Raw genomic sequence first — 56215 nt, 5'->3', positions numbered from 1 at the left:
GTGGCGGTCTCGCCGGCCCAGCTCTCCACGGTCTCGCGGACGGTGACCGCGTCGGGGACCGGGGCCGTGAAGGCGGCCGCGCGGGAGCGGACCCGGCCCGAGATCCGGGACAGCCGGAAGACCCGCTCGGCGCCCCGGTCACGGTCCCAGCCGGCCAGATACCAGTGGCCGCGCCAGCATTCGAGCGTCCAGGGCTCGACCTGGCGCTGCTCGGGACGGGCGGCGTTGCCCTTGCGGTAGTCGAAGGTGACCGGGCGGCGGTCACGGCAGGCGAGCATCAGCGGTTCGAAGGCGGCCTCGTGAACCGGGATACGGGGCTCGAGGGCGCTGTGCACCTCGTAGGCGTCCTCGGCCTCCGGCATGCCGGCGGCCCGCAGCTTCTGCAGGGCGCCGCTGGCGGCGCCGGCGAGGCGGGCCTGCTGCCACACCTTGGCCGCGAGCCCGAGGGCCGCGGCCTCCTCGGCGTCCAGGGTGATGGGGGGCAGCCGGTTGCTGTCGCGGCGCGCGAGATATCCGGTGTCGCCGTCCAGGTTCTCGACGGTCTCGATGATCAGGCCGAGTTCGCGGAGATCGTCCTTGTCCCGCTCGAACATCCGGTTGAAGGACTCGTCGGAGCCCGCCTCCAGGTACGCCTCGATGGACCCGCGGAGCTCACGCTTGCTGAGCGGACGCCGGGTACCCAGCAGACACAGTGCCAGGTTCATCAGCCGTTCGGCCTTGGCAATCGCCATCGACGCCCTTTCTCGACGTGCTCTCCGACCGTCGACCGTACCGCCCCGGGGTGTCCGGGCCAAAGCGAGGGCCATTGCCTTGCGGACGCTGCTCGTACGCAGCGCTCCGCCCCGCTGGATGAGATCCAGCGGGGCGGAGTGAACCGACAGCATCCTTGCGGAACTGCTGTGGACGGACGGATCAGACGCCGACGAGGTCGCAGACGAAGATCAGCGTCTCGCCCGGGGCGATGGCGCCGCCGCCCGCGCCGCGGTCGCCGTAGGCGAGGTGCGCGGGGATGGTCAGCTGGCGACGGCCGCCGACCTTCATGCCCTGGACACCCTTGTCCCAGCCGGCGATGACCTGGCCGGCACCGAGCTTGAACTGCAGCGGCGTGCCGCGGTTCCACGAGGCGTCGAACTCCTCGCCGGTGGAGAAGGCCACACCGACGTAGTGCACGGAGACGGTCTGACCAGCCTGGGCCACAGATCCGTCGCCCTCCCAGATTTCCTTGATCTCCAGGTCGGCCGGCGGCTCGCCACCCGGGAAGTCGATCTCGGGCTTCTCGATGCTCACTGAATTGCTCCTAAAAAGAATCTCGGGGACAACCGCACGAGTCTCGCACGGCTCACGTCACCGCTCAGACGGCGCCGAGGATGTCGACGACGAAGACCAGGTTGTTCTTGGCCAGCTCGTTCGACGGATCGGCACCGTAGGCCTGGCCCGGCGGAATCGTCAGCAGGACGCGGTCGCCGACGTGCTTGCCGACCAGCCCCTTGTCCCAGCCGGAGATGACACCGCCGACGCCGATCGGGAAGGCGCTCGCGCCACCGTGGTCCCAGGAGGAGTCGAACTTCTTGCCGTCCTCCCACTTCACACCCGTGTACTGGACGACCAGGCCCTGTCCGGCCTTGACCTCGGCGCCGTCGCCCTTGATCAGCACCTGCTCCTGAAGGTCCTTCGGCGCCTTCTCACCCTTGGGGACGGTGATCGTCGCGGCCTTCTGCGGCTGGGCCTTCACCTCGGGCGTGCCGGGCTCGCTCGCGGCCTGCGTGCCCTTCGCCTCGGCCTTCTTGTCGACCTTCTTGGCGTTCACGATGTCGACGACCCAGATCAGGGGATCGGTGGGCTTGATCCCGGACTGCGGGTTCAGCTGGTCGCCGACGATCGTCTCGGCCGTGCCCTCGACCTGGACGCGGCTGCCGACCTTGTGGCCGGTCAGCGCGTCAGCCACCTTGGTCGGCAGCATCTGCCCCTGCTGGCCGATCTCCTGCACGACCTGCGCACGGGGGGCCTTCGGGTCTGCGCCCTGACGCTGGGCCCAGGTGGAACCGAGCGCCTCGATGTTGCCGGCGAAGTCCAGGCGGACGATGTCGCCCTTCTTGACCTCGGCACCGTCACCTGCGGAGACGTCGTCCACGGCGACCTTGTCGGACACCTTGGCGCCCTTGGGCACCTCGATCTTGGGCTCGGCGCCGAACTTCCCGGACACCTTGGCGACGGTCCCCGACTTCGGTGCGTCGTCGTCCTTGGCGTCGGACCCGCAGGCGGCGGTGAACAGCAGAGCGGGCACAACCAGTACGGCGGCGGCTCGCCGGGCAGTTTTCGTGGGGTTCATCAGTCCAACTCGCGAGTAGGGGGCTCCGGGCAGTCCCGCCACTCTACGACTTCGTCCCAGCGGCATCACGAGTACCGACACAGCTGTACGCCGGGGCAGGTTCGCCCCGGCGTACAGTGAGCCCCTTTTCGCAGGCGGGCCCGCTTCCCTCAGTGGCCGCACCGGGAGTCGGGAAATCGAAAAGACACCGTTGCGGCCCCCTCGGCGGAAATCGGCTGTCGAGAGGGCTTCCCGGCACTCACATGCCCGCGATCAGCTTCTCCACCCGCTCGTCCACGGAACGGAAGGGGTCCTTGCAGAGAACGGTGCGCTGCGCCTGGTCGTTGAGCTTGAGGTGAACCCAGTCGACGGTGAAGTCCCGCCGCTGTTCCTGCGCCCGGCGGATGAAATCGCCGCGCAGCCGCGCCCTGGTCGTCTGCGGGGGCACCGATTTACCCTCGAAGATCTTGAGGTCGTTACAGATGCGGGCGGCCTGCCCCTTACGCTCCAGGAGGTAGTAGAGCCCGCGCCGCCGGTGGATGTCGTGGTAGGCGAGGTCTATCTGGGCGACTCGCGGATTCGACATGGTCATGTTGTTCTTGGCCCGGTACCGCTCGATGAGCTTGTACTTCATGACCCAGTCGATCTCGGTGCCGATGCGGTCGAGGTCCTCGGCCTCGATGGCGTCCAGCGTGCGGCCCCACAGCTCGAGGACCTGGTCGACGGTGCCGGTGCGGATGCCCCGGCGCTCGACGAAGTCGACGGCCTTCTCGTAGTACTCGCGCTGCACCTCGATGGCCGATGCCTCACGGCCGCTGGCCAGACGCACCTTCCGCTGTCCGGTGATGTCGTGGCTGACCTCGCGGATGGCCCGGATCGGGTTCTCCAGGGTCAGGTCGCGCATCACCGTGCCCGCCTCGATCATGCGCAGCACGAGGTCGGTGGCACCGACCTTGAGGAGCATGGTCGTCTCGGACATGTTGGAGTCACCGACGATGACGTGGAGGCGGCGGTACCGCTCCGCGTCGGCGTGCGGTTCGTCCCGGGTGTTGATGATCGGACGTGAGCGCGTCGTCGCGGAGCTGACGCCCTCCCAGATGTGTTCGGCCCGCTGGCTCACGCAGTAGACGGCTCCGCGCGGCGTCTGCAGCACCTTGCCGGCACCGCAGATGAGCTGACGGGTGACGAGGAACGGAATGAGGATGTCCGCGAGCCGGGAGAATTCTCCGTGCCGGGCCACGAGGTAGTTCTCGTGACAGCCGTAGGAGTTTCCAGCCGAGTCGGTGTTGTTCTTGAAGAGATAGACGTCGCCTGCGATTCCCTCCTCGTGCAGGCGGCGTTCGGCGTCGACGAGCAGGCCTTCGAGAATGCGCTCGCCCGCCTTGTCGTGCGTGACCAGTTCGGTCACGTTGTCGCATTCGGGTGTCGCGTATTCCGGATGCGATCCCACGTCGAGGTAGAGGCGGGCGCCGTTCCGCAGGAAGACATTGCTGCTGCGGCCCCATGACACAACACGGCGGAAGAGGTAGCGCGCCACTTCGTCAGGTGACAGTCGGCGCTGTCCCCTGAACGTGCACGTGACGCCGTACTCGTTCTCCAGCCCGAAAATGCGGCGGTCCATGACTGAACATTACGCCTTATGGCCTGAGCTGAAACCGGGTTCGGCAGCACCGTTTCGATCATTTTCCGAACCGGCCACAACTGCGGGCGTATGTCCGGGAGCTGCGAGGACCCTTCCGGTGGCCAGCAGGACCAGCAACGCGGCCACTCCCCCGGCCCCGGCGACGGCGAAACTCCACGCCGTCCCGCCGATCTCGACGGCCGGGCCCGCCACCGCCGTTCCGGCCGCCGCACCCACCCCGAAGGTCGTCACGAGCCAGGAGAACGCCTCGGTCACCGTGCCCCGCGGCGCGTGCCGGTCCACGACGATGAACGAGCAGGCGATCGCCGGGGCCAGGAACACTCCGGCCAGTGCCGCCAGCGCGGTCATCGCGGGCACACCGGGCGTCAGCACCAGCGGCAGGTAGCCCAGGGCCAGCAGGGCGACGATGACCCGCAGCCTGCGTTCGGGCGCCCCGGCCCACTCCCGCGCGCCGTACACCGCTCCGCCGATGAGTGCGCCGAGCCCGAGGGCGGCCATCAGCCAGCCGTACACGGACTCCTGGCCGTGGTCGTCGGCGTACGCCACACCGGCCACGGTGATCGAGCCGAGCGCGAGCCCGACGAAGAAGAAGGCGCCGAGCAGCGCGAGCAGCCCCGGGGAGCGCAGGGCCCCGAGCCAGTGGGCTTCACGGGGCGCCGAACGCCACGCCCTGGAGGGCTCGGACAGGACGACGGACAGGGCTCCCAGGACGCCGATGGCGTTGATGACCAGGAGGGCGGCGGCAGGCGACCAGAGCGACACCAGGACCGTCACGAGGAGCGGCCCCACCGTGAACATGATCTCCTGGGCCACCGCGTCCATGGCGTACGCCCGGTGCACCCGGTCCTCCCGGCCCAGGACCGTCGGCCACAGGGCACGCAGACCGCCCTCCAGCGGGGGCGTGGACACACCGGCCACGACGACCGCCGCGTACGCGACCGGGAGCGAACCGAGGCCCGCCAGGGCGAGTGCGGCCATGCCCAGCGCGGACACGACCGCTGCGGGGAGCTGGACACGCGGCTGCCCGTACAGGTCCACGGCCCGGCCCAGCAGCGGCTGTCCCACCGCCGTCGCGAGGCCGTAGGCCGCCGCGAGGGCGCCGGCCAGTGTGTAGCTGCCGCCCTCCGCACGGGTGAACAGGACGATCGCGATGTGGGCGGTGCCGTTCGGCAGCCGCCCCACCAGTGTTCCCGCCAGCAGCCGGGCGGCATGCCGCGCCCGGAGGATGTCCAGATATCCCGCGGCCATGTCCACCCCTCTCCCCCGAAGGTGCAGCAGTCCCGGGGTTTTACGTATAACGTCGGTGTTCATACGTACCATGTGGGCGTCCCGGCAGTCCATCCCGCCGCGTCCGACCGGTCCAGCACGGAGGCACGAGTGAGCAGCGCCCGGCAGCCGGCCCCACCCCGGCCCACCAGCCGTGACGTGGCACGGGCCGCGGGCGTGTCACAGGCCACGGTCTCGCTCGTGCTCGGCGACAAATGGCGTGGACGGGTGTCGGCCGGGACCGCCGAGCGGGTCCGTGACAGCGCCCGCGACCTCGGCTACCGGCCGAATCTCGCCGCCCGCAGCCTCCGGCTGGGCCGCACCCGCACCGCCCTGCTCGTCGTCCCCGCGCTCACCAACGAGTTCTTCGCCCGCGTGTACACGGGCGCCGCGGCCGTCGCCGCCGAGCACGACTTCGGAGTGGTCCTCTACCCCTCCCCCGACGGCACCGGCCCCGCGAGGGACCCGTTCGCCTCGGCACGCGCGGCACTCGACGGCGTCATCGCCTCGTCGATGGCGGCGGACGCCCTGGGCGCGCTGAGGGGCGCGGACCTGCCGCTGGTGATGCTGGACAGCGACCCCGAGGGCCATGGGGCCGCGGCGCGCGTGAACCTCGACATCGCGGACGGCATGCGCCAGGTGACGGGACATCTGCTGGGCCTGGGCCACCGCCGGATCGTGCACCTCGCGTCCGCCGTGGACACCTGGACCTTCGCGGTGCGCGCCCGGGCTCTGCGGGAGGCCGTGCGGGACGTCCCCGGCGCCGCCCTGCGCACCGTGAGGGCCCCGCTGGACGTGCGGGCCGGGCGCGAGGCGGCGGAGAGGGTCCTCGCCTCCGGCCCACTGCCCACGGCCGTCGTCTGTGACGACGACATCCTGGCCGCCGGTGCCTGCAAGGCGGTGCGCAGGCGGGGTCTCCGGGTCCCCGACGACATCTCCGTGACCGGCTTCGACGACCTGGCGCTCGCCACGGCGGTGGAACCGGAACTGACCACGGTGCGGCTCCCGGCCGAACAGGTAGGCGAGCGGGGCATGGCGGCCCTGCTGGACGTCCTGGAGGGCCGCCCCGCCGAGCACCCCGATCTCCCCGTCCACCTGGTGGTGCGGGGTTCCACCGCACCCCCGCCCACCGCGTGAGGGTGCCCCCGGCCGTGGCCGGGGGCACCCTCACGGCTCTGCCGGAGCCCGCTACTTCTTCTTCGCGCCGCCCGTGCCCTCGTCAGGAGCGTCGGCATCCTTCGCGGGCGTACCGGTGCCGGCGGCCGGCTTGCCGCCGCCTTCGGGCTCCTCCGCGTCGGAGGGGGCGTCCGTCGGGGTCGCCCCGGCGCCGTCCGCGTCCAGCAGCCTGCTCAGCTGCCGGCCGACGATGCGCTTGAACTTGCGCTGCTGCGGCCTCGTCCGGTCGAGGACCGCGACCTCGAGCCGCTCGGCGGGAATCTCCCGCTCGTTGCCGTTGGCCTCGCGGGACAGCGCCTGCACAGCCAGCTTCAGCGCCTCGGCGAGCGACATCCCGTCACGGTGGCGCTGATCCAGGAAGGTGCTGATCTGCTCGGCGTTCCCTCCGACCGCGACCGAGCCGTGCTCGTCCACGATCGAACCGTCATGGGGCAGCCGGTAGATCTGGTCGCCCTCGGGCCCGGCGCCGACTTCGGCCACCACCAGCTCCACCTCGTACGGCTTCTCGGCCGCGCTGGAGAAGATGGTGCCCAGTGTCTGCGCGTAGACGTTGGCCAGCCCGCGGGCCGTCACATCGTCACGGTCGTAGGTGTATCCACGCAGATCCGCGTAGCGGACACCGCCGATGCGGAGGTTCTCGTACTCGTTGTACTTGCCGGCGGCGGCGAAGCCGATCCGGTCGTAGATCTCGCTGAACTTGTGCAGCGCACGGGACGGGTTCTCGCCGACGAACACAATGCCGTCGGCGAACTGCAGCACAACCAGGCTGCGACCACGGGCGATGCCCTTCCGGGCGTATTCCGCCCGGTCGGCCATGGCCTGCTGAGGTGAGACATAGAACGGCGTCGACACCGGCTATCCGTCCCTTTCTGTCAGTGACGAGTGCATCGGAGAAGCGTCGGACCGGTCAGAGGAGCGCGGCGCGGGGGCCGTCGGGCTGCTCGAGCCGGCGCTCCAGGATCGCGCGTGCGATCTCCGAGGATTCCGTGTCGTCCAGCTTGCGGAAGCCCTCATCGGTGATGACGGTGACGATCGGATAGATCCGGCGGGCCACGTCCGGGCCACCGGTCGCCGAGTCGTCGTCCGCCGCGTCGTACAGCGCCTGCACGACCAGGGTGAGTGTCTGCTCCTCCGTCAGGTCGCCGCGGTACAGCTTCTTCATCGACCCGCGCGCGAAGACGGAGCCCGAGCCGGTGGCCGCGTAACCGTGCTCCTCGGAACGCCCGCCCGTGACGTCGTAGGAGAAGATCCGGCCCTTCTCGCGGTCGACGTCGTACCCGGCGAAGAGCGGGACGACCGCCAGACCCTGCATGGCCATCGCCAGATTGCTGCGGATCATCGTCGAGAGCCGGTTGGCCTTGCCCTCCAGGGAGAGCGTGGCGCCCTCGACCTTCTCGAAGTGTTCCAGCTCGAGCTGGAACAGCTTGACCATCTCCACGGCGAGCCCCGCCGTGCCGGCGATCCCCACCGCCGAGTACTCGTCGGCCGGGAACACCTTCTCGATGTCGCGCTGCGCGATCATGTTTCCCATGGTCGCCCGCCGGTCACCGGCGAGCACGACCCCGCCGGGGAACGAGGCCGCGACGATCGTGGTGCCGTGCGGCGCCTCGATGGCGCCCTGCAGCGGCGGCAGGCTGCGGTTGCCGGGAAGGATCTCGGGTGAGTGATCGGACAGGAAGTCCATGAACGACGACGAACCCGGGGTCAGGAAGGCAGCTGGTAGACGCCCGGTGCTACGAGTGTTGGCTTCCACGCGTTTCCCTCCACGTATGCGGCTGCACGCCTTATGGCATCCGGCCGATCTTTGAGCTGCCCCAAGGCTGCGTTGCAGCTGAAGCACAGTACGCCACGGACCCTACCCGTCCTGTGACAGTGATCCACATGCTCTGCAGGAGCAGTCGGACAGATACAGCAAACACCCTGCTGAGCGGCGATCAAACCGTCCGACTCCGCCGGGCTGAGGCCGTACTTGCGCTGGAAGTAGCTGACCCGATTCCGCTCGGCTCGGCATGGACGGCAGTAGCTCGACCAGCCGTCGGAGGACGATGTGTTGCGTTCCCACTGGTCATGCGGTTTCGCCTCGCCGCACCGGGGGCAACGCTTGTGTCCGCGCGGCACCGGCACCTTGACTCGGACGGACCCGCCCTTGGCCTCCTGGCGCTGCCGGTAGTACTCAGCAGAGCATTCCCGGCAATACGCCTGGAGGCCGTCCGTCCCGCATAGCTCTGTTACTGGCGTAGGACTCCGCCGGCGGAGCCCTACGGCAGCGAGAGCATTTCCTTCCGGCAGGAATATCGGACACTAAGCCCTATTCCCCGCCTTTCTGAACAAATGACCTGACGAAATCCTCGGCATTGGACTCGAGTACGTCGTCGATCTCGTCGAGGACGTCGTCGACGTCGTCGCTGAGCTTCTCCTGCCGCTCCGCGAGGTCCTCGGAGGCCTGCGCGTCCTGCGCCTGCTCCTCGGTCTCCTCGGTGGAACGTGTCGCCTTCTGCTGTCCGCCGCCGGTGTCCTTGGTCGCCATGTAGCTCACCCCGCTCGGTTCGAAGCACTTGATCAGACCCTACCCACGGGGTCCGACATTGGCCCGGTACTTTCCTCAACGTCCGGAGGTCATCTGATTGATTCCCAGCCGGGGCCCTTTTCAGGCCCCCGTGAGCGTCCGGACCAGCTCTTCCGCCGTGCGGCAGCGGTCCAGGAGCTCCTCGACGTGAGCGCGCGTACCCCGCAGCGGTTCCATGGTGGGCACCCGCTGCAGGGAGTCACGGTCGGGCAGGTCGAAGATGACCGAGTCCCAGGAGGCCGCGGCCACGTCGTCCGCGTACTGCTCCAGGCAGCGGCCCCGGAAGTAGGCCCTGGTGTCCTCCGGGGGCTTCGTGCGGGCCCGCTCGACATCGTTCTCTTCCAGCAGCCGCTTGATCTTCCCGCGGGCCGCCAGGCGGTTGTACAGACCCTTGTCGGCCCGGACGTCCGCGTACTGGAGGTCCACCAGGTGCAGGCGCGGGGCGTCCCAGTCCAGGCCGTCGCGGCGCCGGTAGCCCTCCATGAGCTCCCGCTTGGCGATCCAGTCCAGCTCGCCCGACAGGCTCATCGGGTCGCTCTCCAGGCGGTTCAGGGTGTCCTCCCAGCGGGCCAGGACATCCTTGGTCTGCTCGTCGGCGTCCGCCCCGTACCGCTCCTCGACGTATTTGCGGCCCAGCTCGAAGTACTCCATCTGGAGCTGCACAGCGGTGAGTGTCCGGCCGCTGCGGAGCGTGACGAGCTGCTTGAGGGTCGGGTCGTGGGAGACCTGGTGCAGGGTACGGACCGGCTGGTCCACCGCCAGGTCGACGTTGATGAAGCCGTCCTCGATCATGGCGAGGACCAGCGAGGTGGTGCCGAGCTTCAGATAGGTCGAGATCTCGGAAAGGTTGGCGTCACCGATGATCACGTGCAGCCGGCGGTACTTCTCGGCGTCGGAGTGCGGTTCGTCGCGGGTGTTGATGATGGGGCGCTTGAGCGTGGTCTCGAGGCCGACCTCGACCTCGAAGTAGTCGGCGCGCTGACTGATCTGGAAGCCGTGCTCGTGGCCGTCCTGGCCGATTCCGACCCGGCCCGCGCCGGTGACGACCTGCCGGGAGACGAAGAACGGCGTCAGATGGCGCACGATGTCCGAGAAGGGGGTTTCCCTCTTCATCAGGTAGTTCTCGTGCGTGCCGTAGGACGCGCCCTTGTTGTCGGTGTTGTTCTTGTAGAGGTGGATCGGCTGGGCCCCGGGGATCGCGGCGGCCCGCTCGGCCGCTTCCGCCATCACCCGCTCGCCGGCCTTGTCCCAGAGCACGGCGTCCAGCGGATTGGTGATCTCGGGTGAGCTGTATTCGGGGTGCGCGTGGTCGACGTACAGCCGCGCACCGTTGGTGAGGATGACATTGGCCAGGCCGATGTCCTCGTCGGTGAGCTGACTGGAGTCGGCGGTCTCACGGGCGAGGTCGAAGCCTCGCGCGTCGCGCAGCGGATTCTCCTCCTCGAAGTCCCAGCGGGCGCGGCGCGCCCGGTGCATCGCCGCCGCGTAGGCGTTGACGATCTGGGACGAGGTGAGCATGGCATTGGCGTTGGGCTGGCCGGGGACGGAGATCCCGTACTCCGTCTCGATGCCCATCACTCGCCGTACGGTCATGCGGCCCTCCTTGCCCGGCGGCGCCCCCCTCCGGGAGCGGCGCTCAAGTACCGCTGCTGGTCCGCGGTGCCCGTCCCCGCACTGCGCGACTCGGCGGTAATGCAGAGCCTAGAGCGCCGCTGCGCCGGTGGGGAGATCAATTGCGTCATTCTTCGGGTGTGGCCGGACCTGCCGGGAAAACGGCCGGCTGCGGATACCCTGCCGGGCATCCGCAGCCGGTCTGCGTTTTACAGGTACTGTCCGGTATTTGCCACCGTGTCGATGGACCGACCGGTGTCTGCGCCCTGCTTTCCGGTGACGAGTGTGCGGATGAACACGATCCGCTCGCCCTTTTTTCCGGAAATCCTGGCCCAGTCGTCCGGGTTGGTGGTGTTGGGCAGGTCCTCGTTCTCCTTGAACTCGTCCACGCACGCCTGGAGGAGGTGGGAGACGCGCAGGCCCTTCTGGCCCTGCTCGAGGAATGCCTTGATGGCCATTTTCTTTGCCCGGTCCACGATGTTCTGAATCATCGCTCCGGAGTTGAAGTCCTTGAAGTACAGGACTTCCTTGTCGCCGTTCGCGTAGGTGACCTCGAGGAAGCGGTTCTCCTCGGATTCCGTGTACATCCGCTCCACGACGGACTGGATCATCGCGTGGGCGGCGGCCTCCTTCGAGCCGGTGTGCTCGGCCAGGTCGTCCGAGTGCAGCGGCAGCGACGGCGTGAGGTACTTCGCGAAGATGTCCTTCGCGGCCTCCGCGTCCGGACGCTCGATCTTGATCTTCACGTCGAGACGCCCGGGTCGCAGGATCGCGGGGTCGATCATGTCCTCACGGTTGGAGGCACCGATGACGATGACGTTCTCCAGGCCCTCCACGCCGTCGATCTCGGCGAGCAGCTGCGGAACGATGGTGTTCTCCACGTCCGAGCTGACACCGGAACCACGGGTGCGGAAGAGGGATTCCATCTCGTCGAAGAAGACGATGACGGGTGTACCCTCGCTCGCCTTCTCCCGGGCACGCTGGAAGACGAGGCGGATGTGCCGCTCGGTCTCGCCGACGTACTTGTTGAGGAGCTCGGGACCCTTGATATTGAGGAAGTAGCTCTTCCCCGCAGGCTGCCCGGTGACCTCGGCGACCTTCTTGGCGAGCGAGTTGGCGACGGCCTTGGCGATGAGCGTCTTGCCGCATCCCGGAGGGCCGTAGAGCAGGATGCCCTTCGGCGGCCGGAGTTCGTGTTCCCTGAAGAGGTCCGGGTGGAGGTACGGGAGCTCGACCGCGTCGCGGATCAGTTCGATCTGGTCGCCCAGACCACCGATCTTGTTGTAGTCGATGTCCGGGACCTCTTCGAGGACGAGCTCCTCGACCTCGCTCTTGGGGACCACTTCGTAGACGTAGCCGGACCTGGGTTCCAGCAGCAGGGCGTCGCCGGGACGGATGGTGATGTCCAGCAGGGGCTCGGCGAGCCTCACCACCCGTTCCTCGTCGGTGTGCCCGACGACCAGGGCGCGCTCGCCGTCCTCGAGGATCTCCTTGAGGGTGACGATGTCCCCGGCCCGCTCGAATTCCATGGCCTCGACCACGTTGAGCGCTTCGTTGAGCATGACTTCCTGGCCTCGCCGGAGGCCTTCGAGCTCGACGCTGGGGCTCACGTTCACCCGGAGCTTGCGGCCCCCGGTGAAGATGTCACAGGTGTCGTCCTCGTTGGCCTGCAGGAAGACACCGAAGCCGGCCGGTGGCTGGGCCAGCCGGTCGACCTCCTCCTTGAGGGCCACGATCTGGTCGCGGGCCTCCCGGAGTGTGTTGGCGAGCCGCTCGTTCTGCGCGGACACACCTGCCAGGTTGGTCTGCAACTCGACGATCCGCTCTTCGAGAATCCTCGAATGGCGCGGAGAGTCGGCGAGCTTACGTCGCAGGACGGCGATTTCCTGCTCGAGATAGGCGACCTGGCCGGCCGGGTCTTCTGACCCGCGCGCGGGCCGGGTGCCGCGGTTGATGTCGTCGTCGTGGGCTGCCACGGTCCTCACCTCCTCCAAGGGGAGCTGGACGCTTCCTGACCCTACCTGGGTGGGTGATGATTGAAACCCCTAGATCACAAAGACCCCGGAGTCTGTCCGATCTTCACCCTTGCGCTCTCCCTCACGCCAAAGGAATACCCACCCTTCGGCACCGGAAAGCAGCCGGTTGTATCGTCGAAGTGTTCAACACCCGTCAGGGCTGGCTTCAATTGGTGCAGATACGCAGGGAACGGCAGGACACATGACCGTGCAGCAGGACGCTCCGGGCGACCGTGACACGCAGGATCTAGAGGTCTGGATCGACCAGGACCTCTGTACGGGCGACGGCATCTGCGTGCAGTACGCACCCGAGGTGTTCGAGCTGGACATCGACGGTCTCGCCTACGTGAAGAGCGACGAGGACGAGCTCCTCCAGGACAAGGGCGCCACCACCCCGGTGCCGCTGCCGCTGCTCCAGGACGTCGTGGACTCGGCCAAGGAGTGCCCGGGCGACTGCATTCATGTACGTCGCGTCTCGGACAACGTGGAAGTCTTCGGGCCGGACGCGGAGTAACGCCTCAGGCGTCCCGCGCGGTGCTGCCGGCGGGGCCGGCGGACTTGATGAACGCGTTGCCCTTCCACTCCCAGGTGGCGCTCTCCTGCTCGTCGGGGCAGCAGCGCGGCACGTCCGCGGAGGAGTAGCCGAGCAGGGTGGCCGAGATCCGGCCGTCGCGTACGCCGAATTCGGTGACGTTGAGCTTCTGAGCGGGGTCCACCAGGGTCGCCACGACCCGGGGCGCGGCCCCGCTCGGCTGTGTCAGGACGTAGATGCCGCTGGGCGGGGTGCCGGACCCGGCGGCGCAGCGGACGACGGCCACGGTCTCCGGCCCGCCGTCCCCGTCGAGGTCCCCGGCCGCACTGTCGGCCACCGTCTGTCCGGCAGCACCGCAGTCGAGGGGGAAGGTGACTCCCGCCGGGTCGGGCGCCGCCGCGGCCGGCGCGCTGCCCTGCTGCGTGGTGACGCGGTGTTCGGACGCCGAGGCGGTGGCGGTGGTCGCTTCGGGCTGGAGCAGTCCCGCCGCGGCGACGACCGCGGCCATCGCGGTCGCCGTGGCGAGCCAGTGCACCGGCTTGGCGTCGGTGTGCGCGAGGTCCGGGAGCGCGGAGGTCTGCACGCGGTATGTCTCCTGTGGTTCCTGGTGGCCTGGATAGGCGGTGCCGAACGGACGTCGGCGGGCGGGGGTGGCCAGCATCGTGCCACACCTCACACCCGAGGGGAACGGCGGGGTCGTGGCCGCCGACGGAAAGACGCCGCCGCCGGGCCCGGGTCGGTCCGGGAACTCGGCGGCGGCGCCTGCGCGTTGTGCGGGGTCAGTCGCGGCCGGCGGAGCCGCTCCGGCTGCCGGGGCCGCTGTAGTCCTCGCCGTAGGCGCCCTTGGAGGGGCGACGGCGGCGCAGCGGCGGCTCGACGCCGTCCGCGAGGCGGCGGGCGGTGACGAGGAAGCCGGTGTGGCCGATCATCCGGTGGTCGGGCCGTACGGCCAGGCCTTCGACGTGCCAGTTGCGGATCATCGACTCCCAGGGCTGCGGTTCGGCGAAGCAGCCGATCTCGCGGATGGACTCGACGGTCCGCGAGAGCTGGGTCGTGGTCGCCACGTACGCGCAGAGGATGCCGCCGGGCACCAGGGCCTTGGAGACGGCCTCGAGGCACTCCCAGGGGGCGAGCATGTCGAGGACGACGCGGTCGACGTCGGTGTCCGAGAGGTTGTCCTGGAGGTCGCCGACGGTCAGTTCCCAGGCGGGGTGCGGGGACCCGAAGTAGCGCTCGACGTTCTGCTGGGCGATCTCGGCGAAGTCCTCGCGGCGCTCGTAGGAGTGCAGCATGCCCTGCTCACCGATGGCACGCAGCAGGAAGGTGCTGAGCGCTCCGGAGCCGACGCCCGCCTCGACGACGCGAGCGCCGGGGAAGATGTCGGCGAAGGCCAGGATCTGGCCCGCGTCCTTGGGGTAGACCACGGCGGCACCGCGGGGCATGGACAGGACGTAGTCGGGGAGCAGGGGGCGCAGCGCGAGATAGGCGACGTTTCCCGTGGTACGGACAACACTGCCCTCGGGAGCACCGATCAGCTCGTCGTGCGGGAAAGAACCCTTGTGGGTGTGGAAGTTCTTTCCGGCCTCGAGCGTGAAGGTGTAGTGGCGTCCCTTGGGGTCGGTGAGCTGGACCTGGTCCCCGACTTTGAATGGGCCGCGACGGCGGGCGGCACCGGTCGGTTCGGACATGTGACCAGCCTACCGGTATTTCGGGTGCCTCTTCCCGGGGCGTCAGCCCGAGGGACGGGCCATGGCCTTGACGAAGGCCCGCTCGACGTCGGCGGTGGAGAGGACGCCGTAGATCTCGCCGGTGTCCTCGACGACCAGGTACTCCGTGGCCGGGGTGGCCTTCAGACGGTCCAGGAGGGCCTCGCCCGCGAGTTCGGCGGGGATCTTCATGCCGTCGGTGAGGTCCTGGGCGAGGCCGCTGACGGCCACCCAGGGGCGGCGGTGTTCGGGGACGCCCGCGATGGCCGCTTCCCGGACGACGCCCTTGGGGCTGCCCTGTCCGTCGACTACGACCAGGGCCCGGGCGCCGGCCTCGTTGGCGCGGCGGAGCGCCTCGGAGAGCGGGGTCGCGGACTCGACGGGCACGGCGCGTCGGGTGAGGGTGCGGGCCCGGAGGTCGGGGAGGTGTTCGCGGAGGCGGGCCACGCGCAGGCTGTTGCCGGCGCCGGTCCAGATGATGCCGGCGAGGATCGCGGCCAGGAGCGCGTCGGTGACGGTCTCCATGCCGCTGATCTCGCTGGTGGCGTTGCCGAGGGCCCCTGTGTGGGTGAGGAGGGGCAGGCCGATGAGGACGAGGACGGCCAGGCCCCGGCCGACCCACGCCGCGGCGACGGTGCCGCTCATGGGCTTGCCCGTGATCTTCCAGACGACGGCCCGGAGCATGCGTCCGCCGTCCAGGGGAAGGCCGGGCAGCAGGTTGAAGGCGGCGACGATGAGGTTGGAGATCATGAGCCCGGCGAGCAGCACACTGGGCACGGTGCCGGCTTCGACGAACTGGAGCGGGACGTAGAACACCCCGCCGAGGACGAGGGAGAGCAGGGGCCCCACGAAGGCGAGGACGAACTCGCGCCCCGGGGTCTCCGTCTCCTTCTCGATCTCGGAGACGCCGCCGAAGAACTGGAGCTGGATGCGGCGCACCGGCAGCTTGTAGCTCAGGGCGACGACGGTGTGGGCGAGCTCGTGGACGAGCACGGAGGCATAGAACGCGATCGCGAAGAAGAGCGCGACCAGGTAGCGGGCTCCGCCGAGTTCCGGCAGGACGCGGTCGAGCTGGCCGCCGAAGACCCAGGTGATCAGGGCCGCGACGACGAACCAGCTGGGGGCCACGTACACCGGCACGCCGAAGGGACGGCCCATCAGGAGGCCGCCGCCCGGTTCTGCCGGACGGCGTGGCTTTCCCTTGTCCGGTCCGGTGCCGGGGCCGGTGCCCCCTGCGCCGGGCTGGGGGCGCCCGCCGTCGCCGCTCTCGTCCACGGGGTCCCTTCGGTCGGTGGCTTCTACCACGATCATGCTGTGTGCGAGCTCTGCCTCGATGGTATGCCGCTGGGTGTCGGTGGCGGGCCGTAGGGTCTGCGACATGACGTCCGTACCGCGCCCGCCTCAGCCACCCTCGTCCCTGTCGCCGTCGCGCGCGAGCGATTTCATGCAGTGCCCCCTGCTGTACCGCTTCCGGGTCATCGACAAGCTGCCGGAGAAGCCCAGTGAGGCGGCTACCCGGGGCACGCTGGTGCATGCGGTGCTGGAGCGCCTGTTCGACGCCCCGGCGGTGGACCGGACGGCGCCGAGGGCCAAGGCGCTGATCCCCGGCCAGTGGGACCGGCTGCTGGAGTCGAAGCCCGAGCTGACCGAGCTGTTCGAGGAGGATCCGGGAGGAGAGCGCCTCGCGGGGTGGCTGGGCGAGGCGGAGCGGCTCGTCGAGCGGTGGTTCTCACTGGAGGACCCGACGCGGCTGGAACCCGCCGAGCGGGAACTGTTCGTCGAGACGGAGCTGGAATCGGGGCTGCGTCTGCGCGGGGTGATCGACCGCGTCGACGTGACCCCGGCGGGCGACGTGCGCATCGTGGACTACAAGACCGGCAAGGCTCCGCGGCCGGAGTACGCCGAGGGCGCGCTGTTCCAGATGAAGTTCTACGCCCTGGTGGTGTGGCGCCTGAAGAACGTGGTGCCCCGGCGTCTTCAGCTGGTCTATCTGGGCAGCGGTGACGTGCTGACCTACGACCCCGTCGTCGCCGACCTCGAGCGGGTGGAGCGGAAGCTGCTGGCGCTGTGGGACGCGATCCGGCTGGCCACCGGGACCGGTGAGTGGCGGCCGAGGCCGACGAAGCTGTGCGGCTGGTGCGACCACCGGGCGGTCTGTCCTGAATTCGGCGGGACTCCCCCGGTCTATCCGCTGCCCGTCCTCCCGGTCGAATCGGCCGAGGCTGTGCAGGGCAGAATGGAACCGGTCCGGCCCGAGGCCGGCCCGCCGGTGGCCCTCGAAGGCCCTTAAGGAGATCACGTGGCTATCCGCGTCCTGCTCGTCGATGATCAACCGCTGCTGCGCACCGGTTTCCGGATGATCCTGGAGGCGGAAGGTGATCTCGCGGTGGTCGGTGAGGCCGGCGACGGCCTGCAGGCGATCGATCAGGTGCGCGCACTGCAGCCCGACGTCGTGCTCATGGACATCCGGATGCCGCGGATGGACGGGGTGGAGGCGACCCGCCAGATCACCGGCCCGGGGCGGGACGGCCCGGCGAAGGTCCTGGTGCTGACGACGTTCGATCTCGACGAGTACGTGGTGGAGGCGCTGCGCGCGGGCGCCAGCGGCTTCCTGCTGAAGGACGCACCGGCCAACGAGCTGGTGCAGGCCATCCGCGTGGTGGCTTCGGGCGAGGCGATGCTGGCCCCGAGCATCACCCGCCGGCTGCTCGACAAGTACGCCGACCATCTGCCCTCGGGCGAGGAACCCGTCCCGGACGCCCTGCACACCCTCACCGAGCGCGAGGTGGAGGTGCTGAAGCTGGTGGCGCGCGGCCTGTCCAACGCGGAGATCGCCGCCGACCTGTTCGTGAGCGAGACGACGGTCAAGACGCATGTGGGCCACGTGCTGACGAAGCTGAGCCTGCGCGACCGCGTGCAGGCCGCCGTCTACGCGTACGAGAGCGGGCTGGTGCGCCCCGGCGCCCAGTGAGACGGGGGCGGACGTGAGACCGGCGTGGTCCGGGGCCGGCGGCCCCGGACCACGCCGGTTTCAGGAGGTTGCGGCGTCAGGACTTGCCGCGCCCGAGCTCCCAGAGCTGGAGGTCGGCCGAGGAGTTGACGGCGTACTCCACACCGGTGAGCCCCTCGAGTGAGGCGACGTACTGCTTGCCCTGCCAGACCGGGAGCACGGGGACGTCGTTGGCAACGATGTCCTGGAGCTTCTCGAAGGCCGGCGTCGCGGCGCTGCGGTCCGCCTCACGGCGCGACTGCGGGATGAGCGTGTCCTGCGCCATGGCCGACTCGTACGGCGAGTTGAGGAAGTTGTTCTTGTCGAGGAACGGCGCGATGTAGGTGTCCGGGTCCGCGAAGTCGGGGAACCAGCCCATACCGAAGACCGCGTACTCGCCCTTCTTCTGCGCGGGACGGAACTCGGCCCACGGAGTGCCCTTGATGTCGACCTCGAACAGCTTCGAGTCGTTGAGCTGCTTCGCCAGGGTCTCGAACTCGGCCTTGGTGGCGGGGCCGTAGTGGTCGGTCGTGTAGTGGAGCGTGAACTTCACCGGGGTGCTGACGCCGGCCTTCTCCAGTGTCTGGGCGGCGTCGGCGACGCTGGGCTCCCCGTACTTGTTGAAGAACGAGTTGGTGTGGCTGGTGATGCCGGAGGGGATCAGCGAGTAGAGCGGCTCGGCCGTGCTGCCGTACACCTTGCTCGCGATGGCCCCGCGGTCGATGATCTGCGCCATCGCCTGACGCACGCCCTTGTTCTCCACCGCCGGGTCCTCGGTGTTGAACGCGAGGTAGCTGATGGCGAGGCCGGGGATCTCGCTGAGCTTGACGCCTTCCTTCGGCTTCGCCAGCATCTCCTGCGCCTGCTCGGGCGACATGGTGCGGGTCATCATGTCGATCTTCTCGTCGTCGAGCGCCTTCCCCATCGCCTTCGCGTCGGGGAAGAGGTCCAGTTCGACCTTCTCGTTGCTGATCTTCAGGTCGCCCTTGTACTTCGGGTTCCTGGTGAAGAGCACCTTGACGATCTGGTTGTCCTTGACTTCCGGCTTCATGGTGTACGGACCGGAACCGTCGACCTGGAAGCCGTCACGGGCGCTCTTCGCCGGGTACTTGTCCTTCGGGACGATGCCGGCGGGGGGCGTGGCCAGCTTGTAGGGGAAGGTCGCGTCCGAAGTGCGCAGGTGGAAGACGACCTGGTTCTCGCCCTTGGTCTCGATCGTGTCGATGTTGTCGAGCAGGGCGGTCGGGCCGCTCTCGTCCTTGATGTCGATGACCCGCTGGATGGAGTACTTGACGTCCTCGGGAGTGACGGGAGTGCCGTCGGCGAAGGTGAGTCCGTCGCGCAGCGTGCAGCGGTAGCTCTCGTTCTCCGTGTCCGTGAAGGTGCAGCTCTGGGCTGCCTCGGGCACCGGCTCGCCGCCGCCGCGCGGTATGTGGGTCAGGGTCTGCACGGTCTGGCGCAGCACGTTCCACACGCCGGCCTCGTAGCCGATGGCCGGGTCGAGCGGGGCCGGGTTGTCCTTCGAGGCGATGAACTGGTCCGTTGTCCCGACCACGATGGCTTCGCCCCCGTCGTCCGACCCGCCACAGGCGGCGAGCACGGGCGCGAGCAGGCCCACGACGGCCGGCAGCACCAGCGTCTTGCGGTTCATCTGGACGTTCTCCCTCATTCCGGCATGTGAGAAAACCGAGATTAGTAGGCGCCGCAGGGGCACTTGACCGGTGCGGGTCAGGCCCGTATCCACTCGGTGATCACCGATGACCGGTTGTCCATGTCAGGCTCGAGAATGTTTCATACACGACTCCTCCAAAACCGGACGTATGGGGTCGCAAAACGGGCAGCCGGTTCGGATCGGAGAGCCCGCATACGTCACTTCAAGTGACGAACGTCACGCCTCGGCGGGAGAGGCCGCATTGACATGGACCTGATTCATGCGTGGGCGAAAGCGGGGAACTCACAGATTTCGCGGCGGCATCGTTGTCGCCTAGTGACGAACCGCTCGGTGCACGAGCCGTCACTCGTCCGCGATCAGGGCCCGCAGGAAGGCCAGATCCACCTGCTCCAGGGAAGGCACGACCGCTCTCCCCGGTGCGGGGGCGATCGGCGCCACGGACGGCACGGCGACGACGCGGCAGCCCGCCGCCTCGGCTGCGGCCACTCCCGTCGCTGTGTCCTCGACGACCGCGCAGCGCCAGGGGTCGGCCCCGAAGCCCGCCGCCGCCGCGAGGTAGGGCTCCGGATGGGGCTTGGTGCGGGCCACCTCGTCACCCGCCACCGTGAGCGCGAAGTGGTGACGGCCCACCGAGTCCAGCACCCGGTCGATGATGCGGCGGTGCGAGGCCGAGACGAGCGCGGTGGGCACCTCGTGCGCGGCGAGTTCGGCGAGCAGCCGGGCGGCGCCCGGCATCAGCGGCACACCGCGTCCGATGCGCTTCTCGAAGCGGTCGTTGAGCAGCACGGTGAGTTCCTCGATGGCGATGTCGGCGCCGGTGACCTCGATGAGGTAACCGGCGCTGCGTGTCATCGGCCCGCCGACGACCACGTCGCGCCACGCCTCGTCGAGACGGTGCCCGAGGTCGGCGAAGACCTCGACCTCGACGTCCCACCAGAATCCCTCGGTGTCGACCAGTGTGCCGTCCATGTCGAGAAGGACGGCTTGCAGCGCCGACCCTTCGGCCGTACGGGTCAGGGACGCGGGGACCGTACTGGTCATCCGGCACACCTCCATGAGGGACGAGAAGGCCGGCCGCCTTCCCGGTGGGAACGGCGACCGGCCTGCACTGGACCGACCAGTCTACGACTTGAACCCGTGCGGCGCGCGGAACGGTGCCTTACCGCGCGTTGAACGGTGTCCTACCGTGCGTTGAAGTACTTCGCCTCCGGGTGGTGGATGACGATCGCGTCCGTGGACTGCTCGGGGTGCAGCTGGAACTCCTCGGAGAGCTTCACCCCGATCCGCTCGGGCTCCAGGAGCGCGGCGATCTTCGCCCGGTCCTCCAGCTCGGGGCAGGCCCCGTAGCCCAGCGAGAAGCGCGCCCCGCGGTACTTCAGCGCGAACATGTCCTCGACGTCGGAGGGGTCCTCCCCGGCGAAGCCGAGCTCGCTGCGGACCCGCGCGTGCCAGTACTCGGCGAGCGCCTCGGCCAGCTGCACGGACAGCCCGTGCAGCTCCAGGTAGTCGCGGTAGGAGTTCGACTCGAAGAGCTCGGCGGTGGCTCCGCCGATCTTCGAGCCGACGGTGACGACCTGGAGTCCGATGACGTCCGTCTCCCCCGACTCCTCGGGGCGGAAGAAGTCCGCGAGGCAGAGGCGGCGACCGCGGCGCTGGCGCGGGAAGGTGAAGCGGGTGCGCTCCGAGCCGTCCTCGTGCAGCAGGATCAGGTCGTCGCCCTTGGAGACGCAGGGGAAGTAGCCGTAGACGACGGCGGCCTCCAGCAGGTTCTCGGTGTGGAGCTTGTCGAGCCAGCCGCGCAGGTGCGGGCGGCCCTCGGTCTCCACGAGCTCCTCGTACGTCGGTCCGTCGCCCGCACGGGCCTGCTTGAGGCCCCACTGGCCCTTGAAGAGGGCGCCCTCGTCCAGCCAGGAGGCGTACTCCTTGAGCTGGATGCCCTTGACCACACGGGTGCCCCAGAACGGCGGCTCGGGGACCGGGTTGGTGACGGACACGTCGGAGCGCACGCCCTCCTCCGTCTCCTCGGCCTCCGGCACGGCGACGTCCCGCTTGGGCACCCTGCGCTGCTTCAGCTCGGGGAGGACGGCGCCCGGGACGCCCCGCTTGACCGCGATGAGGGCGTCCATCAGCCGCAGCCCCTCGAACGCGTCGCGGGCGTAGCGGACCTCACCCTCGTAGATCTCGTGCAGGTCCTGCTCGACATAGGCGCGGGTGAGGGCGGCACCGCCGAGGATCACCGGGTAGTCGGCCGACAGCTTGCGCTGGTTCAGCTCCTCCAGGTTCTCCTTCATGATCACGGTGGACTTGACCAGGAGGCCGGACATGCCGATGACATCGGCCCGGTGCTCCTGTGCGGCCTCCAGGATCGCGGAGACGGGCTGCTTGATGCCCAGGTTGACGACGTTGTAGCCGTTGTTGGACAGGATGATGTCGACGAGGTTCTTGCCGATGTCGTGGACGTCGCCCCGGACGGTGGCCAGCACGATGGTGCCCTTGCCGTCGGCGTCCGACTTCTCCATGTGCGGTTCGAGGTGCGCGACCGCGGTCTTCATGACCTCGGCGGACTGCAGCACGAACGGCAGCTGCATCTGGCCGGAGCCGAAGAGCTCGCCGACTACCTTCATGCCCGCGAGCAGGGTGTCGTTGACGATCTCGAGGGCGGGGCGCGACCGCAGGGCCTCGTCGAGGTCGGCTTCCAGGCCGTTTTTCTCCCCGTCGATGATGCGGCGCTGCAGGCGCTCGTCCAGCGGCAGGGCGAGGAGTTCCTCCGCCTTGCCCGCCTTCATCGACTTCATGTTGACGCCCTCGAACAGCTCCATGAGCCGCTGCAGCGGGTCGTAGCCCTCGGCACGCCGGTCGTACACGAGGTCGAGGGCGACCTTGACCTGCTCCTCCTCCAGCCGTGCGATCGGCAGGATCTTGGAGGCGTGCACGATCGCCGAGTCGAGACCGGCCTTGACGCACTCGTCGAGGAACACGGAGTTCAGGACGACGCGGGCGGCCGGGTTGAGGCCGAAGGAGATGTTGGACAGGCCGAGCGTGGTCTGGACGTCGGGATGCCGCTTCTTGAGCTCCCGGATCGCCTCGATCGTGGCGATGCCGTCCTTGCGGGACTCCTCCTGTCCCGTACAGATGGTGAAGGTCAGGCAGTCGATGAGGATGTCCGCCTCATGGATGCCCCAGTTGCCCGTCAGGTCCTCGATGAGGCGCTCGGCGATGGCCACCTTGTGCTCGACGGTGCGGGCCTGGCCCTCCTCGTCGATCGTCAGCGCGATGAGCGCGGCGCCGTGCTCGGACGCCAGGGCGCTGACCTTGGCGAAGCGGGACTCGGGACCGTCGCCGTCCTCGTAGTTGACGGAGTTGAGGACGGCTCGTCCGCCGATCTTCTCCAGGCCGGCCCGCAGCACGGGGAGTTCGGTGGAGTCCAGGACGACGGGCAGGGTCGAGGCGGTCGCGAAGCGGCCGGCCAGCTCCTCCATGTCGGCGACTCCGTCGCGGCCCACGTAGTCGACGCAGAGGTCGAGCATGTGCGCGCCCTCGCGGATCTGGTCGCGTGCCATCTCCACGCAGTCGTCCCAGCGGGCTTCCAGCATGGCCTCGCGGAACTTCTTCGATCCGTTGGCGTTGGTGCGCTCGCCGATCGCCAGGTAGGAGGTGTCCTGGCGGAACGGGACGGTCTGGTAGAGCGAGGCGGCGCCCGGCTCGGGGCGGGGCTCGCGGACGGTGGGGGCCATCCCGCGGACCCGCTCCACGACCTGGCGCAGGTGCTCGGGGGTCGTGCCGCAGCAGCCGCCGGTCAGGGAGAGGCCGTACTCGCGTACGAAGGTCTCCTGGGCGTCCGCCAGCTCGGCCGGGGACAGCGGGTAGTGCGCGCCGTTCTTGCCGAGCACGGGCAGGCCGGCGTTCGGCATGCAGGAGATCGGGACGCGGGAGTGCCGGGCGAGGTAGCGCAGGTGCTCGCTCATCTCGGCGGGGCCGGTGGCGCAGTTCAGGCCGATCATGTCGATGCCGAGCGGCTCGAGCGCGGTCAGCGCGGCGCCGATCTCGGAGCCGAGCAGCATCGTGCCGGTCGTCTCGACGGTGACGGAGCAGATGACGGGCAGATCGGCGCCCGTGGCCTCGAGGGCGCGCCGGGCGCCGATGACGGACGCCTTGGTCTGCAGCAGGTCCTGGGTGGTCTCCACCAGGAGGGCGTCGGCGCCTCCGGCGATCATGCCCTCGGCGTTCTGCTGGTAGGCGTCGCGGAGCTTGCCGTACGGGGCGTGGCCCAGGGTCGGCAGTTTGGTGCCGGGGCCCATGGAGCCCAGCACCCAGCGCTGCTGCCCGGTGGACGCGGTGAACTCGTCCGCCACCTCGCGGGCGATGCGCGCCCCGGACTCGGAGAGCTCGTAGACCCGCTCCGGGATGTCGTACTCACCCAGGGCCGCGAGATTCGCGCCGAAGGTGTTCGTCTCGACGCAGTCCACGCCGACCGCGAAGTACTCCTCGTGCACCGAACGGACGATGTCGGGCCGGGTCACGTTCAGGATCTCGTTGCAGCCTTCGAGGTTCTCGAAGTCCTCGAGGGTGGGGTCCTGGGCCTGGAGCATGGTGCCCATGGCACCGTCGGCCACCACGACCCGGGTGGCGAGCGCCTCTCGGAGCGCTGCGGCTCGGGTCCGGCTGTCAGCTGAGGGGGTCGGCGACGAGGCCATGGATGTTCTCCCTGGGATGCGACGGCTGTCGGCTTTGCGCCCTTCTGCGGAGGAGGGCACGCGGCCAGCGTAGCCGGGAGGTGCCCGGGGCGGTCATCGCGTCCCACGGGGCGGACTGCATGCTGTGCGGGGAACGGGCCTTCTGACGGGTGACGCACGGGGTGACGCATAATTTTCGCGCCGCCGGACACAGGTCGGCATGGACCGATAGTGTTCAGCATTGTCGAACCGAGGTGGAGGAGTACGGCGCGATGGCGAAGAACATCCAGTCGCTCGAGCGGGCAGCGGCGATGCTGCGTCTGCTGGCGGGCGGCGAGCGCCGGCTCGGCCTGTCCGACATCTCGTCGTCACTGGGGCTGGCCAAGGGGACCGCGCACGGCATCCTGCGCACGCTCCAGCACGAGGGCTTCGTCGAGCAGGACGCCGCGTCCGGCCGCTACCAGCTCGGCGCCGAGCTGCTGCGTCTGGGCAACAGCTACCTCGACGTGCACGAGCTGCGCGCCCGCGCCCTGGTGTGGACCGACGACCTGGCCCGCTCCAGCGGCGAGAGCGTCCACCTGGGCGTGCTGCACCAGCACGGGGTCCTGATCGTCCACCACGTCTTCCGGCCCGACGACAGCCGCCAGGTGCTCGAGGTCGGCGCCATGCAGCCGCTGCACTCCACGGCCCTGGGCAAGGTGATCGCCGCCTACGACCCGGTCGCGCACAGCGAGGCCACCGAGGTGGAGCGGCGGCCCTTCACGCCGCGCACCGTCACGGGCGACGCGGAGTTCGAGTCGCTGCTCGACCTGATCCGGGCGCAGGGCTGGGCCTCCGACGTCGAGGAGACCTGGGAGGGTGTGGCGGCGGCGGCCGCCCCCATCCACGACCGGCGCAGGATGCCGGTGGGCGCCGTGGCCGTGACCGGCGCCGTGGAGCGCGTCTGCTCGGGTGGCGAACTGCGGCCCGAGCTCGTCGCGGCCGTGCGGGACTGCGCCCGCGCCGTCTCCCGGGACTTGGGCGCCGGACGCTTCTGAAACACCCCGCGGCGTCGGTAACGATCGAGTCGCGCACGTCACGCACCTCTTGACGCACTCACCATCGGGGAGAAACATTGCCGTTCACCGGTCGGCATTGTCGAACACTTGACGGCAATACGCGTTAGAGTGTGACAGTGCCGAGGGCCGGTCAAGCCCTGAAGGTGACGTATCCGTTCTCGATGGGTACCCACTTTGGGCGCGAACCACCGGAGGGACCCGGTGTTTCGCCTTCCCCTGGACGAAGGACAAAGGAGTCACGGGTGTCCAGCTCCGACATCTTCATCGGCGAGACCATCGGTACCGCCGTTCTCGTACTGCTCGGCGGCGGTGTCTGTGCCGCCGTCACTCTCAAGCGCTCCAAGGCGCACAACGCCGGCTGGCTGGCCATCACCTTCGGGTGGGGCTTCGCCGTACTGACCGGCGCCTACATAGCCTCCGGCGTGTCCGGCGCCCATCTCAATCCGGCGGTCACGATCGGCCTGGCGATCCAGGGCGGCACCGCGTGGAGCGACGTGCCGCTGTACCTCGTGTCCGAACTGTTCGGCGCGATGATCGGCGCCGTGCTCGTCTGGGCCGTCTACTACGGGCAGTTCCACGCGCACCTCACCGACCCCGAGATCGTGAAGGACCAGCCGGCCGAGGAGGGCATGGTCGACCAGTCGGCGGCGCCGAAGGCGGGCCCCGTGCTCGGCATCTTCACCACCGGTCCGGAGATCCGGAACGGGGTGCAGAACGTCCTCACGGAGATCATCGCCACGTTCGTGCTCGTCCTGGCGATCCTCACGCAGGGCCTCAACGACGAGGGCAACGGCCTCGGCGCCCTCGGTGCCCTGATCACCGCGCTGGTCGTCGTCGGAATCGGTCTGTCGCTCGGCGGCCCGACCGGCTACGCGATCAACCCGGTGCGTGACCTCGGCCCGCGGATCGTGCACGCGCTGCTGCCGCTGCCGAACAAGGGCGGGTCGGACTGGGGCTACGCCTGGGTTCCGGTGGTAGGACCGCTCATCGGGGGCGCACTGGCCGCCGGGCTCTACAACCTCGCCTTCGCCTGAGCCGCACTCTCCACACCACACAGACTTCCGGGAGCCAACCGTGACCGACGCACACACCACCGGCCCGTTCATCGCGGCCATCGACCAGGGCACCACGTCCAGCCGCTGCATCGTCTTCGACAAGGACGGCCGGATCGTCTCGGTCGACCAGAAGGAGCACGAGCAGATCTTCCCGAAGCCGGGCTGGGTCGAGCACGACGCGAAGGAGATCTGGGAGAACGTCCAGGAGGTCGTCGCCGGGGCGATCGTCAAGGCGGGCATCACCGCCGCCGACGTCAAGGCGATCGGCATCACCAACCAGCGGGAAACCACCCTCCTCTGGGACAAGAACACCGGTGAGCCGGTGTACAACGCCCTCGTCTGGCAGGACACCCGCACGGACGCGCTCTGCCGGGAACTCGGCCGCAACGTGGGCCAGGACCGCTTCCGCCGCGAGACGGGCCTGCCCCTCGCGTCGTACTTCGCCGGCCCGAAGGTCCGCTGGCTGCTCGACAACGTCGAGGGACTGCGCGAGCGCGCCGAGCGCGGCGACATCCTCTTCGGCACCATGGACTCCTGGGTCATCTGGAACCTGACCGGCGGCACCGACGGCGGCGTCCACGTGACCGACGTCACCAATGCCTCGCGCACCCTCCTGATGAACCTGCACAAGATGCAGTGGGACGACAAGATCGTCCGGTCGATGGAGATCCCGTCCGCCGTCCTGCCGGAGATCCGGTCCTCCGCCGAGGTGTACGGCACCGCCAAGGGCGGCGTCCTCGACGGCGTCCCGGTGGCCTCCGCGCTCGGCGACCAGCAGGCCGCGCTGTTCGGCCAGACGTGTTTCGCCGAGGGCGAGGCCAAGTCCACGTACGGCACCGGCACCTTCATGCTGATGAACACCGGCCACACCCCGGTGAACTCGTACAACGGGCTGCTGACGACCGTGGGCTACCAGATCGGCGAACAGAAGCCGGTGTACGCCCTCGAGGGGTCCATCGCCGTCACCGGTTCGCTGGTCCAGTGGATGCGCGACCAGATGGGCCTGATCAAGTCCGCGGCCGAGATCGAGACGCTCGCCTCCTCCGTCGAGGACAACGGCGGCGCGTACTTCGTGCCCGCGTTCTCCGGCCTGTTCGCCCCGTACTGGCGCCCCGACGCCCGCGGCGTCATCGCGGGTCTCACGCGCTACGTCACCAAGGCGCACATCGCCCGGGCCGTACTCGAGGCCACCGCCTGGCAGACCCGCGAGATCAGCGACGCCATGACCAAGGACTCCGGCGTCGAACTGACCGCGCTCAAGGTCGACGGCGGCATGACCTCCAACAACCTGCTGATGCAGACCCTCTCCGACTTCCTGGACGCACCCGTGGTGCGCCCCATGGTCGCCGAGACCACCTGCCTCGGCGCCGCCTACGCCGCCGGCCTCGCCGTCGGCTTCTGGCCGGACACCGACGCGCTGCGCGCCAACTGGCGCCGTGCCGCCGAGTGGACACCCCGCATGGACGCGGACGCACGTGACCGCGAGTACAAGAGCTGGCTCAAGGCCGTCGAACGGACCATGGGCTGGATCGAGGACGAAGAGAGCTGAGGAGCAATAGACATGACCACCCTGCAGAGCGTCCCCGCCCTCGGGACGCATCCGGCCTCCGGCTCCCTCCCGAGCCGCGCCGAGACCCGGGAGCAGCTTTCCAAGGCGACGTACGACCTCCTGGTGATCGGCGGCGGCATCCTGGGCATCTCCACCGCCTGGCATGCGGCGCAGTCCGGACTGCGGGTGGCCCTGGTGGACGCCGGTGACTTCGCCGGCGCCACCTCCTCCGCCTCCTCCAAGCTGCTCCACGGCGGTCTGCGGTACCTGCAGACCGGCGCGGTGAAGCTGGTCGCGGAGAACCACTTCGAGCGGCGCGCGGTGTCCCGCCAGGTCGCCCCGCACCTGGCCAACCCGCTCACGTTCTACCTGCCCGTCTACAAGGGCGGGCCGCACGGCGCCGCCAAGCTGGGCGCGGGCGTCTTCGCCTACTCCGCGCTGTCCGCGTTCGGCGACGGAGTCGGTCACGTGATCAGCCCGGCCCGGGCGCAGCGCGATGTGCCCGAGCTGCGTACGGACAACCTCAAGGCCGTCGCGGTCTACGGCGACGACCAGATGAACGACGCCCGGATGGCGCTGATGACGGTCCGTGCGGCGGTCGACGCGGGCGCCGTCGTCCTCAACCACGCCGCGGTGACCGGCCTGCGGTTCACCCGGGGCCGGGTCACCGGCGCCGAGCTGGAGGACCGTCAGGACGGTACGGAGTTCGGCGTCGACGCCCGTCTCGTGCTGAACGCCACCGGCCCGTGGGTCGACCACCTGCGGAAGCTGGAGGACCCGAACTCGGCGCCCTCCATACGCCTGTCCAAGGGCGCGCACCTCGTGCTCAAGCGCACCCGCCCGTGGAAGGCCGCGCTGGCGACTCCGATCGACAAGTACCGGATCACGTTCGCCCTGCCGTGGGAGGACATGCTGCTGCTGGGTACGACCGACGAGGAGTACGAGGGCGACCCGGCCGATGTCGCGGTCACCGAGAAGGACACGGCGCAGATCCTCGACGAGGCGGCGTTCTCCGTCCGGGACCAGCAGCTGTCCCGCGATCTGATCACGTACTCCTTCGCGGGTCTGCGGGTGCTGCCGGGAGGCCCCGGCAGCACGTCGAAGGCCAAGCGCGAGACGGTCGTGACCGAGGGCCGCGGCGGGATGCTGTCGGTCGCGGGCGGCAAGTGGACGACGTTCCGCCACATCGGCCGTACGGTGATGAACAAGCTGGCCGAGCTGCCCGGGCACCCGCTCGCCGACGACATGGAGCCGATGGCGCGGCTGCCGAAGAAGGTGCCGCTGCCCGGTATCGCCAACCCGAACGCGGTCGCGCACAGGCTGCTGGTCGACGGCGGTACGCCGGGGCCGCGGATGTCCGCCGACACGGCACGGCACCTCGCGACCCACTACGGCTCGCTGTCCTTCGACATCGCGCGTATGGCGAACGAGAACCCGGCGCTGGCCGAGCGCATCCACCCCGATGCCCCGGAGATCTGGGCTCAGGTGGCGTACGCACGCGACCGCGAGTGGGCCGAGACGGCGGACGACGTGCTGCGCCGCCGGACGACGCTGACGATCCGGGGCCTGGCGACGGACGACATCCGGTCCAAGGTCGAGGACCTGCTGGCCGACGGACGCTGACGGCACGTACGAGACGAAGGGGCGGCTCCTCGGGGAGCCGCCCCTTCGCGTGGTCCCGTGCCGTGCCGCACCGCTCGGCAGGATCCGGTGCGGTACCGGCCACGGGCATAATGAGATCCATACATCGGATGTCTTGTGCGCGAGGAGGCCCACATGGCCGTCACCGACGAAGCGATCGAGAAGATCAAGGCAATGATCGTCTCAGGTGCCCTGGCCCCGGGCGACCGGCTCCCCAAGGAGAGCGAACTCGCCGCGGAGCTGGGCCTGTCGCGCAACTCGCTGCGTGAGGCGGTGCGCGCGCTTTCGCTGATCCGGATCCTCGACGTCCGTCAGGGCGACGGCACCTATGTCACCAGTCTCGATCCGCAACTGCTCCTGGAGGCGCTCAGCTTCGTCGTGGACTTCCACCGCGACGACACGGTGCTGGAGTTCTTCGCGGTACGCCGGATCCTGGAGCCGGCCGCCACGGGGATGGCGGCGCTGCGCATCACGGAGGAAGAACTCGACGCGCTCAGCGCCCAGTTGGACGCACTGGGCCCCGACCCCTCGGTGGAGGCACTGGTCGAGGGCGATCTGGAGTTCCACCGGGGCATCGTCCGGTCCTGCGGAAACTCCGTTCTGTGCTCCCTGCTGGACGGTCTGTCCGGCCCGACCACGCGGGCCAGGGTGTGGCGCGGGCTGACCCAGGAGGACGCGGTCAGCCGCACCCTGCACGAGCACCGGGCGATCCTTGCCGCCCTGCGGGACCGGGACGCCGAGGCGGCCCGGTCCTGGGCGACGGTGCACGTGGCGAGCGTGGAACAGTGGCTCCGCTCAACCCTGTGAGGGCGCGGCCGGCCTCAGGCGCAGCCCCTGCATCCCTCCGTCCACGGCGAGCGCGGTGCCGGTGACGGACGCGGCCGCCGGGCTCGCGAGGTAGACGACCGCGGCGGCGACCTCATGGGCGGAGACCAGCCGCCCCAGCGGCTGACGGGCGTCGAGCGCGGCACGCTCCGCGTCCGGGTCCTCGGCCCGCCCGAGCAGCCGTCCGATCCAGGGGGTGTCCGCGGTGCCGGGATTGACGCAGTTGACCCTGATCCCCTCGCGGACGTGGTCGGCGGCCATCGCGAGGGTGAGGGAGAGCACGGCGCCCTTGCTCGCGCTGTACACCGCGCGCTGCGGCAGACCGGCGGTCGCGGCGATGGAGCAGGTCTGCGTGATCGACACGGCGCCGGGCCGCCCGGCGGCGGACCGGCGCAGATGGGGCAGCGCGTGGCGGGCGGAGCGGACCATGCCGAGCACATTGACGTCCAGCACGCGGGTCCACTCCTCGTCGGTGTTGTCCTCGACGGTGCCGATCGAGCCGATGCCCGCGTTGGACACCAGGGTGTGCAGGCCACCCAGCTCCGCGGCGGCCCGGTCGACCGCGTCCCGTACGGCGTCGTCGTCCGTCACGTCGGCGGCGAGGGCGAGGGCCCCCTCGGGGGCACCGCCCGGATCCAGGTCGAGCACCGCGACGCGCGCGCCGCGGGCCAGCAACAGGGTCGCCACAGCGGCTCCGATGCCGGACGCCCCGCCCGTCACCAGGGCGGACAGTCCGTCGAAATCCTGCGTACCGGTCATCAGTCGGTCTCCTCGGGTGTGCGGCGGGCCTGCCAGACGGGGCCCTGCGGGTAGCGGTGCGCGGCGATCGAGGCGGGGAGCATCCGGGCCGAGAAGCCGGGCCGGCGGGGGGTGACGTAGCGGCCGCCCTCGACGACGGCCGGGTCGGCGAAGTGCTCGTGGAGGTGGTCGACGTACTCGATGACACGGTCCTCCCAGCTGCCGGAGACCGCGACGTAGTCGAACATGGAGAGGTGCTGGACCAGTTCACACAGACCGACGCCTCCCGCGTGGGGGCATACCGGGACGCCGTACTTGGCCGCGAGCAGCAGGACCGCGAGGTTCTCGTTGACACCGGCGACCCGTGCGGCGTCGATCTGGACGAAGTCGACCGCGCCGGCCTGCAGGAGCTGCTTGAACACGACCCGGTTGGCGACGTGTTCGCCGGTGGCGACCTTGACGGGCTGCCCCGCGCGCACGGCGGCGTGGCCGAGCACGTCGTCGGGGCTGGTCGGTTCCTCGATCCAGTACGGGTCGTACGGGGCGAGCGCCCTCATCCACTCCACCGCGCCGGCCACGTCCCAGCGCTGGTTGGCGTCGACGGCGATCCGGATACCGGGGCCGACGGCCTGGCGGGCGAGCGCGAGCCTGCGGACGTCGTCGGCCAGATCGGCGCCGACCTTCAGCTTGATCTGGGTGAAACCGTCCGCGACGGCCTCCTTCGCGAGGCGCACGAGCTTGTCGTCGTCGTATCCAAGCCAGCCGGGCGAGGTGGTGTACGCGGGATAGCCCTCGGCGAGCAGCCGCTCGGTGCGCTCGGCGCGGCCCGGCTCCGCGGCGCGCAGGATGCCGAGCGCCTCCTCGGGGGTGAGGGCGTCGGTGAGGTAGCGGAAGTCGACGAGGGACACGAGCTCCTCGGGGGTCATCTCCGCCAGGAACCGCCAGACGGGCTTCCCCGCCAGTCCCGCCGCGAGGTCCCAGGCGGCGTTGACCACGGCTCCGGCCGCCATGTGCATCACCCCCTTCTCCGGGCCGAGCCAGCGCAGCTGGGAGTCGTGGGTGAGCGTGCGGTACAGGGCGGCGAGGTCCGCGGCGGTACGCGGGGCGGGACGCCCCACCACGTGCGGCCGGAGCGTCTCGATGGCCGCGGCCATGACATCGTTGCCGCGACCGATGGTGAAGCAGAAGCCGTGCCCCTCCAGGCCCGTGCCGCCCTGCCCGTCCGTGCGCAGCACGACGTACGCGGCGGAGTAGTCGGGGTCGGGGTTCATGGCGTCCGAGCCGTCCAGCTGTTCCGAGGTGGGAAACCGGATGTCCTCGACCTCGAAATCCACGATGGTCGGACTCATGTATGCCCCCAGGCAATAACATCGGATCTCTGCATGGTCATCCGATGTATAACCCTCCGCGGGCACCGCAGTCCAGGGTGTGGAGGAACTTTGATCAGTTTCAACCGGTACAGCTCGGATGAATCAAGCGGCTGCACGCTTCATCTCCCTGCGCAAACCGGCTACGGCGGGGCAGGGTGTAAGCCGTAAGGTTGGTCCGTACACAAGGGAACTTGGGAAGGAGGCCTGGGTGATCGAGCTCGAGGGGGTACCCGAGCTGGTCGACCCGGTCATGGTGGCCGCGTTCGAGGGCTGGAACGACGCCGGTGACGCCGCCTCCACAGCGGTGGCACATCTGGACCGGGAGTGGAAGGGCGAGGTCTTCGCGGCGCTCGACGCCGAGGACTACTACGATTTCCAGGTCAACCGGCCGACGGTGTGGCTGGACGGTGGTACACGCAAGATCACCTGGCCCACCACGCGGCTCTCCGTGGTCCGGGTCGGCGGCGAGAAGCCCCGCGACCTGGTGCTGATCCGCGGCATCGAACCCTCCATGCGCTGGCGTTCGTACTGCAACGAGATCCTGGGCTTCGCCCATGAGCTGGGCGTCGAGATGGTCGTGATCCTGGGCGCGCTGCTCGGCGACACCCCGCACACCCGGCCGGTGCCCGTCAGCGGGGTCACCTCGGATCCGGACCTGGCGAGGACCATGGACCTGGAGGAGACCCGGTACGAGGGGCCGACCGGCATCGTGGGAATCCTCCAGGAGGCCTGCACGCATGCGGGGGTACCCGCGGTGAGCCTGTGGGCGGCGGTGCCGCACTACGTCTCGCAGCCGCCGAACCCCAAGGCGACGCTGGCGCTCCTGAACCGTCTCGAGGATCTGCTCGGGCTGCGGATCCCGCTGGGCGAGCTGCCCGAGGACGCACGCGCCTGGCAGCTCGGAGTGGATCAGCTGGCCGCCGAGGACAGCGAGGTCGCGGAGTACGTGCAGACGCTGGAGGAGGCGCGGGACACCGCCGAGCTCCCGGAGGCGTCCGGCGAGGCCATCGCGCGCGAGTTCGAGCGGTACCTGCGCCGCAGGGACGTCGGCGGTCCCCAGGCACCGGGCGGTCACGCCACGGAGAGTGGTGACGTGCCCTACCTTCGGGACACCTCCGGCGGTCGTACGCGGCCGCCGAAGCCGCAGCGTCCGGAGAAGGGCCGTCCGAAGGACGCCGACGGGGGTACCGCCCCCGAGGACCCGCCGGCCTCCGGGCCGGACGAGGACGCCTCGGACGACTGACTCCACGCCCACAGGTACGGAAAGGCCCCGGTCCGCGTCGATCTCTCGCGACGTCCGGGGCCTTTCCGCCGTGTCCAGGTGGGACGGGTTACAGCGCGACGCCCAGCAGGGCGTCGACGGTGCGCGAGACGAGACCGGGCGCACCCTCGTCCGTGCCGCCGCCGGAGGTCTGCCGCGCGGCCCAGCGGTCGACGGCCGCGAGTGCGGCCGGGGTGTCCAGGTCGTCGGCCAGGGCCTCCCGCACCTCCTCGACCAGGGCGTCGGCGGAGAGCCCGTCGGGCCGGGAGACGGCGGCACGCCACCGGGCGACGCGCTCCACGGCGTCGGCGAGCACCTGGTCGGTCCACTCCCAGTCGGACCTGTAGTGGTGCGCGAGCAGGGAGAGCCTGATCGCGGCAGGGTCCACGCCCTCCCTGCGCAGTGCCGAGACGAAGACGAGGTTGCCCTTGGACTTGGACATCTTCTCGCCGTCCAGCGCGACCATGCCGGCGTGGACGTAGGCACGGGCGAACGGGTGCTCGCCGGTCAGCACCTGGGCGTGCGAGGCGCCCATCTCGTGGTGCGGGAAGGCGAGGTCGGAGCCGCCTCCCTGGACGTCGAAGCCCATGCCGAGATGGTCCAGCGCGATGGCCACGCACTCGATGTGCCAGCCGGGCCTGCCGCGTCCGAGGGTGCCGCCGTCCCAGCTCGGCTCGCCCTCTCGGGCGGCCATCCAGAGCATCGGGTCGAGCGGGTTCTTCTTGCCGGGGCGCTCGGGGTCACCGCCGCGCTCGGCGGAGAGCAGCCGCATGGCCTCGGCGTCGAGGCCCGAGACCTCGCCGAAGTGCGGGTCGCAGTCGACAGAGAAGTACGTGTCGCCGTCGAGTTCGTAGGCGGCGCCCGCGTCCCGGAGGCGTTCCACGAGCGGGACGATTCCGGGTATCGCCTCGACCGCCCCGATGTAGTGCTTCGGGGGAAGCATGCGCAGGGCGGTCATGTCCTCCCGGAAGAGGGTCGTCTCGCGCTCCGCGAGCTCGGTCCAGTCCTCGCCGTCGCGCACGGCCCGCTCCAGCAGCGGGTCGTCCACGTCGGTCACGTTCTGGACGTAGTGGACCTGCCGCTTGGTGTCGAGCCACACGCGCTGGACGAGGTCGAACGCGTTGTAGGTCGCCGCATGACCCATATGGGTCGCGTCGTACGGCGTGATGCCGCAGACGTATATGCGGGCGACGGGACCGGGGTCAAGGGTGATCCGTCCGCCGGTCGCGGTGTCGTGGATCCGAAGGTCGCGGCCCTTGCCAGGCAGGGCGGGGACCTCAGAAGCGGGCCAGGCATGCATGTCATGAGCGTAACCGGACGATGCTTCCGGATACGAACCGGATGGCAGATCGTGGCCGAAGAGGCGGCCTTGCGCGCGGGGCAGTTCTGCGCCGGCGGCCGTCTCACGGCCCCTGGTGGACCGGCGCGCGGCGTCGGACGCGGCGCATCGCACGACGCGGGGGCGCGCTCGTACACCGGGTGCATTCGGGCGCTCCGACAACGCGGCGAGGTGCCGCAGCTGTGGTCCCACGCCCTGGGACAGCCCTCGGCCGGCCCTTCCCTGCCCGGACGCCACCCGGGATTCAGGCTGCGGGTGTCCTCGATCGCCGGACGGGCTCGACCGTGTCCGGGACCAGTCAGGCCCGTGGCAGGGGCACTACACCGGCGGCCATGGAATCGGGGGCCAGTCGCCGCTCGGCTGCGGATGCCGGCCGGCCGCGCGCAGGCTCTCCACGCGGCCGCGGAGGGCGTCGATCTCCGCCTCGGTGATCAGTTCCCCCAACCGGGTGGCGAGCGCCGATCCCGGTTCGAGGCCGACGGACAGCCGGTCGAGCACCTCGGCGGCCTCCGGGGTCAGCGGGTCGCCCGCCCAGCCCCAGAGCAGCGTCCGCAGCTTGTCGTCGGCGTTGAAGGTGACCCCGTGGTCGATGCCGTACAGCCGCCCGCCGGGGGCGGGCAGCAGGTGTCCGCCCTTGCGGTCACCGTTGTTGATCACCGCGTCCAGGACCGCCAGGCGGCGCAGCCGGGGATCGTCGGCGTGCACCAGCAGGGCCTGCTTCCCCTCCCCCACCTCGGCGAAGCCGACCGCCTTCCAGCCGTCCCCCGGCTCCTCGTCCTCGACGAGCGCGAGCAGGGGCGGCGGCCCCTCGGACGACCGTTCGGCGTCCCCGTCGTGGTCTCCGTTTTCCGCCTCTGCCTCGATCCACAGCTGGCACATCCCCTCGCCGTAGGGGCCCTCGCGCAGCACGGTGGGCGGTACGAGTCCCCAGCCGGTGGCCTCGGAGATCTCGTACGCCGCGACCTCGCGCTGGGCGAGGGTGCCGTCGGGGAAGTCCCACAGCGGCTGCTCGCCGGCGACCGGCTTGTAGACACAGGTGCGTTCTTCGCCCTCGTGGGCGACCGTGCAGTACAGCACCGCGTTCGACGCGCCCCGGACCTGCCCGAGGACCGTCAGCTCCCCCTCGGCGAGCAGGGTGCGCAGCCCGGCCTCCGTCAGGCCCCGCGACGGTATCCGTTCTGGCGCGGGCATACGTGTCCTTCCGGATCGAGGGGGAGGCTGCACAGCGGGCAGGGCGGGCGGCCGGCGTTGACGACGTCCAGCGCGCGTTTGGCGAACGCCCGCGCCTGAGCACCGCTCAGCCGGACGCGCAGCATCGGCGGGCCGTTCTCCTCGTCCTGCAGAAGCCTTTCCTCGGCCTCCGCGAGGTCGTCCTCGGAGTCGGCGTCCAGTTCGACGAGTGCCTGCGCCTCGACGATCATGCGCTGCTCCTCGCCGTCCCAGGCGAGCGCCATCGTGCCGACCCTGAACTCCTCCTCGACGGGGGCGTCGAGCGGCGCGGTGTCGGTGACGTCCATGGGTGCCACAGCGGGCACCGGTGAGTTGCCGCCGGTCCGCCGGACGACCTCGTCGAGGAGCTCGTCGATCCGTTCGGCCAGCGCGGAGACCTGGGTCTTCTCCAGGGCCACGCTCGTGACCCGTCCCCGCGAGGATGCCTGCAGGAAAAACGTACGGCGGCCAGGCAGCCCGACCGTGCCGGCCACGAAGCGGTCCGGTGGGTCGTAGAGGAACACCTGACGGGACACGTCCTGTCTCCCTTGAGAATGTGATGGCGGATGGGGGCGGCCCCGGGGACCCGCGGAACTGATCCGCAGGGCCTCTACGGCGCGTCCACCCTACTGCGCGGAGCGATCACGGTGCCCCAGCGCCGCCCCCGACGGCCGCATCCGCTGCCGTGTCCCCCGCCGCGTCGGCCCCGATGGCCTGTTCGCGCGGCACGAGGGACGCGAAGTCGCCGGTGTCGCCGAGCCGGAGGAGGAAGGGGCGCAGCCGTGTGTAGCGGATCGCGGTGACGGAGCACGGGTCGGCCTGGATGCGCTGGAAGAGGTCGAGATGCAGGCCGAGCGCGTCGGCGACGAGCGCCTTGATGATGTCGCCGTGCGAGCACATCACGTACGTGGCGTCGTCGCCGTGCTCCGCCTCGATGCGGGCGTTCCAGTCCCGCACGGCTTCGACGGCCCGCGCCTGCATGGCGCGCATGGACTCACCGCCGGGGAAGGCCGCGGCCGAGGGGTGCTGCTGGACCACCTTCATGAGGGGTTCGTCGGCGAGTTCGGCAAGCTTGCGACCCGACCAGTCCCCGTAGTCGCACTCGCTGATCCGTTCCTCGGTGTGGAGCGCGAGGCCGGGGCGGGCGGCGAGCAGGGGCTGGAGCGTCTCGCGGCAGCGCTGCAGAGGGCTGCTCACAGCCGCGGCGAGGGGGAGGGCCGACAGCCGGCCGGGCAGCGCGGCGGCCTGTGCGGCACCGCGTTCGTCGAGGGAGACGCCGGGGGTCCGGCCCGCGAGCACTCCGGAGGTGTTGGCGGTCGAGCGTCCGTGTCGTACAAGGATGAGCGTGGGCATACCCGCCAGCGTAGAGGGGTGCGTGAAGGTGCCGCGGCAGGGAAGAATGCGCGGGTGATCGTCGACTGCGGAATTTACCGGGACGGGCGCCGGACCGAAGGTCCCGCCGACTTCTCCGATGCCCTCGACGAGGCACGTGCCACCGGGGACGCCTTCGTCTGGATCGGGCTGCACGAGCCGACGGAGAAGGAGTTCGACCTGGTCAGCAGCGAGTTCGCGCTGCATCCGCTCGCGGTCGAGGACGCCCTGCGCGCCCATCAGCGGCCCAAGCTGGAGATCTACGACGACTCCCTGTTCGTCGTGATCAAGCCGGTGGTCTACGAGCCGCAGAGCGACACCGTGAGCGCCGGTGAGCTGATGCTGTTCATAGGGGACTCCTTCGTGGTGACGGTGCGGCACGGCGAGGGCGCGCCCCTCGCGGCGGTGCGGAGCCGCCTGGAGGCCGAGCCGGAGGTCCTCCGGCACGGGCCGACGTCGGTGCTGTACGCGGTCAGCGACGCGGTGGTGGACCACTACATCGAGGTCGCGGCCGAGCTCCAGGTGGACCTGGAGGAGCTGGAGGCCCAGGTCTTCGCCCCGGCCGGCTCCGGGGACTCCAAGAACACGGCGGCGGGCATCTACACCTTCAAGCGGCAGGTGCTCGAGTTCCGCCGGGCGACCAATCCGCTGAGCGCGCCGATGGCGCGGCTGTCGAGCGCGGGTGTGCCGTTCGTCGACGGCGATTCGCAGCCCTTCTTCCGGGACGTGAACGACCACCTGACGCGGGCCGTCGAGCATGTGGAGGGGCTCGACCGGCTGCTCTCGGACATCCTGTCGGCCCATCTCGCGCAGGTGGGTGTGCGGCAGAACGACGACATGCGCAAGATCTCGGCGTGGGCCGCCATGGCGGCCGTACCGACCATGGTGGCCGGTGTCTACGGCATGAACTTCCGCCACATGCCGGAGCTCGACTGGGCCTGGACCTACCCGGCGGTGATCGTGCTGATGGGCGTCGCGGTCGTCGGGCTGTACCGCCTGTTCAAGCGCCGCGGCTGGATGTAGGCGGGGGCGCCGGCCTCAGGCGTGTTCGTCCTCGGGTACGGCCGGGCCGCCCAGCGCGTTCCGCAGGGCGGGCTGTTCGAGGCTGACCATGCGCCGCCAGCCCACCAGCCGCTCACCGGCATACAGGGCGTGGATCCCCGCGGCCAGTACGGCGGCCTTGGCGCGAGGCCAGCGCAGCACCTCGCCCATGTGGCTCATCACGGCGAGGCTGACGTCCCGGTAGACCCGGATCTCCGCGTGGGCGCACTCCCGCAGAACGGACTGGATCGTCCTGCCGTGCCCCGCCCGGGCGAAGCGGAGGAGTTCCTCGTGGCAGTACGCGAGGTGGTTGTCCTCGTCCCGCGAGATCATCTTCACCGCGCGGCCGAGGACGGGGTGCCCTGCGAAGTGCTTCAGCAGGAGCCGCATCTGCTCGGAGGCCCGCTGCTCGGTGACCCTGCTGTGGGCGAGGTAGACGATGACGTCCCGCTCGGTGAGCGGCTCGTCACGGCTGAGCCGGTCGTGCGCGAGGCCGATGCCCCGGCGCTCCAGCAGGAGGGTGTAGTCGGTCTCGTACGGCACCGCCACGGGCTGCAGCCCACGTTGCTTCAGGAGGGCGTCGAAGATCCGGCCGTGCTTGTCCTCGTCGGCACCGTGCCGGGCGACCTTGGGGGCCAGTTCGCGCAGCCCCGGGGGGACGAGTGCGGCGATGCGCCCGTTCTCCCAGCCGCCCTGCGACTCCCCGCCGGCAGCGATCGAGCAGAACAGCCGGAACGACTCGTCGTTGTCGAGGATCTCCTGGAACAGACTCTTTGCCGAGAGCATCACTGCCACCTTTCGCACCGGTGTCCGCAGGGGAACAGTCAAATTCGGTACGCGTCGGTAGGCAACACGAACGGGTCGGGGGCAGGGCCGAACGGAGTGCGGGGCGTGGCCCGGGGGCCGCGCCCCGCGTTGTTCCGTACGACGGCCGTGGCGGGGACGCCCCCGAGCCCCCACCACGGCCGCAGGGGCGTGCGGTGCCTACGCGGCGAGGCCCGAGCGCTCCAGGGCGTCGGTGCCGGCGCGCAGGGCCGCGAGCCGTTCGTCGAGCGTGAAGCCCGCCGGGGCGAGGGTCAGTGTCGTGACGCCCGCGGCGGCGTACGCCTGCATCCGGTCGGCGATCCGGTCCACGGAGCCGAGCAGCGTGGTCTGGTCGATGAGCTGGTGCGGTACGGCGGCTGCGGCGCCCGCCTTGTCGCCGGCCAGGTACTTGTCCTGGATCTCGGCGGCTTCCTTCTCGTAGCCCATGCGCTGGGCGAGCTGGTTGTAGAAGTTCTGCTTGCGGCTGCCCATGCCGCCGACGTAGAGCGCGGTGTAGGGGCGGAACATGTCGGCGAGGCCGTTGATGTCGTCGCCGATGGCCAGCGGGAGGGTCGGACAGACGTCGAAGCCCTCCATCGTCCTGCCGGCCTTCTCCCGTCCGGCCCGCAGGTGCCGCACCGCGGTCTCCTCGATGTGCTCGGCGGACGGGAAGATCAGCAGGGCGCCGTCGGCGATCTCGCCGGTCTGCTCCAGGTTCTTCGGGCCGATCGCGGCGATGTAGAGCGGGATGTGCTCGCGCTGCGGGTGGACGGTCAGCTTGATGGGCTTGCCGGGGCCGTCGGGCAGCGGCAGCGTCCAGTGCTCGCCCTCGTAGGACAGCCGCTCCCGGGACATCGCCCGGCGCACGATCTCGACGTACTCGCGCGTGCGGGCCAGCGGCTTGTCGAACTTGACGCCGTACCAGCCCTCGGAGACCTGGGGTCCCGACACTCCGAGGCCGAGGCGGAAACGGCCTCCGGAGAGCGAGTCGAGGGTGGCCGCGGTCATGGCCGTCATGGCCGGCTGACGGGCCGGGATCTGCATGATCGCGGAGCCCACGTCGATGGACTCGGTCCGGGCCGCGACCCAGGCGAGCACCGTCGGCACGTCGGAGCCGTATGCCTCGGCCGCCCAGCAGACGTCGTAGCCGAGCCGGTCGGCCTCCTGGGCGACGGCGAGGTTGTCCCCGTCCATGCCCGCACCCCAGTAACCGAGATTGATGCCGAGCCGCATACCCACGCTCCCTCTACTGATCAGTAACGTTCCTGTGCCCGGACTCTAGCGCGGGGCGCCGGGATCCGGCAGGCCCGCCGGGGACGGCCGTTGTCCACAGGCTCTCACCCCGTCGGGCCCCTGCCAGTAATCTCAGCGCCCATGGAGCAGAGGCATCTCGGCCGTACCGGCCTTCGTGTGTCCCGGATCGGGCTGGGCACTCTCACCTGGGGCCGGGACACCGACGAACACGACGCGGCCGACCAGCTCAAGGCCTTCTGGGACGTGGGCGGCACCCTCGTCGACACCGCCGACGTGTACGGCGGCGGTGAGGCCGAACACCTGCTGGGGCGCTTCCTGGACACTCTGGTGCCCCGGCAGGACCTGGTCATCGCGACCAAGGCGGGGAGCGTGCCCGACCCGTACCGCCGGTTCGACGGATCGCGCGGACATCTGCTCGCCGCGCTCGACGCGTCCCTGCGCCGGCTCGGGACGGACTACGTGGACGTGTGGCAGATCCACGCCTTCGATCCCGTGACGCCGCTGGAGGAGACCCTGCAGGCGCTGGACCTGGCGGTGTCGTCGGGGCGGGTCCGGTACGCCGGGGTGTCCGACTTCAGCGGCTGGCAGCTGGCCAAGGCGGCCACCTGGCAGCTCGCCGCGCCCGGGCTGCGCACCCGGCTGGCCTGCACACAGATGGAGTACTCGCTGCTGCAGCGGGGCGTGGAGCGGGAGGTGCTGCCGGCTGCGCTGGACCTCGGGGTGGGGCTGCTGCCGTCGTCCCCGCTCGGCCGGGGGGTACTGACCGGCAAGTACCGCACCGGTACGCCGTCCGGCTCGCGTGGCGCATCCGAGCAGCTGGCTCCCTTCGTGGAGCCGTATCTCGACGAGGCGGCGCGCAGGATCGTGGACGCGGTGGCGACCGCCGCCGACGGCCTCGCGGCGACGCCCCTGGAGGTCGCTCTCGCCTGGGTGCGGGACAGACCGGGGGTGGTGGCCCCGGTCGTCGGGGCACGCAACGCGCGGCAGCTGCGCGAGGCGTTGTCGGTGGAGGCGCTTAGTCTTCCTGACGAGATCTGCCAGGCGCTCGACGATGTGTCGGCGCCCGTGCACCGTTATCCCGACCAGGACTGGAGCACGCTGTGACTGCGCATCCCCGGGGAGAAGCCCCGGACCCCGCGGCCGAGGACCCCGCGACCGGTGAGGAGGCCGGTGTCCAGGCGGCCGGCACCCCCGGCGCACCCGACGAGGGCGGCGCGCGGAGTGCGGAGGGGGCGGACGACGACGCGGAAGCCGCGGAGAGCGCGGAAGCCGCAGAGAGCGCGGAAGCCGCGGAGGAGCCGGAGCAGGCTCCCGGTGAGCCGGTGGCACCCGCACTGTCGGAGGCCGAGGCGGAGCTGGCCGCGCAGCGCGAGCTCCGCGAGCGCATCGAGCAGCGCAAGGCCGGCAAGGAAGGGCCCATCGCGGCCGGTGCCAAGCTCAGCGGCCCGGCCGCGGATCTCCTCGCGGCGGTACGCGCGGTGGAGAGCGGCGAGAAGCCGGGCAACGCCTTCTTCGACTCCCCCGTGTCCGCGCCGGCGCCCCGCCGGGCGGCTCCCACCGCCCCGGCCGCGCGGTCCGTCTCCTCCCCCGCGCCGGAGCAGCCGCGCGTCGCTTCCCCCGAGGCAGCCGCCTCGGTCGCGGAGGTGCTCGCCGGGGGCGGCGCTCCCGGAGCGCTGGCCGGCCCGGCGGCGGCAGCACTCGGCGAAGGGGCCGCCGCCGCCCTCAGGGAGGACCCGTGGCGGCTGCTGGCTGTGCCGGGCGTACGGCCGGAGCAGGCGGACGGCTTCGCCCGGGCGCTGCTGGGCGCGGAGTGCGGCCCCGACGACGAGCGGCGCACGGCGGCCCTCGTGAGCTGGATGCTGGAGCGGGCCGCGCTGCGGGGCCACACCGCGCTGGACGCCGACGAGGTGCGGGCGGGACTGGCCGGATTCTCGGTGACCGACCCCGGTGAGGCCGTCCAGCAGGCCGTCGCGGAGGGCGTCGTGCTGGTCTTCCAGGACGGCGACGACACCGCGGTATCCCAGGAGACGGAAGGGGCGGAGGAGGAGACGTCCGAGGACGGGGCACAGGGCGACGAGGAGCCCGTGCGGGTCCTGCTCGGCCTCGACCGGTACGCCCTGGCCGAGGAGAGCCTCGCCGACGGCCTGGCGCGTCTGGTCAACTCGTGCGAGAAGGGTGCCGACTGGACGGACGCCGCTGCCGCCGCCCCGTCACCTTCGGCGGGCGAGCTGATCCGGGCCGCGGCGAGCGCGGGCCTGGTGGTCCACAGCGGCGGTGAGAGCGCCCGTGCCGAACCCGCCGCCCTCATCGCCGCCGCCCACGGCCTCGGCCTGCGCGCCCTGGGCACCACCCACAGCACCGACGGCCTGCGACGGCTGACGGACGCGGTCGGTGATCCGGGGTCCGCGGTCACCCTCTCGGCACTGCTCTCCGGCGGGAGCGGGCCGGGCCGGGACGCGGACGGCGCGTTCGCCGTCGACGTACTGGTCGTGCTGGACGCCCCGCAGCTCGACGTGGAGACGGCCGCGATGCTGGTGGAGTCACTCGCCGACGGGACGCGGCTGATCCTGAGCGGTGACCCGGGGGTGCTCGGTTCGGCCGGTGCGGGCCGGGTGTTCGCCGATGTGATCGCGTCGCGCGCCTGCCCGCACGTGGTCTCGCGCACGCCCGACCCGGGGCCCATCGGTGAGCTGGTCTCGGGCATCGGCATCGGCGAGCTCCCCCAGGTCGAGGCACCCGGCAGGGAAGTGGTGATCGTGCCCGTCCGTGAGGCGGGCGAGGCCGTCCACCGCACGGTCCAGCTGGTGGCCGACTCGGTGCCGCGCGCCATCGGTGTCCCTTCCGCCGACACGCAGGTCATCACGGTCGGGCACGGCGGTACGGCGGGCACGACGGCTCTGAACGCGGCACTCAAACAGCGCCTGAATCCGGGGCCGGGCCGATTCGGCGGCTTCGACCCCGGCGACCGCGTGGTCCACGTCCCGGCACCGGGCAGGGTGGTGCCCGGCTCGGTCGTCTCGGCCGACGCCGACGGCCTGCACCTGGACTGCTCGGGCACGTCCGTCGTCGTACCTCAGGAACGGGTGGAGGCATCGGTGCGCCACGGCTGGGCGCTCAGCGCCCATCAGGCGGCGGGGATGCGCTGGCCGGCCGCGGTCGTCGTGCTGCCCGGCGACGCGGCGCAAGGGCTCAGCAGGCCCTGGGTGTACACGGCGTTCAGCCGTGGCGAGCGGCACCTGTCCGTGGTGCACGGCGTGGACCAGGCCCTGCCGCGTGCGGTGGCCGAGGTCCCGGCACAGGAGCGGACGACCCGGCTGAGGCCCCTGCTGGAGGCGCTGCCCACTCCGGACGCCTCGTAGCGCGTCCGCGGAGGGCTCCCGAGCAGGCCGACGGCCCCGGTGCGCTGCGCGCCGGGGCCGTCGGACGGGAGGGTCAGGAGCGTTCCGCGACGAGGCCGTCGGGGTCCCCCTCCAGCTCGTCCTCCTCGTCGAAGACCGCGCTGACGTCGAAGCGGCAGACCACCATCGCGGGATCGGCCTCGTCGAACGGCGCCGCGAGCCACTCCCCCGGCTCGGGTAGCTCCTCCACGGCGGAGACCCAGAGGGTGGAGTCCCCCTCCTCGAGGCCGAACTCCTGGTGCCGGGAGGCGATTTCGTCCGCCTCGTACTCGCCGAACACCGCTCCCAGCGCGGCGTGCACCCCGGCGGCCGGCAGTCCGTCCCCGTCCGGATCGACGTCGGCGAGCCGCTGTGCCTGGGCGAGCAGCCGCGCGGGCTCCGCCACCGCGTAGTCGCGCCTGATCAGCACGCTGACGGCATGCGGCTCCTCCGGGCCCGCATAGGGCGGGAGGGAGTCCTGCGCGGCCGGGATCTCGAAGGGGGTGACTTCGTCGTAGCGGTCGTAGAGCAGTTCGTCGTAGACCTCGGCGGCGGCGGCCAGTGCGTTGAACGCGTCGGAGACAGCGGGGTCGTCGTCCCCGGTACGGCGTTCGACCGCCTGGAGGTGGCGGTCGAGCGCGGTTCTGACTGCATCGGCGGCGGCGCGTACCTCGGCAGCGGTGGGCTGCGCAGCATCAGACATAGGACAGACGCTATCCGTACCGGGGGTCTGCCCGCACAATAGATGCGATGCCGGAATACGAATTTATCGACGTGTACGTGCCGCGCGGGGTGTCCCGCAAGGAGGCGGCCCGCCTGCTGACCGACCATGCCGAGTACGGGCACTGGGAGTTGGACCGGCTGACGCTGCGCTGTGACGGCAGCCGCCGGGTACGGCTGCGCCGCCGCATCATCCGCCAGCTCCGGCCCACCTGGTAGCACGGAGCGGGTCCCGCGTGTGCGGAACCCGCTCGTCGTACCCGATGTGGCGAAGGCGCTACGCGGCGCTACGCGAACGTCGGTACAGGACCGTGCCCGCACCCGCGAGCAGCAGGCCCGCGCTCGCCGGGATGAGCAGGTCGAGCCCGCCCCCACCGGTGTGGGCGAGCTGCTCGCCCGCCACGAGCTGGGTCTCGGGAGCCGGGGGAGCGTCGGGCGTGGCCGGCTTCTCCGGGGTGTGCGGAGTCTGCGGCACGACGGGAGGCGGGACCGCCTCCGAGTCGTTCTCGCAGTTGTTGCCGAAGACCGGGTTGAGCAGTCCGCCGACGGTGATGCTGTTGCCGCAGACGTTCAAGGGGATCTCGACCGGCGCCTGCACCTGGTTCCCGGAGAGGATTCCCGGGGATCCGGTCGTCTCGGCGTGGGCCGAGGTGCCGGGAGCACGGTGCCTGCCCGTCCCCGCCCCGCTCTCACGGGCGTCCTGATGCCCTGACGCCCGGCTCCCGCCGTCGCGCGCGTCCACGTGCCCGGACGCCCGGCCGTCGGAGCCGCGACCGGAGGAGGAGCCACCGTCCGAGGTGTACGCGTGTCCGGACCTCGAAGATCCGTTTCCGCAGTCGTTTCCGCTCGCGGGATTGAGCAGACCGCCGACGTCCACGGAGTTTCCGCACACGTTGACGGGTACGTCGATCGGGACCTGGATCGAGTTCCCCGAGAGCACTCCCGGTGAACCCGACGCGGCGCCTGCGGCACCGGCGTCGGCGTGCGCGTATCCGCCACCGAGCGCGAGCACTCCACCCGCCGCCGCCATGGTGATCAGGCCTTTGCGTGTGACCTGTCGCATAGGTTGCTTTCCTGCCTTCTGCCTACCGAAATACCCCGGCGCAACCCGCGCCGGGACCCAATGCCCAGCGGCCCCGGAGTGCATGGCACACACTCCGGGGCCGACCGGACTCAAACCCTCACGGGTTGACGCGCATCGTCACGCGTTGACGCAGGTGTTGCCGAAGGCGGGGTTCAGCAGCCCGATCACGGAAACGGTGTTGCCGCACACGTTCACCGGAACGTGGACCGGCACCTGGACGACGTTGCCCGAGAGCACGCCGGGGCTGCCGATGGCGGCACCCTGGGCGCCGGCGTCGGCGGAAGCCATACCCGCACCAGCGAGCACGAGACCACCGGTAGCAGCCGCGATTGCGACGACCTTCTTGATCATGATTCCTCCTCGTTGACAAGCGCGGTCCCAGCCGCGGACCGCATGATGAGCAACGAGGAGGGAGTAAGGGGGCTACGAGTAGACGATCTCTTTCACCCTTTCCAGTGAGTACGCACAGGCTGTCGAATACGGCTGTTCACAGGGTCAGGAGTGGTCGATGAACCGGTCGAGCACCCGGGCTCCGAACTTCAGGCCGTCGACCGGGACCCGCTCGTCCACGCCGTGGAACATCCCGGCGAAGTCCAGCTCCGGCGGCAGCTTGAGGGGGGCGAAGCCGAAGCAGCGAATGCCGAGGTCGTCGAAGGACTTCGCGTCGGTGCCGCCCGAGAGCATGTAGGGCACGGCACGCGCGATGGGGTCCTCGGCCTTCAGCGCGATCTGCATCGCGTCCACGAGGGAACCGTCGAAGCCGGTCTCCAGGGCCTTGTCCCCGTGCACGTCCTCGCGCTTCACCCGGGGCCCGAGGATCCGGTCGAGGTCCGTCAGGAACTCCTCCTCGTAGCCGGGCAGGAAGCGGCCGTCCACGTGCGCGGTGGCCTGCCCGGGAATCACGTTCACCTTGTAGCCGGCGCCGAGCATGGTGGGAGCGGCGGAGTTGCGCAGGGTCGCGCCGATCATCTTGGCGATCCCGCCGAGCTTGGCGAGCGTGGCCTCCATGTCCTCCGGGTCGAGCGGGGTGCCGAGCGCGTCGGACAGCTCGTCGAGGAACGACCGTACGGTCTTGGTCACCCTGACCGGCCACGTGTGGCGGCCGAGCCGGCCGACGGCCTCGCAGAGCTCGGTGATGGCGTTGTCGTCGTTGGTCATCGAGCCGTGCCCGGCGGTGCCGTCCACGGTGAGCCGCATCCAGTGCATGCCCTTCTGCGCGGTCTCCACCAGATAGAGGCGCAGGTTCTCGTTCACGGTGAAGGAGAACCCGCCGACCTCTCCGATCGCCTCGGTGACGCCGTCGAAGAGGTCCCGGTGGTGGTCGACGAGATGGCGCGCCCCGTACGTCCCGCCCGCCTCCTCGTCGGCGAGGAACGCGAGGACGATGTCGCGCGGGGGCTTGCGGCCGCTGCGCATCCGGTCGCGTACGACCGCGAGGGTCATCGCGTCCATGTCCTTCATGTCGACGGCGCCCCGGCCCCACACGCACCCGTCGGCGATCTCGCCGGAGAACGGATCGTGCGTCCAGTCCGCCGCGTTGGCCGGCACGACGTCGGTGTGCCCGTGGATCAGCAGCGCCGGCTTGGAGGGGTCCTCTCCCTCGATCCGGGCCACGGTGGAGGCGCGCCCCTTGTGCGACTCGATGATCTTCGGCTCGAGCCCGACCTCGGCGAGCTTCTCGGCGATGTACTCGGCGGCGGCACGCTCCCCGGGGCCCGAGTGGTCGCCGTAGTTACTGGTGTCGATCCGGATCAGGTCACGACAGAGGTCCACGACCTCGCTCTCGGCCCTCTCGCCGATCCCGGCCCGGTCCGTGTTGGTCTCGCTCACGCTGCTTCCTTCCACTGTCGCGGTGGTGCTCCCTCTCATCCTCGCGCGCCGGCGCCGCGCACCCAAGGCCGCCCGGCGCTCGTCATGCGTCTGCCGGTGCCGGGGGCGTGATCGAGCACCCCCGAATGTTTGCTATGGTTTTCCACGTCGGAACGGGCAGGGCCCAGGAAGACACACCCGGTCCGGGTGGCGGAATGGCAGACGCGCTAGCTTGAGGTGCTAGTGCCCTTTATCGGGCGTGGGGGTTCAAGTCCCCCCTCGGACACCAGCGAAGAACCCCAGTTCATCTGGGGTTTTTTCTGTTTCCCCGGTGGCCGGTGTCCACCGGTCACGCCCTCCCGGAGGGCACCCGGCACGGAACGGTGCCTCCCGTCATGCGGGAGGAGTACGAGCGGCTGCCGGGAGCCCGCCCGATGGGATGATGGGGGATCCTGCCCGTCCGTTCCGGGCCCCCTCCGGCGACAAGGACCGATGGCGATGAGAGGCCGGGCGAAGCCCCCCGCCGCCCCGCTCCCCCAGCGGGACGGGATCGATCCGGTGCGGGTGAGGCTGCCGGAGGATCCCGACGGCGCCTGGGCGTGCGTACGGGACCACCTGCAGGACCGGTTCGCGGGGGCGGTGGGGGCGCGGCGGGTGGACACGATGCTCTCCGAAGGGCTGTTCGTCGGGGCCGACGGCGGGGCCGTGGGAGGCGAAGAGCCGTACACGGCAGGCCGGTTCCTCTGGTTCCACCGGGATTTCGCACCGGAGGAGCCCGTGCCCTTCCCGGTCGGTGTGGTCCACCGCGACGAGCACCTCCTCATCGCCGACAAGCCGCACTTCCTCAGCACCACCCCGCGCGGCCGGCACATCACCGAGACCCTGACCGCCCGGCTGCGCCGGGAGCTGGAGCTGCCGCAACTGCAGCCCGCGCACCGGCTGGACCGGCTGACGGCGGGGCTGGTGCTCTGTGTCGTACGGGCCGAGGACCGGGGCGCCTACCAGACGCTGTTCCGGGACCGGCTGGTACGCAAGGAGTACGAGGCGGTGGCGCCGTACGACCCGGAGCTCACGCTTCCCCGCACGGTGCGGAGCAGAATCGTCAAGGAGCGCGGGGTCATCGCCGCGCGCGAGGAGCCGGGGGCCCCGAACAGCGAGAGCCGGGTCGAACTGCTGGAGCACCGGGGCGCCTTCGGCCGCTACCGGCTGCGGCCCGCCACCGGCCGCACACATCAGCTGCGGGTGCACATGAACGCCCTGGGGCTGCCGCTGGTGAACGATCCGGTCTATCCGGTGGTGCGGCCGGAACCGGAGCGGGAGGACTACGCGAACCCCTTGCAGCTGCTCGCGGGCGTACTGGAGTTCACCGACCCGGTCACGGGTGAGCCGCACCGCTTCAGGAGCGGACTGCGGCTCTCCGCGTGGCCGGACCGGTGAAACCGGCCGCGGTCAGTGGCCGCGGGCGATCCAGTCCTGTAGCTGTGGCGCCTCCGCGCCGATGGTGGTGGAGTCGCCGTGGCCGGTGCGGACGCTGGTCTCCGGCGGGAGGGCGAGCAGCCGGTCCCTGATCGAGTCGATGATCGTCGGGAAGTGGGAGAAGGACCGTCCGGTGGCGCCGGGCCCGCCCTGGAAGAGGGTGTCTCCGGTGAAGACGGTGCCCAGCTCTGGAGCGTGGAGGCAGACCGCGCCCGGGGCATGACCCGGCGTGTGCATGACCGTCAGGCGCGTTCCCGCGATCTCCAGTTCCTGGCCGTCGGCCAGTTCGGCGTCGGGGGCGCGGTCCGGGTGGGTCTGCTCCCAGAGCGGCAGGTCGTCCGGGTGCAGCAGGATCGGCGCACCGGTCGCGGCGGCGAGGGCCGGGGCGGCGTCGATGTGGTCGTTGTGCGCGTGGGTGCAGATGATCGCGCGCAGCGTACGGCCGCCGAGCGCGGCCTCGATGGCCGCGGCGTCGTGGGCCGCGTCGATGACGACGGCCTCGGTGTCGTCGCCGACGATCCAGACGTTGTTGTCGACGTCCCACTCGCCGCCGTCGAGGGCGAAGGTGCCGGAGGTGACCAGGTGGTCGATGCGGGCGGCCATCAGAGGATCACCACCGAGCGCAGGATGTCACCGTCGTGCATCCGGGCGAAGGCCTGCTCGATCTCGTCGAGCTGGATGGTCTCGGTGACGAAGGCACCCAGGTCGAGGCGCCCCTGCTGGTGCAGGTCGATGAGCATCGGGAAGTCGCGCGAGGGCAGGCAGTCGCCGTACCAGGAGGACTTGAGCGAGCCGCCGCGCCCGAACACGTCCAGGAGCGGGAGTTCGAGCTGCATCTCGGGTGTGGGCACACCGACGAGGACGACGGTGCCGGCGAGGTCCCGGGCGTAGAAGGCCTGCTTGTACGTCTCCGGGTGACCGACGGCCTCGATGACGACGTCGGCGCCGTTGCCGTCGGTCAGGGCGCGGATCGCCTCGACCGGGTCGTCGGAGCGGGAGTTGACGGTGTGGGTGGCGCCCATCTTCTTCGCCGTCTCCAGCTTGCGGTCGTCGATGTCGACCGCGATGATCTTCGCCGCGCCCGCGAGCCGGGCCCCGGCGATCGCCGCGTCGCCGACGCCGCCGCAGCCGATGACGGCGACGGAGTCGCCGCGGCCGACCTGGCCGGTGTTGATCGCGGCGCCGATGCCCGCCATGACTCCGCAGCCGAGCAGTCCGGCGACCGCCGGGGAGACCTCGGGGTCGACCTTGGTGCACTGGCCGGCGGCGACGAGGGTCTTCTCCGCGAACGCGCCGATGCCGAGCGCCGGGGAGAGCTCCGTGCCGTCCAGGAGGGTCATCTTCTGCTTGGCGTTGTGGGTGTCGAAGCAGTACCACGGCCGGCCGCGCAGACAGGCACGGCACTGGCCGCACACCGCACGCCAGTTGAGGACGACGAAGTCACCCGGGACGACGTCGGTGACGCCCTCGCCGACGGACTCCACGACACCCGCGGCCTCGTGGCCGAGCAGGAAGGGGAAGTCGTCGTTGATGCCGCCCTGCTTGTAGTGCAGGTCGGTGTGGCAGACGCCGCACGCCTGGATCTTGACCACGGCCTCACCGGGGCCGGGGTCGGGCACCAGGATCGTCTCGACCCGCACGGGCTCGTTCTTCCCCGGTGCGATGACCCCTCGTACCTGCTGCGCCATGCCGTGGTCTCCCATTCCGACTGCCCCGTCATCCCAAAGATCGAACGCGTCCACCGTACCCGGGCGGGGAGCGCTTCACGGGGCCAGTACGTCCAGTTCGTGCAGGGCGCCGACCGCGATCTCCTTGGTCAGCCCCTCCGCTCCCTGGGCGTCGCCTTCGCGTACGGCTTCGGCGAGCCGTACGTGGAGTGTGACGGCGGCGGGGTCCGGGTCCTCGAACATCACCTGGTGGTGGGTACGCCCGGCGAGGACCTCGGCGACGACGTCACCGAGCCGCGCGAACATCTCGTTGCCGGAGGCGTTGAGCACGATGCGGTGGAAGGCGATGTCGTGCCGGAGGTAGCCCTCCAGCTGCTGGCCGCGCGAGGTCGCGACCATCCCGAGGGCGCACTCCGTGAGCGCGGCGCACTGCTCGGCGGTGGCGTGCCGGGCCGCGAGACCCGCGGCGACGGGTTCCACGGCGGACCGCAGCACGGTCAGGGAGCGCAGCTGCCGGGGCCGGTCGGAGCCCGCGAGCCGCCAGCGGATGACCTGGGGGTCGTAGACGTTCCACTCCTCGGTGGGCCGCACGGTGACCCCGACCCGGCGCCGGGACTCGACCAGGTGCATGGATTCCAGGACGCGGACCACTTCGCGTACGACGGTGCGTGACACGTCGAAGCGCTGGGCGAGCTCGTCGGTCCGCAGGACCAGGCCGGGCGGTGAGTCACCCGCCGCGATCTCCAGGCCCAGGGTGTCCAGCACATGTGTATGGAGCCCCTGAGCAGGTGTGGTCATGCCCGCAAGCCTACGGGGCGGCCCGAGGGAAGGAAAAGTACGACGTTTATGTCACAGCCTCTTGAATAAGTCGTATGTAATGGGTTTCAGTAGCGCGACGGACCGATGTCGACGGACCGATGTCGATGAAGACAGCGAGGCACTAATGAGCACCCCCCACGTCGTCGTGGTGATGGGCGTAGCAGGGACCGGCAAGACCACGATCGGCCCCCTGCTCGCAGACGCCCTCGGCGTCCCCTACGCCGAGGGCGACGACTTCCACCCGCCGGCCAACATCGCCAAGATGTCGGCGGGTACGCCGCTGGACGACGACGACCGCTGGCCGTGGCTCGACGCCATCGGGCAGTGGGCACACGGCCGGGCGGAGCTCGGCGGCGTCGTCAGCAGTTCGGCGCTCAAGCGCGCCTACCGCGACCGGCTGCGCGCCGAGGCCCCCGGTGCCGTCTTCCTGCATCTGACCGGCGACCGGGCCCTCATCGAGCGGCGTATGGCTGACCGCAAGGGCCACTTCATGCCGACCGCACTGCTGGACTCCCAGTTCGCGACCCTGCAGCCGCTGCAGGAGGACGAGGCCGGCGTCTCCGTCGACGTGTCCGGCACCCCTGAGGAAATCACCGACCGAGCCGTCGCCGCGCTGCGCCGGCTCGCGAACTAAGGATCACCACCGTGACCAGTCTCAGCGTCGAGATGTTGGCAGCGGACGCCGTCGAACCCATCACTTCGGCCGGCAACGCACAGCTGGGCATCGCCGTCCTGGCGGGCATCGCAGTCATCGTCCTGCTCATCACCAAGCTCAAGATGCACGCGTTCCTCGCGTTGACCATCGGCTCGCTCGCGCTCGGTTCGTTCGCCGGGGCCAACCCGGCGAAGACGATCACCAGCTTCACCGCGGGTCTCGGTTCGACCGTCGCGGGTGTCGGTGTCCTCATCGCCCTGGGCGCCATCCTGGGCAAGCTGCTCGCCGACTCCGGCGGCGCCGACCAGATCGTCGACACGATCCTCGCGAAGGCGAGCGGGCGGGCCATGCCGTGGGCGATGGTCCTGATCGCCTCGATCATCGGGCTTCCGTTGTTCTTCGAGGTCGGAATCGTGCTGATGATTCCGGTGGTGCTGCTCGTCGCCAAGCGCGGCAACTACTCCCTGATGCGGATCGGCATCCCCGCACTCGCCGGTCTCTCCGTGATGCACGGGCTGATCCCCCCGCACCCCGGCCCGCTGGTGGCGATCGACGCCCTCGGCGCGAACCTGGGCGTCACCCTGGCACTCGGTGTGCTGGTGGCCATTCCGACCGTGATCATTGCGGGCCCGGTCTTCTCCCGCTACGCCGCCCGCTGGGTGGACATCGAGGCGCCGGAGAAGATGATCCCGCAGCGCCCGTCCGAGGACCTGGACCGCCGTCCCAGCTTCGGGGCGACCCTGGCGACGATCCTGCTGCCCGTCGTGCTGATGCTCGTCAAGGCGCTCGTCGACATCGTGGTGGACGACCCTGAGAACCAGGTCCAGCGGGTCACCGACGTCATCGGCTCGCCGCTGATCGCGCTGCTCGCCGCCGTCATCGTCGGCATGTTCACCCTGGGCCGCGCGGCCGGCTTCACCAAGGGCCGTCTCGCCGGCACCGTCGAGAAGTCGCTGGCCCCGATCGCGGGCATCCTGCTGATCGTGGGTGCGGGCGGCGGCTTCAAGCAGACCCTCATCGACGCCGGTGTGGGTCAGATGATCCTGGAGTTCTCCGAGAACTGGTCGATCCCCGCCCTGCTGCTCGGCTGGCTGATCGCCGTGGCGATACGGCTGGCGACCGGCTCCGCGACCGTGGCCACCATCTCCGCGGCCGGCCTGGTCGCCCCGCTGGCCGCCGACATGTCCACGTCCCACGCGGCGCTGCTCGTCCTCGCGGTCGGTGCGGGTTCGCTCTTCTTCAGCCACGTCAACGACGCGGGGTTCTGGCTGGTGAAGGAGTACTTCGGCATGGACGTCCCGCAGACGATCAAGACCTGGTCGGTGATGGAGACCATCATCTCCATCGTCTCGCTGGCCTTCATCCTGCTGCTGTCGCTGGTGTTGTAGCCGGCGTCACTCCTCCGGTTCCCGCCACAACGGGTGCTCGGAACGGGCCCACAGGCGCTCGACCGATCCGGTGCGCATGCCACGGCGTGCCTCCGGGTCGGCGAGCGCCTTCGCCATGTGGCCGACGAGGACGACACCGATCGCGAGGGCCAGCCAGTCGTGCACGAAGGTCGCACCCGTGCGCCACACCAGCGGGGCGAGCCCGGTGAACCACATCAGCAGCCCCGTGCCGAGCATCACGAGCACGGCACCCGCGATCCACGAGGCGTAGAGCTTCTGGCCCGCGTTGAACTTCCCGGACGGGCGCGATCCCGGCGCACGGTCGCGGCGCAGGACCGCCCGCAGCCACCGCCGGTCGTGCGGCCCGAAGCGGTTGAGCCGGGACAGGTCGGCGCGCAGGGCCCGGGAGAGGAGTCCGGCCAGCAGGGGTACGGGAACGAGCAGCCCGGACCATTCGTGCACGGTCACCACGAGGTGGCGGCGGCCGACGAGCTCCGCGAGTTCGGGGACGTACAGGCAGGCAGCCGTCGCGACGCAGAGCAGCACCAGCCAGGCGGTGGCGCGGTGCACCCAGCGTTCGGCCGTGGTGAAACGCAGGACCCTCGGGGAGGGTTCAGACGGTGGGGGCGTCGTCGCGGCCGTTGGACCGGCCGACCCAGGCGTCGACGTCATAGCCGAGCTCCTCCCAGTAGCCGGGGCGCACGGAGTCGGTGACGGTGATCCCGGAGAGCCATTTCGCGGACTTGTAGAAGTACATGGGTGCGACGTAGAGACGCACCGGGCCGCCATGGGCGTGGGCCAGCGGCTCGTCCCGCATGCGCAGCGCGACCAGGACGTCGTCGCGGCGGGCCTGTTCCAGGGTCAGGCTCTCGCTGTAGGCACCGTCGAAGCAGGTGAACCGGACCGCCTTCGCTCCGGGCCCGACACCGGCCGCGTCGAGCAGCGTGGAGAGCCGGACCCCCTCGAACGGGGTCTCCGGCACGCGCCAGCCCGTCACACACTGGACGTCACGCACGACACGGGTCTGCGGTAGCGCCTTCAGGGAGTCGAGCGTGTGGGTGGCCGGGTGGTCGACCATGCCGTCCACCGTGAGGCGGTAGTCGGCGGCGGTCCTCTTGCGGACGGACGTGGTGACGGAGTAGTAGCGGAAGCCGCCGCCGTTGGGGAGCAGACCGGTGAGTCCGGTGGGGTCCTTGTCGGCGACGGCGCCCAGACCGCTCTCCAGTGCGCGCTGCAGAACAGGGGCGGCCGCCACCCCGGCGGCTCCGAGGCCGAGCATGGCCAGGACCAGGCGGCGGCCGACGGGCGCGCCGGCGTCCTCGGGGGAGGACCCGTCGCTGAGGGAAGGGTTCACCCGCTCATTCGAACATCCGCGGCCGTCCTTCACCAGGGGCGGCGGAGGCGGAGACGTCGGCGGGAGCGTCGACCCCGGGCCGCAACCACGTCCACGCGCAGCGCAGTCGAGGGACCGCGTCAGCGGCCCGACCCGCTCGCGAGCCGTCCACCGGGGCGACGGGCCGCGAGGGCGTGACGCGTGCCACACTGCCGCCATGGAGAACCGTGAACCGCTCAAGCCCTTCCTTCTCGCGTTTCCCGGTCCCCTGCGCGACAAGCTCGTGGCGGCCGTGCTCTCGGGGGAGAAGGTCTGCACCTCCGGACTGCTCCTGGAGTACGAGGTGGAGCGGGAGGAGCTCCCGCCGGTGGGCGAGCGGTCCGCTCTCATCGACTCCGACGGCCGGGAGGTCGCCGTGATCGAACTGACGGATGTCCGGGTCCTGCCCCTCGGATCGGTCGGCCTGCGGCACGCTCAGGACGAGGGCGAGGGCTACACCTCGGTGGCCGAGTGGCGGGCGGGACACGAGAGGTTCTGGCACAGCGGGGAGATGCGGGAGGCGCTGGGGGACCCGCAGTTCACCGTGGACGACGACACGATGATCGTCGCGGAGCGCTTCCGGGTGGTGGAGCGACTCGCCTGACGTGGCGTCAGGCGGACGGCGGAAGCTGTCCGCGCAGCCACGCGGGGTCGGGGTTGACGTACGGCCGACCGGCCACCACGACGGTCGGCACGGTCTCGTCGCCGTCGTTGGCCGCCCGCACCGCCGCTGCCCCCGCCGGGTCGTGCCAGATGTCGACCCAGTGCAGCCGCCGGGCACCGCGGCCCAGCCGGAACCGCAGACGCAGGCAGTACCGGCAGCCCGCTCGCCAGTAGACGACCGGCCTTCCGTCGGCCGCGCTCCGGCGCAGCGCCTCGGCCGCGTCGATCGACCGCGGGAACGCCAGTGGCGAGTTCAGGACCGCGAGCAGGACGAACAGGAGCAGGAGTGCGGCGGCAGTCCCGACGGACCCCCTGAGGGCCGACGTCGTCGCGACGAGCAAGCCGCAGGCGGTGAGCAGCATCGGCAGGGTCCAGGCGCGCATCATGAGGACGCAGACTACCGGCGGCGCGGGCCCGGCGGATCGCCGTCGTCGCCGAGGAGGCGGGTGTCGACCCCGCGGAGATCACCGGCTGGGACCTCATGCCGCACCCCGTCGAGCCTCCGGCGATCGGA

53 protein-coding genes and 1 tRNA gene (1 of these 54 cut by a window edge) are annotated in these 56215 nt (G+C 70.5%); 19 read left to right on the top strand and 35 right to left on the bottom strand.

The genetic code is table 11. The features are described 5' to 3' along the window. From ABZ441_RS28135 to ABZ441_RS28115, 5 genes are all read right to left on the bottom strand, one after another. A protein-coding gene (locus tag ABZ441_RS28135) for a WYL domain-containing protein (RefSeq protein WP_358979211.1) crosses the window boundary here: on the bottom strand, nt 1-731 show its 5' portion. 223 nt of this gene lie to the left of the window's left edge; only the first 731 of its 954 coding nucleotides appear in the window; it begins with the start codon at nt 729-731; its stop codon lies off the left edge, out of view. 181 nt (nt 732-912) lie between these two features. After that, nucleotides 913-1287, bottom strand: a complete 375-nt coding sequence (locus tag ABZ441_RS28130; RefSeq protein ID WP_358979209.1) for an FKBP-type peptidyl-prolyl cis-trans isomerase — start codon at nt 1285-1287, stop codon at nt 913-915. A 64-nt stretch (nt 1288-1351) separates the two neighbouring features. Continuing rightward, a complete protein-coding gene (locus ABZ441_RS28125) occupies nt 1352-2329 on the bottom strand; it encodes an FKBP-type peptidyl-prolyl cis-trans isomerase (protein ID WP_358979206.1) in 978 nt (325 codons plus the stop codon). Between the two features lie 238 nt (nt 2330-2567). Then, nucleotides 2568-3929, bottom strand: a complete 1362-nt coding sequence (gene pafA / locus ABZ441_RS28120) for a Pup--protein ligase (RefSeq protein ID WP_205021802.1) — start codon at nt 3927-3929, stop codon at nt 2568-2570. A gap of 9 nt (nt 3930-3938) precedes the next feature. Then, complete coding sequence (locus ABZ441_RS28115) at nt 3939-5198, bottom strand: MFS transporter (protein ID WP_358979203.1); 1260 nt, start codon at nt 5196-5198, stop codon at nt 3939-3941. A 129-nt stretch (nt 5199-5327) separates the two neighbouring features. Here ABZ441_RS28115 and ABZ441_RS28110 point away from each other — a divergent pair, with 129 nt between their 5' ends. Further along, nucleotides 5328-6353 carry a LacI family DNA-binding transcriptional regulator gene (locus ABZ441_RS28110; protein WP_358979201.1) on the top strand — a complete coding sequence of 342 codons (1026 nt, stop codon included), beginning with the start codon at nt 5328-5330 and terminating at the stop codon, nt 6351-6353. 51 nt (nt 6354-6404) lie between these two features. Here ABZ441_RS28110 and prcA read toward each other — a convergent pair whose 3' ends face one another. From prcA to arc, 6 genes are all read right to left on the bottom strand, one after another. Further along, nucleotides 6405-7244, bottom strand: a complete 840-nt coding sequence (gene prcA / locus ABZ441_RS28105; RefSeq protein WP_358979199.1) for a proteasome subunit alpha — start codon at nt 7242-7244, stop codon at nt 6405-6407. 55 nt (nt 7245-7299) lie between these two features. Continuing rightward, nucleotides 7300-8145: a proteasome subunit beta gene (gene prcB / locus ABZ441_RS28100; protein WP_205021798.1), complete on the bottom strand. Its 846-nt coding sequence runs from the start codon at nt 8143-8145 to the stop codon at nt 7300-7302. Continuing rightward, entirely contained in the window at nt 8097-8510 is a 414-nt protein-coding gene (locus ABZ441_RS28095; protein ID WP_358979195.1) for an endonuclease VII domain-containing protein, read from the bottom strand. The genes prcB and ABZ441_RS28095 overlap by 49 nt, the downstream gene beginning before the upstream one ends. Nucleotides 8511-8700: 190 nt before the next feature. Next, a complete protein-coding gene (locus tag ABZ441_RS28090; RefSeq protein ID WP_358979193.1) occupies nt 8701-8919 on the bottom strand; it encodes a ubiquitin-like protein Pup in 219 nt (72 codons plus the stop codon). Nucleotides 8920-9039: 120 nt separating this feature from the next. Next, complete coding sequence (dop, locus tag ABZ441_RS28085; protein ID WP_358979191.1) at nt 9040-10551, bottom strand: depupylase/deamidase Dop; 1512 nt, start codon at nt 10549-10551, stop codon at nt 9040-9042. Between the two features lie 227 nt (nt 10552-10778). After that, nucleotides 10779-12545, bottom strand: coding sequence for a proteasome ATPase (gene arc, locus ABZ441_RS28080; RefSeq protein ID WP_358979189.1), 1767 nt, complete (start codon nt 12543-12545; stop codon nt 10779-10781). Between the two features lie 241 nt (nt 12546-12786). Here arc and ABZ441_RS28075 point away from each other — a divergent pair, with 241 nt between their 5' ends. After that, entirely contained in the window at nt 12787-13098 is a 312-nt protein-coding gene (locus ABZ441_RS28075) for a ferredoxin (RefSeq protein WP_205021794.1), read from the top strand. Between the two features lie 4 nt (nt 13099-13102). Here the strand turns inward: ABZ441_RS28075 and ABZ441_RS28070 are convergent, their stop codons facing one another. From ABZ441_RS28070 to ABZ441_RS28060, 3 genes are all read right to left on the bottom strand, one after another. Continuing rightward, complete coding sequence (locus ABZ441_RS28070) at nt 13103-13699, bottom strand: hypothetical protein (protein WP_358979248.1); 597 nt, start codon at nt 13697-13699, stop codon at nt 13103-13105. Nucleotides 13700-13895: 196 nt separating this feature from the next. After that, the gene (locus ABZ441_RS28065) at nt 13896-14804 is read right to left on the bottom strand and encodes a tRNA (adenine-N1)-methyltransferase (RefSeq protein ID WP_358979186.1); all 909 of its coding nucleotides are present in this window, start codon (nt 14802-14804) and stop codon (nt 13896-13898) included. 42 nt (nt 14805-14846) lie between these two features. Next, a complete protein-coding gene (locus ABZ441_RS28060; protein ID WP_358979246.1) occupies nt 14847-16097 on the bottom strand; it encodes a site-2 protease family protein in 1251 nt (416 codons plus the stop codon). Nucleotides 16098-16266: 169 nt separating this feature from the next. Between ABZ441_RS28060 and ABZ441_RS28055 the strand changes: the two genes are divergently transcribed. Both ABZ441_RS28055 and ABZ441_RS28050 read left to right on the top strand, forming a co-directional pair. Beyond that, the gene (locus ABZ441_RS28055; protein ID WP_358979244.1) at nt 16267-17112 is read left to right on the top strand and encodes a PD-(D/E)XK nuclease family protein; all 846 of its coding nucleotides are present in this window, start codon (nt 16267-16269) and stop codon (nt 17110-17112) included. 9 nt (nt 17113-17121) lie between these two features. Further along, on the top strand, nt 17122-17793 hold the full coding sequence (locus ABZ441_RS28050) for a response regulator transcription factor (protein ID WP_205021791.1): 672 nt from the start codon (nt 17122-17124) through the stop codon (nt 17791-17793). Between the two features lie 76 nt (nt 17794-17869). On the opposite strand, the gene ABZ441_RS28045 is transcribed toward ABZ441_RS28050, so the two are convergent. The 3 genes from ABZ441_RS28045 to metH form a co-directional block, all read right to left on the bottom strand. Continuing rightward, complete coding sequence (locus tag ABZ441_RS28045; protein ID WP_358979242.1) at nt 17870-19462, bottom strand: ABC transporter substrate-binding protein; 1593 nt, start codon at nt 19460-19462, stop codon at nt 17870-17872. 363 nt (nt 19463-19825) lie between these two features. Next, entirely contained in the window at nt 19826-20524 is a 699-nt protein-coding gene (locus tag ABZ441_RS28040; RefSeq protein ID WP_358979183.1) for an HAD family phosphatase, read from the bottom strand. Nucleotides 20525-20664: 140 nt separating this feature from the next. Beyond that, nucleotides 20665-24177 (bottom strand): methionine synthase, encoded by a 3513-nt coding sequence (gene metH / locus ABZ441_RS28035; protein ID WP_358979181.1) that lies wholly within the window; start codon nt 24175-24177, stop codon nt 20665-20667. A 251-nt stretch (nt 24178-24428) separates the two neighbouring features. On the opposite strand from metH, the gene ABZ441_RS28030 reads away from it, so the two are divergent. The 5 genes from ABZ441_RS28030 (at nt 24429) to ABZ441_RS28010 (ending at nt 30266) form a co-directional block, all read left to right on the top strand. Then, nucleotides 24429-25193, top strand: coding sequence for an IclR family transcriptional regulator (locus ABZ441_RS28030; protein WP_358979179.1), 765 nt, complete (start codon nt 24429-24431; stop codon nt 25191-25193). 263 nt (nt 25194-25456) lie between these two features. Beyond that, complete coding sequence (locus ABZ441_RS28025) at nt 25457-26248, top strand: MIP/aquaporin family protein (protein ID WP_358979177.1); 792 nt, start codon at nt 25457-25459, stop codon at nt 26246-26248. Between the two features lie 40 nt (nt 26249-26288). Beyond that, nucleotides 26289-27818: a glycerol kinase GlpK gene (glpK, locus tag ABZ441_RS28020; RefSeq protein WP_358979175.1), complete on the top strand. Its 1530-nt coding sequence runs from the start codon at nt 26289-26291 to the stop codon at nt 27816-27818. Nucleotides 27819-27830: 12 nt separating this feature from the next. Further along, nucleotides 27831-29441, top strand: a complete 1611-nt coding sequence (locus ABZ441_RS28015) for a glycerol-3-phosphate dehydrogenase/oxidase (protein ID WP_205023148.1) — start codon at nt 27831-27833, stop codon at nt 29439-29441. A gap of 153 nt (nt 29442-29594) precedes the next feature. Further along, entirely contained in the window at nt 29595-30266 is a 672-nt protein-coding gene (locus tag ABZ441_RS28010; protein WP_358979172.1) for a FadR/GntR family transcriptional regulator, read from the top strand. Here the strand turns inward: ABZ441_RS28010 and ABZ441_RS28005 are convergent. Beyond that, a complete protein-coding gene (locus ABZ441_RS28005; protein WP_358979170.1) occupies nt 30255-31043 on the bottom strand; it encodes an SDR family oxidoreductase in 789 nt (262 codons plus the stop codon). The two genes, ABZ441_RS28010 and ABZ441_RS28005, sit on opposite strands and share 12 nt — an antisense overlap. Next, a complete protein-coding gene (locus ABZ441_RS28000) occupies nt 31043-32371 on the bottom strand; it encodes an L-fuconate dehydratase (RefSeq protein WP_358979167.1) in 1329 nt (442 codons plus the stop codon). The genes ABZ441_RS28005 and ABZ441_RS28000 overlap by 1 nt, the downstream gene beginning before the upstream one ends. A 229-nt stretch (nt 32372-32600) precedes the next feature. Here ABZ441_RS28000 and ABZ441_RS27995 point away from each other — a divergent pair, with 229 nt between their 5' ends. Then, nucleotides 32601-33635 carry a PAC2 family protein gene (locus ABZ441_RS27995; protein ID WP_358979165.1) on the top strand — a complete coding sequence of 345 codons (1035 nt, stop codon included), beginning with the start codon at nt 32601-32603 and terminating at the stop codon, nt 33633-33635. An 88-nt stretch (nt 33636-33723) separates the two neighbouring features. Here ABZ441_RS27995 and mshC read toward each other — a convergent pair whose 3' ends face one another. The 4 genes from mshC to ABZ441_RS27975 all read right to left on the bottom strand — a co-directional run bounded on the left by mshC (nt 33724) and on the right by ABZ441_RS27975 (nt 37554). After that, the gene (gene mshC / locus ABZ441_RS27990; RefSeq protein ID WP_205023142.1) at nt 33724-34953 is read right to left on the bottom strand and encodes a cysteine--1-D-myo-inosityl 2-amino-2-deoxy-alpha-D-glucopyranoside ligase; all 1230 of its coding nucleotides are present in this window, start codon (nt 34951-34953) and stop codon (nt 33724-33726) included. A 357-nt stretch (nt 34954-35310) separates the two neighbouring features. Then, entirely contained in the window at nt 35311-36183 is an 873-nt protein-coding gene (locus tag ABZ441_RS27985; RefSeq protein ID WP_358979162.1) for an SCO1664 family protein, read from the bottom strand. Continuing rightward, complete coding sequence (locus ABZ441_RS27980; RefSeq protein WP_205023140.1) at nt 36147-36737, bottom strand: DUF3090 domain-containing protein; 591 nt, start codon at nt 36735-36737, stop codon at nt 36147-36149. Before ABZ441_RS27980 ends, ABZ441_RS27985 begins: the two co-directional genes overlap by 37 nt. 106 nt (nt 36738-36843) lie before the next feature. Beyond that, on the bottom strand, nt 36844-37554 hold the full coding sequence (locus ABZ441_RS27975; RefSeq protein WP_358979159.1) for a histidine phosphatase family protein: 711 nt from the start codon (nt 37552-37554) through the stop codon (nt 36844-36846). Nucleotides 37555-37608: 54 nt separating this feature from the next. Between ABZ441_RS27975 and corA the strand changes: the two genes are divergently transcribed. After that, on the top strand, nt 37609-38595 hold the full coding sequence (corA, locus tag ABZ441_RS27970; protein WP_358979239.1) for a magnesium/cobalt transporter CorA: 987 nt from the start codon (nt 37609-37611) through the stop codon (nt 38593-38595). 15 nt (nt 38596-38610) lie between these two features. Here corA and ABZ441_RS27965 read toward each other — a convergent pair whose 3' ends face one another. Continuing rightward, nucleotides 38611-39399 (bottom strand): ferritin-like domain-containing protein, encoded by a 789-nt coding sequence (locus ABZ441_RS27965; RefSeq protein WP_358979157.1) that lies wholly within the window; start codon nt 39397-39399, stop codon nt 38611-38613. A 198-nt stretch (nt 39400-39597) separates the two neighbouring features. Then, the gene (locus ABZ441_RS27960) at nt 39598-40650 is read right to left on the bottom strand and encodes an LLM class F420-dependent oxidoreductase (RefSeq protein WP_358979155.1); all 1053 of its coding nucleotides are present in this window, start codon (nt 40648-40650) and stop codon (nt 39598-39600) included. A 141-nt stretch (nt 40651-40791) separates the two neighbouring features. On the opposite strand from ABZ441_RS27960, the gene ABZ441_RS27955 reads away from it, so the two are divergent. Together ABZ441_RS27955 and ABZ441_RS27950 are read left to right on the top strand one after the other, a co-directional pair. Next, the gene (locus ABZ441_RS27955; protein WP_358979153.1) at nt 40792-41775 is read left to right on the top strand and encodes an aldo/keto reductase; all 984 of its coding nucleotides are present in this window, start codon (nt 40792-40794) and stop codon (nt 41773-41775) included. Further along, nucleotides 41772-44030, top strand: coding sequence for a helix-hairpin-helix domain-containing protein (locus ABZ441_RS27950; RefSeq protein WP_358979151.1), 2259 nt, complete (start codon nt 41772-41774; stop codon nt 44028-44030). The genes ABZ441_RS27955 and ABZ441_RS27950 overlap by 4 nt, the downstream gene beginning before the upstream one ends. A gap of 73 nt (nt 44031-44103) precedes the next feature. On the opposite strand, the gene ABZ441_RS27945 is transcribed toward ABZ441_RS27950, so the two are convergent. After that, nucleotides 44104-44751, bottom strand: coding sequence for a hypothetical protein (locus ABZ441_RS27945; protein WP_358979149.1), 648 nt, complete (start codon nt 44749-44751; stop codon nt 44104-44106). A gap of 47 nt (nt 44752-44798) precedes the next feature. Here ABZ441_RS27945 and ABZ441_RS27940 point away from each other — a divergent pair, with 47 nt between their 5' ends. Then, nucleotides 44799-44987 (top strand): DUF5703 family protein, encoded by a 189-nt coding sequence (locus tag ABZ441_RS27940; RefSeq protein ID WP_358979147.1) that lies wholly within the window; start codon nt 44799-44801, stop codon nt 44985-44987. A 58-nt stretch (nt 44988-45045) separates the two neighbouring features. On the opposite strand, the gene ABZ441_RS27935 is transcribed toward ABZ441_RS27940, so the two are convergent. From ABZ441_RS27935 to ABZ441_RS27925, 3 genes are all read right to left on the bottom strand, one after another. Next, nucleotides 45046-45831 carry a chaplin gene (locus ABZ441_RS27935; RefSeq protein ID WP_358979145.1) on the bottom strand — a complete coding sequence of 262 codons (786 nt, stop codon included), beginning with the start codon at nt 45829-45831 and terminating at the stop codon, nt 45046-45048. A 138-nt stretch (nt 45832-45969) separates the two neighbouring features. Next, nucleotides 45970-46203 (bottom strand): chaplin ChpH, encoded by a 234-nt coding sequence (chpH, locus tag ABZ441_RS27930; protein ID WP_031099530.1) that lies wholly within the window; start codon nt 46201-46203, stop codon nt 45970-45972. 144 nt (nt 46204-46347) lie between these two features. Beyond that, nucleotides 46348-47682, bottom strand: a complete 1335-nt coding sequence (locus ABZ441_RS27925; protein ID WP_358979142.1) for a M20/M25/M40 family metallo-hydrolase — start codon at nt 47680-47682, stop codon at nt 46348-46350. Between the two features lie 180 nt (nt 47683-47862). Here ABZ441_RS27925 and ABZ441_RS27920 point away from each other — a divergent pair. Together ABZ441_RS27920 and ABZ441_RS27915 are read left to right on the top strand one after the other, a co-directional pair. Continuing rightward, nucleotides 47863-47950: transfer RNA gene (locus ABZ441_RS27920), tRNA-Leu, on the top strand. Nucleotides 47951-48159: 209 nt separating this feature from the next. Continuing rightward, nucleotides 48160-49098: a pseudouridine synthase gene (locus ABZ441_RS27915; RefSeq protein WP_358979140.1), complete on the top strand. Its 939-nt coding sequence runs from the start codon at nt 48160-48162 to the stop codon at nt 49096-49098. A gap of 12 nt (nt 49099-49110) precedes the next feature. Here the strand turns inward: ABZ441_RS27915 and ABZ441_RS27910 are convergent, their stop codons facing one another. From ABZ441_RS27910 to ABZ441_RS27900, 3 genes are all read right to left on the bottom strand, one after another. After that, nucleotides 49111-49740 carry an MBL fold metallo-hydrolase gene (locus ABZ441_RS27910; RefSeq protein ID WP_358979137.1) on the bottom strand — a complete coding sequence of 210 codons (630 nt, stop codon included), beginning with the start codon at nt 49738-49740 and terminating at the stop codon, nt 49111-49113. Next, nucleotides 49740-50825 (bottom strand): S-(hydroxymethyl)mycothiol dehydrogenase, encoded by a 1086-nt coding sequence (locus ABZ441_RS27905; RefSeq protein ID WP_358979135.1) that lies wholly within the window; start codon nt 50823-50825, stop codon nt 49740-49742. Before ABZ441_RS27905 ends, ABZ441_RS27910 begins: the two co-directional genes overlap by 1 nt. A gap of 75 nt (nt 50826-50900) precedes the next feature. Next, a complete protein-coding gene (locus ABZ441_RS27900; protein WP_358979133.1) occupies nt 50901-51602 on the bottom strand; it encodes an FCD domain-containing protein in 702 nt (233 codons plus the stop codon). Nucleotides 51603-51747: 145 nt separating this feature from the next. Between ABZ441_RS27900 and ABZ441_RS27895 the strand changes: the two genes are divergently transcribed. Further along, nucleotides 51748-52257, top strand: a complete 510-nt coding sequence (locus tag ABZ441_RS27895; RefSeq protein ID WP_358979131.1) for a gluconokinase — start codon at nt 51748-51750, stop codon at nt 52255-52257. A gap of 11 nt (nt 52258-52268) precedes the next feature. Further along, nucleotides 52269-53666, top strand: a complete 1398-nt coding sequence (locus tag ABZ441_RS27890; RefSeq protein WP_358979130.1) for a gluconate:H+ symporter — start codon at nt 52269-52271, stop codon at nt 53664-53666. A gap of 6 nt (nt 53667-53672) precedes the next feature. Here ABZ441_RS27890 and ABZ441_RS27885 read toward each other — a convergent pair whose 3' ends face one another. Then, the gene (locus tag ABZ441_RS27885) at nt 53673-54338 is read right to left on the bottom strand and encodes a cytochrome b/b6 domain-containing protein (RefSeq protein WP_358979128.1); all 666 of its coding nucleotides are present in this window, start codon (nt 54336-54338) and stop codon (nt 53673-53675) included. Continuing rightward, on the bottom strand, nt 54280-55020 hold the full coding sequence (locus tag ABZ441_RS27880; RefSeq protein WP_358979126.1) for a molybdopterin-dependent oxidoreductase: 741 nt from the start codon (nt 55018-55020) through the stop codon (nt 54280-54282). Before ABZ441_RS27880 ends, ABZ441_RS27885 begins: the two co-directional genes overlap by 59 nt. A gap of 196 nt (nt 55021-55216) precedes the next feature. On the opposite strand from ABZ441_RS27880, the gene ABZ441_RS27875 reads away from it, so the two are divergent. Beyond that, entirely contained in the window at nt 55217-55642 is a 426-nt protein-coding gene (locus ABZ441_RS27875) for an ASCH domain-containing protein (protein ID WP_358979125.1), read from the top strand. Nucleotides 55643-55649: 7 nt separating this feature from the next. Here ABZ441_RS27875 and ABZ441_RS27870 read toward each other — a convergent pair whose 3' ends face one another. After that, nucleotides 55650-56087, bottom strand: coding sequence for a glutaredoxin domain-containing protein (locus ABZ441_RS27870; RefSeq protein ID WP_358979124.1), 438 nt, complete (start codon nt 56085-56087; stop codon nt 55650-55652). Between the last annotated feature and the right edge of the window lie 128 nt (nt 56088-56215).

Origin of the sequence: Streptomyces sp. NPDC005752, assembly GCF_040630715.1 — a bacterium.
Classification (GTDB): domain Bacteria; phylum Actinomycetota; class Actinomycetes; order Streptomycetales; family Streptomycetaceae; genus Streptomyces.
The sequence above is the reverse complement of the archived record's forward strand: the minus strand, read 5'-3'. Positions and strand labels throughout refer to the sequence as shown.

Coding starts and splice junctions, on each gene's coding strand:
- ABZ441_RS28125 (WP_358979206.1), bottom strand. CDS start 2,329: ATGAACCCCACGAAAACTGCCCGGCGAGCCGCCGCCGTACTGGTTGTG.
- pafA (WP_205021802.1), bottom strand. CDS start 3,929: ATGGACCGCCGCATTTTCGGGCTGGAGAACGAGTACGGCGTCACGTGC.
- ABZ441_RS28115 (WP_358979203.1), bottom strand. CDS start 5,198: ATGGCCGCGGGATATCTGGACATCCTCCGGGCGCGGCATGCCGCCCGG.
- ABZ441_RS28090 (WP_358979193.1), bottom strand. CDS start 8,919: ATGGCGACCAAGGACACCGGCGGCGGACAGCAGAAGGCGACACGTTCC.
- dop (WP_358979191.1), bottom strand. CDS start 10,551: ATGACCGTACGGCGAGTGATGGGCATCGAGACGGAGTACGGGATCTCC.
- ABZ441_RS28075 (WP_205021794.1), top strand. CDS start 12,787: ATGACCGTGCAGCAGGACGCTCCGGGCGACCGTGACACGCAGGATCTA.
- ABZ441_RS28065 (WP_358979186.1), bottom strand. CDS start 14,804: ATGTCCGAACCGACCGGTGCCGCCCGCCGTCGCGGCCCATTCAAAGTC.
- ABZ441_RS28055 (WP_358979244.1), top strand. CDS start 16,267: ATGCAGTGCCCCCTGCTGTACCGCTTCCGGGTCATCGACAAGCTGCCG.
- ABZ441_RS28045 (WP_358979242.1), bottom strand. CDS start 19,462: ATGAACCGCAAGACGCTGGTGCTGCCGGCCGTCGTGGGCCTGCTCGCG.
- ABZ441_RS28040 (WP_358979183.1), bottom strand. CDS start 20,524: ATGACCAGTACGGTCCCCGCGTCCCTGACCCGTACGGCCGAAGGGTCG.
- metH (WP_358979181.1), bottom strand. CDS start 24,177: ATGGCCTCGTCGCCGACCCCCTCAGCTGACAGCCGGACCCGAGCCGCA.
- ABZ441_RS28030 (WP_358979179.1), top strand. CDS start 24,429: ATGGCGAAGAACATCCAGTCGCTCGAGCGGGCAGCGGCGATGCTGCGT.
- ABZ441_RS28015 (WP_205023148.1), top strand. CDS start 27,831: ATGACCACCCTGCAGAGCGTCCCCGCCCTCGGGACGCATCCGGCCTCC.
- ABZ441_RS28010 (WP_358979172.1), top strand. CDS start 29,595: ATGGCCGTCACCGACGAAGCGATCGAGAAGATCAAGGCAATGATCGTC.
- ABZ441_RS28005 (WP_358979170.1), bottom strand. CDS start 31,043: ATGACCGGTACGCAGGATTTCGACGGACTGTCCGCCCTGGTGACGGGC.
- ABZ441_RS28000 (WP_358979167.1), bottom strand. CDS start 32,371: ATGAGTCCGACCATCGTGGATTTCGAGGTCGAGGACATCCGGTTTCCC.
- mshC (WP_205023142.1), bottom strand. CDS start 34,953: ATGCATGCCTGGCCCGCTTCTGAGGTCCCCGCCCTGCCTGGCAAGGGC.
- ABZ441_RS27985 (WP_358979162.1), bottom strand. CDS start 36,183: ATGCCCGCGCCAGAACGGATACCGTCGCGGGGCCTGACGGAGGCCGGG.
- ABZ441_RS27975 (WP_358979159.1), bottom strand. CDS start 37,554: ATGCCCACGCTCATCCTTGTACGACACGGACGCTCGACCGCCAACACC.
- ABZ441_RS27965 (WP_358979157.1), bottom strand. CDS start 39,399: ATGCTCTCGGCAAAGAGTCTGTTCCAGGAGATCCTCGACAACGACGAG.
- ABZ441_RS27960 (WP_358979155.1), bottom strand. CDS start 40,650: ATGCGGCTCGGCATCAATCTCGGTTACTGGGGTGCGGGCATGGACGGG.
- ABZ441_RS27955 (WP_358979153.1), top strand. CDS start 40,792: ATGGAGCAGAGGCATCTCGGCCGTACCGGCCTTCGTGTGTCCCGGATC.
- ABZ441_RS27945 (WP_358979149.1), bottom strand. CDS start 44,751: ATGTCTGATGCTGCGCAGCCCACCGCTGCCGAGGTACGCGCCGCCGCC.
- ABZ441_RS27940 (WP_358979147.1), top strand. CDS start 44,799: ATGCCGGAATACGAATTTATCGACGTGTACGTGCCGCGCGGGGTGTCC.
- ABZ441_RS27935 (WP_358979145.1), bottom strand. CDS start 45,831: ATGCGACAGGTCACACGCAAAGGCCTGATCACCATGGCGGCGGCGGGT.
- chpH (WP_031099530.1), bottom strand. CDS start 46,203: ATGATCAAGAAGGTCGTCGCAATCGCGGCTGCTACCGGTGGTCTCGTG.
- ABZ441_RS27915 (WP_358979140.1), top strand. CDS start 48,160: ATGAGAGGCCGGGCGAAGCCCCCCGCCGCCCCGCTCCCCCAGCGGGAC.
- ABZ441_RS27910 (WP_358979137.1), bottom strand. CDS start 49,740: ATGGCCGCCCGCATCGACCACCTGGTCACCTCCGGCACCTTCGCCCTC.
- ABZ441_RS27905 (WP_358979135.1), bottom strand. CDS start 50,825: ATGGCGCAGCAGGTACGAGGGGTCATCGCACCGGGGAAGAACGAGCCC.
- ABZ441_RS27900 (WP_358979133.1), bottom strand. CDS start 51,602: ATGACCACACCTGCTCAGGGGCTCCATACACATGTGCTGGACACCCTG.
- ABZ441_RS27895 (WP_358979131.1), top strand. CDS start 51,748: ATGAGCACCCCCCACGTCGTCGTGGTGATGGGCGTAGCAGGGACCGGC.
- ABZ441_RS27885 (WP_358979128.1), bottom strand. CDS start 54,338: ATGACGTCGACGCCTGGGTCGGCCGGTCCAACGGCCGCGACGACGCCC.
- ABZ441_RS27875 (WP_358979125.1), top strand. CDS start 55,217: ATGGAGAACCGTGAACCGCTCAAGCCCTTCCTTCTCGCGTTTCCCGGT.
- ABZ441_RS27870 (WP_358979124.1), bottom strand. CDS start 56,087: ATGATGCGCGCCTGGACCCTGCCGATGCTGCTCACCGCCTGCGGCTTG.